General features: G+C 44.5%; 53 protein-coding genes and 1 tRNA gene (2 of these 54 cut by a window edge). 28 read left to right on the plus strand and 26 right to left on the minus strand.

The genetic code is table 11. The features are described 5' to 3' along the window. The 6 genes from priA to ACHUFW_RS13490 form a co-directional block, all read left to right on the plus strand. Window positions 1–2,185 carry the 3' portion of a primosomal protein N' gene (gene priA, locus ACHUFW_RS13465; RefSeq protein WP_394203836.1) on the plus strand. The gene continues 11 nt to the left of window position 1, outside the view, so 2,185 of the gene's 2,196 nt are visible here — the last part of the coding sequence; its start codon lies beyond the left edge, outside the window; it ends in the stop codon at window positions 2,183–2,185. A gap of 227 nt (window positions 2,186–2,412) precedes the next feature. Then, window positions 2,413–4,158, plus strand: coding sequence for an arginine--tRNA ligase (gene argS / locus ACHUFW_RS13470; RefSeq protein ID WP_394203838.1), 1,746 nt, complete (start codon window positions 2,413–2,415; stop codon window positions 4,156–4,158). Between the two features lie 10 nt (window positions 4,159–4,168). Next, window positions 4,169–4,750: an SPOR domain-containing protein gene (locus ACHUFW_RS13475; RefSeq protein WP_394203840.1), complete on the plus strand. Its 582-nt coding sequence runs from the start codon at window positions 4,169–4,171 to the stop codon at window positions 4,748–4,750. 284 nt (window positions 4,751–5,034) lie between these two features. After that, window positions 5,035–5,559 carry an ATP-dependent protease subunit HslV gene (hslV, locus tag ACHUFW_RS13480; RefSeq protein ID WP_394203842.1) on the plus strand — a complete coding sequence of 175 codons (525 nt, stop codon included), beginning with the start codon at window positions 5,035–5,037 and terminating at the stop codon, window positions 5,557–5,559. Window positions 5,560–5,598: 39 nt separating this feature from the next. Then, window positions 5,599–6,924, plus strand: coding sequence for an HslU--HslV peptidase ATPase subunit (gene hslU, locus ACHUFW_RS13485; RefSeq protein ID WP_394203844.1), 1,326 nt, complete (start codon window positions 5,599–5,601; stop codon window positions 6,922–6,924). A gap of 82 nt (window positions 6,925–7,006) precedes the next feature. Then, window positions 7,007–7,399 (plus strand): gamma-butyrobetaine hydroxylase family protein, encoded by a 393-nt coding sequence (locus tag ACHUFW_RS13490; RefSeq protein ID WP_394203846.1) that lies wholly within the window; start codon window positions 7,007–7,009, stop codon window positions 7,397–7,399. Here the strand turns inward: ACHUFW_RS13490 and ACHUFW_RS13495 are convergent. Then, the gene (locus tag ACHUFW_RS13495; protein WP_394203848.1) at window positions 7,396–9,303 is read right to left on the minus strand and encodes a tetratricopeptide repeat-containing diguanylate cyclase; all 1,908 of its coding nucleotides are present in this window, start codon (window positions 9,301–9,303) and stop codon (window positions 7,396–7,398) included. The two genes, ACHUFW_RS13490 and ACHUFW_RS13495, sit on opposite strands and share 4 nt — an antisense overlap. Before the next feature lie 188 nt (window positions 9,304–9,491). Here ACHUFW_RS13495 and ACHUFW_RS13500 point away from each other — a divergent pair, with 188 nt between their 5' ends. After that, window positions 9,492–9,923 carry a DUF3859 domain-containing protein gene (locus tag ACHUFW_RS13500; RefSeq protein ID WP_394203850.1) on the plus strand — a complete coding sequence of 144 codons (432 nt, stop codon included), beginning with the start codon at window positions 9,492–9,494 and terminating at the stop codon, window positions 9,921–9,923. Between the two features lie 127 nt (window positions 9,924–10,050). After that, window positions 10,051–10,614 (plus strand): sugar O-acetyltransferase, encoded by a 564-nt coding sequence (locus ACHUFW_RS13505; protein ID WP_394203852.1) that lies wholly within the window; start codon window positions 10,051–10,053, stop codon window positions 10,612–10,614. Between the two features lie 591 nt (window positions 10,615–11,205). On the opposite strand, the gene ACHUFW_RS13510 is transcribed toward ACHUFW_RS13505, so the two are convergent. From ACHUFW_RS13510 to yjjG, 3 genes are all read right to left on the minus strand, one after another. After that, window positions 11,206–11,296: transfer RNA gene (locus ACHUFW_RS13510), tRNA-Ser, on the minus strand. A 115-nt stretch (window positions 11,297–11,411) separates the two neighbouring features. Further along, window positions 11,412–12,041 carry a YidC/Oxa1 family membrane protein insertase gene (locus ACHUFW_RS13515; protein ID WP_394203854.1) on the minus strand — a complete coding sequence of 210 codons (630 nt, stop codon included), beginning with the start codon at window positions 12,039–12,041 and terminating at the stop codon, window positions 11,412–11,414. Between the two features lie 67 nt (window positions 12,042–12,108). Continuing rightward, window positions 12,109–12,789: a pyrimidine 5'-nucleotidase gene (gene yjjG, locus ACHUFW_RS13520; RefSeq protein WP_394203856.1), complete on the minus strand. Its 681-nt coding sequence runs from the start codon at window positions 12,787–12,789 to the stop codon at window positions 12,109–12,111. Window positions 12,790–13,006: 217 nt separating this feature from the next. Between yjjG and lepB the strand changes: the two genes are divergently transcribed. Beyond that, a complete protein-coding gene (gene lepB / locus ACHUFW_RS13525) occupies window positions 13,007–13,657 on the plus strand; it encodes a signal peptidase I (protein WP_394203858.1) in 651 nt (216 codons plus the stop codon). 20 nt (window positions 13,658–13,677) lie between these two features. Here the strand turns inward: lepB and ACHUFW_RS13530 are convergent, their stop codons facing one another. Further along, on the minus strand, window positions 13,678–15,117 hold the full coding sequence (locus tag ACHUFW_RS13530) for an aminotransferase-like domain-containing protein (RefSeq protein ID WP_394203860.1): 1,440 nt from the start codon (window positions 15,115–15,117) through the stop codon (window positions 13,678–13,680). Window positions 15,118–15,222: 105 nt separating this feature from the next. Between ACHUFW_RS13530 and ACHUFW_RS13535 the strand changes: the two genes are divergently transcribed. Next, window positions 15,223–15,741: a GNAT family N-acetyltransferase gene (locus ACHUFW_RS13535; RefSeq protein WP_394203862.1), complete on the plus strand. Its 519-nt coding sequence runs from the start codon at window positions 15,223–15,225 to the stop codon at window positions 15,739–15,741. After that, window positions 15,738–16,292 carry a GNAT family N-acetyltransferase gene (locus tag ACHUFW_RS13540; protein WP_394203864.1) on the plus strand — a complete coding sequence of 185 codons (555 nt, stop codon included), beginning with the start codon at window positions 15,738–15,740 and terminating at the stop codon, window positions 16,290–16,292. The genes ACHUFW_RS13535 and ACHUFW_RS13540 overlap by 4 nt, the downstream gene beginning before the upstream one ends. A gap of 10 nt (window positions 16,293–16,302) precedes the next feature. On the opposite strand, the gene ACHUFW_RS13545 is transcribed toward ACHUFW_RS13540, so the two are convergent. The 7 genes from ACHUFW_RS13545 to ACHUFW_RS13575 all read right to left on the minus strand — a co-directional run bounded on the left by ACHUFW_RS13545 (window position 16,303) and on the right by ACHUFW_RS13575 (window position 24,492). Further along, on the minus strand, window positions 16,303–16,626 hold the full coding sequence (locus tag ACHUFW_RS13545; protein ID WP_394203866.1) for a hypothetical protein: 324 nt from the start codon (window positions 16,624–16,626) through the stop codon (window positions 16,303–16,305). Between the two features lie 544 nt (window positions 16,627–17,170). Continuing rightward, window positions 17,171–19,030: an alpha/beta hydrolase family protein gene (locus tag ACHUFW_RS13550; RefSeq protein WP_394203867.1), complete on the minus strand. Its 1,860-nt coding sequence runs from the start codon at window positions 19,028–19,030 to the stop codon at window positions 17,171–17,173. A gap of 273 nt (window positions 19,031–19,303) precedes the next feature. After that, the gene (locus tag ACHUFW_RS13555) at window positions 19,304–19,636 is read right to left on the minus strand and encodes a hypothetical protein (RefSeq protein ID WP_394203869.1); all 333 of its coding nucleotides are present in this window, start codon (window positions 19,634–19,636) and stop codon (window positions 19,304–19,306) included. Window positions 19,637–19,728: 92 nt separating this feature from the next. Then, window positions 19,729–19,908: a hypothetical protein gene (locus ACHUFW_RS13560; RefSeq protein ID WP_394203871.1), complete on the minus strand. Its 180-nt coding sequence runs from the start codon at window positions 19,906–19,908 to the stop codon at window positions 19,729–19,731. Between the two features lie 274 nt (window positions 19,909–20,182). Beyond that, a complete protein-coding gene (locus ACHUFW_RS13565; RefSeq protein WP_394203873.1) occupies window positions 20,183–22,363 on the minus strand; it encodes a peptidase domain-containing ABC transporter in 2,181 nt (726 codons plus the stop codon). Continuing rightward, window positions 22,363–23,610 carry an HlyD family secretion protein gene (locus ACHUFW_RS13570; RefSeq protein WP_394203875.1) on the minus strand — a complete coding sequence of 416 codons (1,248 nt, stop codon included), beginning with the start codon at window positions 23,608–23,610 and terminating at the stop codon, window positions 22,363–22,365. Before ACHUFW_RS13570 ends, ACHUFW_RS13565 begins: the two co-directional genes overlap by 1 nt. A 390-nt stretch (window positions 23,611–24,000) precedes the next feature. Further along, the gene (locus tag ACHUFW_RS13575; RefSeq protein ID WP_394203877.1) at window positions 24,001–24,492 is read right to left on the minus strand and encodes a hypothetical protein; all 492 of its coding nucleotides are present in this window, start codon (window positions 24,490–24,492) and stop codon (window positions 24,001–24,003) included. Window positions 24,493–24,772: 280 nt separating this feature from the next. On the opposite strand from ACHUFW_RS13575, the gene ubiD reads away from it, so the two are divergent. Both ubiD and fre read left to right on the plus strand, forming a co-directional pair. Then, window positions 24,773–26,254 carry a 4-hydroxy-3-polyprenylbenzoate decarboxylase gene (gene ubiD, locus ACHUFW_RS13580; RefSeq protein ID WP_394203879.1) on the plus strand — a complete coding sequence of 494 codons (1,482 nt, stop codon included), beginning with the start codon at window positions 24,773–24,775 and terminating at the stop codon, window positions 26,252–26,254. 85 nt (window positions 26,255–26,339) lie between these two features. Then, window positions 26,340–27,038, plus strand: coding sequence for an NAD(P)H-flavin reductase (gene fre, locus ACHUFW_RS13585; RefSeq protein WP_394203881.1), 699 nt, complete (start codon window positions 26,340–26,342; stop codon window positions 27,036–27,038). Window positions 27,039–27,106: 68 nt separating this feature from the next. Here fre and ACHUFW_RS13590 read toward each other — a convergent pair whose 3' ends face one another. The 11 genes from ACHUFW_RS13590 to ACHUFW_RS13640 all read right to left on the minus strand — a co-directional run bounded on the left by ACHUFW_RS13590 (window position 27,107) and on the right by ACHUFW_RS13640 (window position 38,141). Further along, on the minus strand, window positions 27,107–28,396 hold the full coding sequence (locus ACHUFW_RS13590) for a winged helix-turn-helix domain-containing protein (protein ID WP_394203882.1): 1,290 nt from the start codon (window positions 28,394–28,396) through the stop codon (window positions 27,107–27,109). Window positions 28,397–28,600: 204 nt separating this feature from the next. Continuing rightward, window positions 28,601–29,449, minus strand: coding sequence for an ABC transporter permease (locus ACHUFW_RS13595; protein WP_394203883.1), 849 nt, complete (start codon window positions 29,447–29,449; stop codon window positions 28,601–28,603). Between the two features lie 2 nt (window positions 29,450–29,451). Next, window positions 29,452–30,402 carry an ABC transporter ATP-binding protein gene (locus ACHUFW_RS13600; protein ID WP_394203884.1) on the minus strand — a complete coding sequence of 317 codons (951 nt, stop codon included), beginning with the start codon at window positions 30,400–30,402 and terminating at the stop codon, window positions 29,452–29,454. Then, complete coding sequence (gene nosD / locus ACHUFW_RS13605) at window positions 30,402–31,739, minus strand: nitrous oxide reductase family maturation protein NosD (RefSeq protein ID WP_394203885.1); 1,338 nt, start codon at window positions 31,737–31,739, stop codon at window positions 30,402–30,404. The genes ACHUFW_RS13600 and nosD overlap by 1 nt, the downstream gene beginning before the upstream one ends. Then, window positions 31,739–32,227 carry a nitrous oxide reductase accessory protein NosL gene (locus ACHUFW_RS13610; protein ID WP_394203886.1) on the minus strand — a complete coding sequence of 163 codons (489 nt, stop codon included), beginning with the start codon at window positions 32,225–32,227 and terminating at the stop codon, window positions 31,739–31,741. The genes nosD and ACHUFW_RS13610 overlap by 1 nt, the downstream gene beginning before the upstream one ends. A 65-nt stretch (window positions 32,228–32,292) precedes the next feature. Further along, a complete protein-coding gene (nrfD, locus tag ACHUFW_RS13615) occupies window positions 32,293–33,240 on the minus strand; it encodes an NrfD/PsrC family molybdoenzyme membrane anchor subunit (protein ID WP_394203887.1) in 948 nt (315 codons plus the stop codon). 2 nt (window positions 33,241–33,242) lie between these two features. Beyond that, window positions 33,243–33,950, minus strand: a complete 708-nt coding sequence (locus ACHUFW_RS13620) for a 4Fe-4S dicluster domain-containing protein (protein ID WP_394203888.1) — start codon at window positions 33,948–33,950, stop codon at window positions 33,243–33,245. Between the two features lie 61 nt (window positions 33,951–34,011). Then, window positions 34,012–34,725: a tetratricopeptide repeat protein gene (locus tag ACHUFW_RS13625; RefSeq protein WP_394203889.1), complete on the minus strand. Its 714-nt coding sequence runs from the start codon at window positions 34,723–34,725 to the stop codon at window positions 34,012–34,014. Window positions 34,726–34,752: 27 nt separating this feature from the next. Next, window positions 34,753–35,535, minus strand: coding sequence for an FKBP-type peptidyl-prolyl cis-trans isomerase (locus ACHUFW_RS13630; RefSeq protein ID WP_394203890.1), 783 nt, complete (start codon window positions 35,533–35,535; stop codon window positions 34,753–34,755). Between the two features lie 60 nt (window positions 35,536–35,595). After that, window positions 35,596–35,988, minus strand: a complete 393-nt coding sequence (locus ACHUFW_RS13635; RefSeq protein WP_394203993.1) for a rhodanese-like domain-containing protein — start codon at window positions 35,986–35,988, stop codon at window positions 35,596–35,598. A gap of 113 nt (window positions 35,989–36,101) precedes the next feature. Further along, entirely contained in the window at window positions 36,102–38,141 is a 2,040-nt protein-coding gene (locus tag ACHUFW_RS13640) for a multiheme c-type cytochrome (protein ID WP_394203891.1), read from the minus strand. A 469-nt stretch (window positions 38,142–38,610) separates the two neighbouring features. Between ACHUFW_RS13640 and ACHUFW_RS13645 the strand changes: the two genes are divergently transcribed. From ACHUFW_RS13645 to ACHUFW_RS13685, 9 genes are all read left to right on the plus strand, one after another. Beyond that, window positions 38,611–40,641 carry a heme lyase CcmF/NrfE family subunit gene (locus ACHUFW_RS13645; protein WP_394203892.1) on the plus strand — a complete coding sequence of 677 codons (2,031 nt, stop codon included), beginning with the start codon at window positions 38,611–38,613 and terminating at the stop codon, window positions 40,639–40,641. Then, a complete protein-coding gene (locus ACHUFW_RS13650) occupies window positions 40,638–41,069 on the plus strand; it encodes a cytochrome c-type biogenesis protein (protein ID WP_394203893.1) in 432 nt (143 codons plus the stop codon). The genes ACHUFW_RS13645 and ACHUFW_RS13650 overlap by 4 nt, the downstream gene beginning before the upstream one ends. After that, the gene (locus ACHUFW_RS13655; protein WP_394203894.1) at window positions 41,062–41,661 is read left to right on the plus strand and encodes a TlpA family protein disulfide reductase; all 600 of its coding nucleotides are present in this window, start codon (window positions 41,062–41,064) and stop codon (window positions 41,659–41,661) included. The genes ACHUFW_RS13650 and ACHUFW_RS13655 overlap by 8 nt, the downstream gene beginning before the upstream one ends. Before the next feature lie 369 nt (window positions 41,662–42,030). After that, a complete protein-coding gene (locus tag ACHUFW_RS13660) occupies window positions 42,031–42,894 on the plus strand; it encodes a hypothetical protein (protein ID WP_394203895.1) in 864 nt (287 codons plus the stop codon). A gap of 127 nt (window positions 42,895–43,021) precedes the next feature. Beyond that, window positions 43,022–43,948: a LysR substrate-binding domain-containing protein gene (locus ACHUFW_RS13665; RefSeq protein WP_394203896.1), complete on the plus strand. Its 927-nt coding sequence runs from the start codon at window positions 43,022–43,024 to the stop codon at window positions 43,946–43,948. Between the two features lie 233 nt (window positions 43,949–44,181). Continuing rightward, window positions 44,182–44,490 (plus strand): Mg2+ and Co2+ transporter, encoded by a 309-nt coding sequence (locus ACHUFW_RS13670; protein ID WP_394203897.1) that lies wholly within the window; start codon window positions 44,182–44,184, stop codon window positions 44,488–44,490. Beyond that, window positions 44,490–45,521 carry an HlyD family secretion protein gene (locus ACHUFW_RS13675; RefSeq protein WP_394203898.1) on the plus strand — a complete coding sequence of 344 codons (1,032 nt, stop codon included), beginning with the start codon at window positions 44,490–44,492 and terminating at the stop codon, window positions 45,519–45,521. The genes ACHUFW_RS13670 and ACHUFW_RS13675 overlap by 1 nt, the downstream gene beginning before the upstream one ends. Window positions 45,522–46,136: 615 nt before the next feature. Beyond that, a complete protein-coding gene (locus tag ACHUFW_RS13680; RefSeq protein WP_394203899.1) occupies window positions 46,137–47,063 on the plus strand; it encodes a LysR substrate-binding domain-containing protein in 927 nt (308 codons plus the stop codon). A 187-nt stretch (window positions 47,064–47,250) separates the two neighbouring features. Beyond that, a complete protein-coding gene (locus tag ACHUFW_RS13685) occupies window positions 47,251–48,048 on the plus strand; it encodes a hypothetical protein (RefSeq protein WP_394203900.1) in 798 nt (265 codons plus the stop codon). Window positions 48,049–48,113: 65 nt separating this feature from the next. Here ACHUFW_RS13685 and ACHUFW_RS13690 read toward each other — a convergent pair whose 3' ends face one another. Beyond that, a complete protein-coding gene (locus ACHUFW_RS13690; protein WP_394203901.1) occupies window positions 48,114–48,326 on the minus strand; it encodes a helix-turn-helix domain-containing protein in 213 nt (70 codons plus the stop codon). Window positions 48,327–48,329: 3 nt separating this feature from the next. Then, on the minus strand, window positions 48,330–48,845 hold the full coding sequence (locus ACHUFW_RS13695; RefSeq protein WP_394203902.1) for a DUF2975 domain-containing protein: 516 nt from the start codon (window positions 48,843–48,845) through the stop codon (window positions 48,330–48,332). Window positions 48,846–49,026: 181 nt separating this feature from the next. Between ACHUFW_RS13695 and ACHUFW_RS13700 the strand changes: the two genes are divergently transcribed. From ACHUFW_RS13700 to ACHUFW_RS13715, 4 genes are all read left to right on the plus strand, one after another. Further along, on the plus strand, window positions 49,027–51,084 hold the full coding sequence (locus tag ACHUFW_RS13700; RefSeq protein WP_394203903.1) for a S9 family peptidase: 2,058 nt from the start codon (window positions 49,027–49,029) through the stop codon (window positions 51,082–51,084). Between the two features lie 427 nt (window positions 51,085–51,511). Then, window positions 51,512–51,916 (plus strand): hypothetical protein, encoded by a 405-nt coding sequence (locus ACHUFW_RS13705; protein ID WP_394203904.1) that lies wholly within the window; start codon window positions 51,512–51,514, stop codon window positions 51,914–51,916. A gap of 346 nt (window positions 51,917–52,262) precedes the next feature. Then, window positions 52,263–53,120 carry a delta-class carbonic anhydrase gene (locus ACHUFW_RS13710; RefSeq protein WP_394203905.1) on the plus strand — a complete coding sequence of 286 codons (858 nt, stop codon included), beginning with the start codon at window positions 52,263–52,265 and terminating at the stop codon, window positions 53,118–53,120. A 283-nt stretch (window positions 53,121–53,403) separates the two neighbouring features. Further along, entirely contained in the window at window positions 53,404–55,074 is a 1,671-nt protein-coding gene (locus ACHUFW_RS13715; protein WP_394203906.1) for a winged helix-turn-helix domain-containing protein, read from the plus strand. Here ACHUFW_RS13715 and nhaC read toward each other — a convergent pair. Further along, window positions 55,071–56,597: a Na+/H+ antiporter NhaC gene (gene nhaC / locus ACHUFW_RS13720; RefSeq protein ID WP_394203907.1), complete on the minus strand. Its 1,527-nt coding sequence runs from the start codon at window positions 56,595–56,597 to the stop codon at window positions 55,071–55,073. The two genes, ACHUFW_RS13715 and nhaC, sit on opposite strands and share 4 nt — an antisense overlap. Before the next feature lie 298 nt (window positions 56,598–56,895). Here nhaC and ACHUFW_RS13725 point away from each other — a divergent pair, with 298 nt between their 5' ends. Both ACHUFW_RS13725 and ACHUFW_RS13730 read left to right on the plus strand, forming a co-directional pair. Further along, a complete protein-coding gene (locus ACHUFW_RS13725; RefSeq protein WP_394203908.1) occupies window positions 56,896–57,474 on the plus strand; it encodes a nucleoside triphosphate pyrophosphohydrolase family protein in 579 nt (192 codons plus the stop codon). 105 nt (window positions 57,475–57,579) lie between these two features. After that, window positions 57,580–57,671: the 5' end (the start) of a metalloregulator ArsR/SmtB family transcription factor gene (locus ACHUFW_RS13730; RefSeq protein WP_394203909.1), read on the plus strand. Its footprint extends 265 nt past the window's final position; only the first 92 of its 357 coding nucleotides appear in the window; its start codon is at window positions 57,580–57,582; its stop codon lies off the right edge, out of view.

A 57,671-nucleotide genomic window follows, 5' to 3' on the forward strand; every position in this document is an offset into this window, starting at 1 on the left:
TGTAGAGGTCGCACTGCCGGTTCCAATGCGACAATCCTTTAGCTATAAAATTAACCCCGACGATGCGCACCGAGCAATACAAGGGAGCAGGGTGAAAGTGCCTTTTGGCCGCCAGCAGTTAATCGGGTTGGTCATCGCTCAAACTGATCAATGCGACCTTGCCGAAAATAAAATGAAATTCGTCAGCGAGTTCCTCGATGACGAACCACTTCTACCACAATCACTTTATAAACTAACTTCTTGGGCTGCAAGGTATTACTTTTGTAGCTTAGGGCAAATGTTATCTCAGGCCCTCCCCGTTGCACTGCGAAAGGGCGCAGCCGTAACTACTCCTACGCAAAAGTTCTATCGGGCTACCCCCGATGGTCATGAGGTTGACTTAACCACGCTTAAGCGGGCACCGGCTCAGCGTCAGGTGCTAGCGCAATTACAACAGAAAACCCTAAGTGCAGACGAAGCAAATCAACTTGAACTCAGTAAAGCAGCAATAAAAGCTTTAATGGACAAAGGTTATATCGCACTAGAAGAGCGCGCCAACAAACTTGATTTAAGTTGGCGCGACAACTTGCGTCTAGATGAAGAGCCCCATCAACTTAACGCCGAGCAAGCCATTGCGGTCGCAACCCTCAATCAGCAACAAGGTTATCGAACAAGCTTATTAGAAGGTGTCACGGGCTCGGGAAAAACAGAAGTCTACTTAGCCTTACTAGAAACCATTTTAAAACAAGGCAAACAAGCACTTATCTTAGTACCTGAGATAGGTTTAACACCACAAACTATCAGTCGCTTTAGGCGCCGCTTTAATGTTGACGTGGCAGTGATTCACTCGGGCCTTACCGATAATCAGCGACTCGAAGCATGGCGACAAGCTAAAACAGGCCAAGCCGCGATTATTATCGGCACCCGCTCTGCACTATTTACCCCGATGCGTTTTCCGGGAATGATCATTCTTGATGAAGAACACGACGCCAGCTTTAAACAGCAAGAAGGGGTCGGTTACCACGCCAGAGATCTCGCCGTTATGCGTGGGCATTTAGAAGATATCCCTGTGCTACTGGGCAGCGCAACACCGTCACTAGAGACATTACAAAATGCCATCAATGGCCGCTACCAACAACTGACTTTAGGCCAACGAGCTGGGCCTGCTGAGAAAGTGCGCCAAGGCATTATCGATATTCGTAATCAACCATTGAAACACGGCCTATCCCATGGCCTTATCAATGAAATGCGCATGCATCTTGATGCAGGCAATCAAGTATTGCTATTTCTTAATCGCCGCGGTTTTGCTCCGGCATTACTTTGCCATGAATGTGGCCATCTGCATGAATGTGACCGCTGTGATGCATTTTTTACCGTACACCAAAGCCTAGGCGAAATACGCTGCCACCATTGTGGTAATCAATATGCCATCCCCAAGCAGTGTCACCAATGTGGCAGCACCATGTTAATGGGGCAAGGCGTAGGCACTGAACAACTCGCGAATGCCCTTGAAAGCCTGTTCCCTAAATACCCAGTGATAAGAATCGATCGCGATACAACAAGCCGCAAAGGTTCGCTAGAAAGTCATTTAAACGCCATCCACAAAGGCGAGTATAAGATTTTAGTTGGCACACAAATGCTAGCAAAAGGTCATCACTTTCCCGACGTAACTTTGGTTGGCTTACTGGATGTTGATGGCGCACTCTTTAGTGCCGACTTTCGTGCCCCAGAGCGCTTTGGTCAGTTGTACACCCAAGTCGCAGGTAGAGCTGGCAGAGCCAGAAAGCCAGGTACAGTGTTGATGCAAACTCATCAATGCGATAACCCTATTTTACGTGAGTTGATGCATAAAGGTTATGGCGAATTCGCCCGTGGTCAACTCACTGAGCGGCAACATGCATTACTACCTCCAGCTTGGCATATGTTGCTCATACGCGCCGAAGCTCACCAAGCTGAAGATGCCGATGCTTTCCTCAATCAAGTCGCTGCACTATTACCACAAAATCAACAATGTGAAGTCATTGGGCCGATGCCAGCGCCCATGGATAGAAAAGCGGGTAAGTACCGTCGCCAACTGATGTTTCAAACTAAAGAACGTACCGTATTGCAGCAAGCATTTGAACAAGCCTTACCACAAATTGATGCACTTCCTTTAGCAAAACGCTGCCGTTGGAGCTTAGATAGAGACCCACAGGATCTTTTATAGCCGCGACGTATTTTTTAATCATAAAAAATGCCAGCCCAAGTGACGAATTATGTCACATTGCGCTAACATCTAGTGGTTATACTCTGCTGATTGACAGGTTAATCAGCAGAAAGGCAAAAAACAGCGATAAACTTGCCAACAAATGATGGTAATTGACCCAAGATAACGGCTAAAATACGCGGTTATCCCTGAATCTTTTTTACATGAAAACTGTCGATTAAAAGCCAATGAAATCACATATTGAATCTTTGCTCGCCCAAGCCCTTGAATCTCTAAAACAACAGCAAGTCGTTCCTGCTGAGTTTGCTGCGCGAATTCAAGTAGACCGAACGAAAGATAAAAGCCACGGTGATTTCGCAACTAACCTGGCTATGATGCTGACCAAAGCGGCAGGCAAAAAGCCTCGCGATATTGCGCAGCTAATCATCGACAATTTACCCAACTCAAGCCATGTCGCTAAAGTCGATATCGCCGGCCCTGGATTCATCAACTTTTTCATCGATGAAAATGCCCTCGCTAATCAATTAATGGCAGCGCTTGCTGATGCACATTTAGGTGTCAGCTTACCGAAGCAACAAACCGTCATGGTTGATTACTCATCGCCTAACTTAGCCAAAGAGATGCATGTTGGTCACTTACGCTCAACCATCATTGGTGACAGTGTAGTTCGCGCCCTTGAATTCCAAGGCCATAAAGTGATTCGTCAAAACCACGTGGGTGATTGGGGTACACAATTTGGTATGCTGCTGGCGTACATGGAAGAGCTTCGTGCCGCTAATGGCGAGCAAGCGCAAATGGAGTTAGCTGATTTAGAGAGCTTCTACCGTGCTGCAAAAGTGCGTTTTGATGAATCTGAGACTTTCGCAACTCGCGCACGTAAATTAGTGGTTGAGTTGCAGTCAGGTGATGAGTACTGCAACAAGCTATGGCGTGAATTTAATGATATCTCGCTTAGCCATTGCCATGAAGTCTATGAGCGTTTAGGCGTTAGTTTGACCCGTGCAGATGTGCGCGGAGAGAGTGCCTACAACGATGATTTAGAAAACGTGGTCAATGACCTTGACGCTCAGCAACTACTTTCTGAGAGTGAAGGCGCAAAAGTGGTATTCCAAGAGGAATTCCAAAATAAAGATGGCGAGCCTCTCCCTGTTATTATTCAAAAAGCTGACGGCGGCTATTTATATGCCACCAGTGATTTGGCCGCTATGCGTTACCGCTCCAACGTGCTCAATGCTGACCGAGCCCTGTATTTTGTTGATTTACGTCAGGCGTTGCACTTCCAGCAAGTATTTAGCCTTGCCCGCAAAGCAAACTTTGTTAGCCCAGATATGAGTCTAGAGCACATGGGCTTTGGCACCATGAACGGCGAAGATGGACGTCCATTCAAGACCCGCTCTGGTGGCGTGGTCAAATTAGTCGACCTGCTCAGCGAAGCTGAAACCCGTGCTTTAGAACTGGTACGCAGCAAGAATCCAGATATGAATGAAGCTGAACTAGAAAAGATTGCCAAAGTGGTTGGTATTAGCTCAGTAAAATACGCCGATTTATCAAAGAATCGTGCCAGTGACTACATCTTTAGTTTCGAGCAAATGCTGAGCTTTGAAGGTAATACTGCACCTTATCTGCTATATGCCTATACCCGTGTAGCAGGTATTTTCAAACGTGCTGCTGACATTGATCTTAGCCAAGCCAGCATCAGCCTAAGTCATGATAAAGAGAAAGAGTTAGGTAATAAGTTGGCACAGTTTGGCGAAGTGCTAAATCGAATGGTTTCCAAAGGTCAGCCCCATGCCTTATGTGGTTACTTATTTGAACTTGCTGGTGCCTTCTCAAGCTTTTATGAAGCATGCCCAGTGCTGGCCGCTGATACCGAAGAGCAGAAAACAAGCCGTCTGCTGTTAGCGCAATTGACTGCCAAAACCCTGAAGCAGGGTCTTGATTTGTTAGGTATTGAAACATTAGAGCGCATGTAGGAATACCAACATGACAAGTCGCGATTATGCTAATAGAAAGCCTGCAAATAAAGGGCGCGGAAAAGCAAAGTCGAATCGAGGCCGTGGCAAAGCGCCTGCACCTAAGCGCTTTCCATTGCTGCTCGCGCTGGTGACCTTGGCTTTACTTGGCGGTTTTGGTTACTTCTTGTGGAGCATCAACAACAGTGCACAAACCGTCGAAACGGTCGCACCTGAAGTGACCGCCCCTAAGCCCGTGACCAAAAAAACAGATCCCAATGCCCTACCTCCTAAGCCTAAGGAGCAATGGACTTATCAGCAGGAACTGGAAAATAAAAAGGTTGAAGTCGATATTCCTGAAGCGACCGAACCTACTCGTCCCTATCAGATGCAGTGCGGCTCATTCAGAACTGAATCGCAAGCCAACGAAATGAAAGCGGTGATTGCCTTCCAAGGTTTAGAAGCACAAGTGCGCCGCACAACCGGTAAAAATGGGGTTTGGTATCGCGTCGTTATGGGCCCTTACGACCGCAAACGTGCGGCAGAAAGGCATCGCCATATCCTGCAACGCGCCGGCATCAATGGTTGCCAAGTCTGGTTCTGGGAAGGTTAACCTTGTTGGCTGCAAGATTAACCTTATCTTGCAGCCTATTTATTGCATGCCGTTTTTCGCTATTAACTCCCGCCCGAATAATGACCAATCACATCATCGCTATCGCTTTACCACTTAACTCGTTGAGCTACACAAGTTCATTTCAAAGATAAGGCCATCGCCTTTGCGCACGAAAGAGCAACAGATCATCTAATCGACCTTGATTTTTGTTACCCCTCCCCCCATATAGCTTGTATCACCCACTGATATGCAGTGACATATCAGTTCGCGAAGAGGAAATATCTGTGACTACAATCGTATCAGTACGCCGTAATAACCAAGTCGTTATCGCTGGCGATGGCCAAGTATCACTCGGCAACACGGTCATGAAAGGCAATGCCAGAAAAGTGCGTCGTCTTTATCATAATAAAGTGCTTGCCGGATTTGCAGGCGGCACAGCCGATGCCTTTACGCTATTTGAGCGTTTTGAAGCGAAATTAGAGATGCATCAAGGCCACTTAATGAAAGCCGCTGTAGAAATGGCCAAAGATTGGCGTAGTGACAAAATGCTACGCAAATTAGAAGCGCTACTTGCAGTTGCTGACACAGAATGCTCACTGATCATCACAGGTAATGGTGATGTAGTGCAGCCAGAAAATGATCTTATCGCCATCGGCTCTGGTGGCAATTTTGCCCAAGCCGCTGCGACTGCGTTGTTAGAAAACACCGAGCTTAACGCGGTCGACATTGCAGAGAAATCGTTGACGATTGCTGGTGATATTTGCGTATTCACCAACCAATTCAAAACGGTTGAAGAACTAAATTACTGATAGTGACTGCAGCTTTACTGCAGCCAATAAGGAATTCCTATGTCTGAAATGACACCCCGTGAAATTGTTCACGAGCTAGATAGTCATATTATCGGCCAACAAAATGCCAAGCGCTCTGTCGCCATTGCACTGCGTAACCGCTGGCGTCGTATGCAGTTAAATGAAGACCTGCGCCAAGAAGTCACGCCAAAAAATATTCTCATGATTGGCCCGACCGGTGTAGGTAAAACCGAAATTGCCCGCCGCTTAGCTAAGCTAGCAAAAGCGCCATTCATTAAAGTCGAAGCGACTAAGTTTACTGAAGTAGGCTACGTCGGTAAGGAAGTCGAACAGATCATTCGCGATCTCACTGATGCGGCAATTAAACTGACCCGCGAAGAGCAGATGGTGAAATGTAAATTCCGCGCCGAAGAAGCTGCAGAAGAGCGTATCTTAGATGCATTGCTGCCTAAGCCTAAAGAAGATTGGGACAATGAAACTAAAGATGATAGCGGCACTCGACAAATTTTCCGCAAGAAACTTCGTGAAGGCAAGCTAGACGATAAAGAGATCGAAATCGATATCGCTGCGCCGCAAGTGGGCATTGAAATCATGTCACCTCCCGGTATGGAAGAGATGACCAATCAGCTGCAAAGCATGTTCCAAAACATGGGACCAGGTGCCAGCAAGCGCCGTAAAATGCCGATCAAAGAAGCCTATAAGCTACTTATTGAAGAGGAAGCGGCCAAGCTTGTAAATCAAGATGACTTGAAAGAACAAGCCATTGAATTGGTTGAGCAACATGGCATCGTTTTCTTAGATGAAATTGATAAAATTTGTAAGCGCGGTGAAGCATCAGGCCCTGATGTATCTCGTGAAGGCGTACAGCGCGATCTTTTACCTTTAGTTGAAGGTTGTACTGTTACCACCAAACACGGCATGGTTAAAACCGATCATATCTTGTTTATCGCCTCTGGTGCTTTCCAGATGTCTAAACCTTCAGATCTAATTCCTGAATTACAAGGCCGTCTACCTATCCGCGTTGAATTAGAAGCACTATCCGCTGACGACTTTAAACGTATCCTAACTGAGCCTCACGCTTCTTTAACAGAGCAATATGTGGCACTAATGGCGACAGAGGGTGTTACCGTTGAATTTGCTGACTCAGGGATCAGCCGCTTGGCAGAAGCTGCATGGCAAGTTAACGAGCGAACAGAGAACATTGGTGCTCGCCGTTTGCACACGGTAATGGAACGCCTTATGGAAGAGCTATCATTTGAAGCCTCTGACAAATCAGGCTCAACAACCGTTATTGATGCCGACTATGTCAACGCACACCTTGATAATCTAGTTCAAGACGAAGACTTGAGCCGCTTCATACTCTAAGTGGCAAATAACAAGGCAAGGTTTACTGACCTTGCCTTGTTTGTTATACCTTTCCCTAACGTTTGTATTTGGTCAACACACTATGACAACCCATGATGCCCCAATCGTCACCGGATTAAAGCTCAAGCGCAAATCGCGTTTACTGGAAGTGACCTTTAACGACGGTAAAACCTATTCATTAAGTTGTGAACTGCTTAGAGTTTACTCTCCTTCAGCCGAAGTACATGGCCACGGTAACCCTGTTTTAGTCACCCATAAGAAAAACGTCAATATTGATGCGATTACCCCTGTGGGTAACTATGCTGTCAAAATTGTCTTTAGCGATGGCCATGATAGTGGCCTATTCTCGTGGGCAGTACTTCACGATTTGTCGATTAATCAGGTTGAGTGCTGGGAAAATTATCTCGCTCGCTTACGTGCTGAAAATGGCAGTCGTGAACCGCTGATTGATATGGCGGTTAAATATCACGGCTAAGCATCTGGATTAAAAATCGCGAACCGATTGCGCCCTTGCTGCTTAGCTTGATATAAGGCCTGATCGGCTTGCGATTGCATCTGTTGCCAGTTAGCTATCATGCTTTGAGTTGCCATTGGCGGTGTCGCACCAATGGACACACTTACGTTTAGTTGACGCTCCAATACCATAAATGTTTCATCTGCAATCACTTGATTAAGGCGCTTAAGTACCTCAACTAACGGCTCCATGTCATCAACAGCTAGCATCAGTAAGAACTCCTCACCGCCCCATCGCACAATGAAATCTTGCTCCCGAATACAGCCACTAAAACGCTCTGCAGCTATTTGCAACACGCCATCACCACTATCATGACCATAGGTATCATTAATGGCCTTAAAGTGGTCAAGATCTAACATAATTAAACTGTAATGCTCACGATTGGACTCGTTAAGCCTTGAGGCGAGGTGATCATAAAAATAACGGCGATTATAGAGCTCAGTTAATGGATCACGATAAGAGTGCTCGTATAAAGCTTGGTTGCTCTCACGTAAGCTACGATTGCGTTTTATAGAACTGTTATAACGTCGAATTAGATAAATCACCGTGGAAATTAAAATGACCGAAATGGTCAATGAAAACCACTCTCTCAAGGCTTTACGTTCTAGTTTCGCTGCTTGTAAGGCATTTTCTGCCGCCAATAAAGCAATTTTGTCCTCTTTCACTTTTTGATCAAACTGCGCTTGTAATTCGACCACTTTCTGCTGGCGCTCATCCACTAGGATTTTCTGGGTCTCTTCGAAATAATAGGTTAACGCTGCTATCGCCTCTGGATAGCGGCCTTGTGCAAGATGAATATCCGACAATAAGCGCGACACCTTCACTTGATAGAGCTTAGCTTGACCATCTCCATATGCCGCAATCGCATCTGCAGCAAACTGCTCCGCTTGCTGATATTGCCCCAATGCTAAAAAGGCTTGCCCCAAGCTCATACTGCAGCCACCCAGATTAAAGGTATATTGGTGCTGCTTGGCTAACGCAATACATTGCTGAGCCAGCGTTACCGCAGCTTGATACTGTGACTGACGCACCAATAACTCCACTTCATTACTCATACTATCGAGTAATCGTAATGGATCACCGGATAACTCCGCTTCCACGGAAGCTAAGCGTATGTGTTTTATCTCTTTATCAAAGTCACCAAGCTTACCCGCATAAAGCGCACTGTTGGTGTATAAAATGGATAACTGCCCATGATTCGGTATCTGTTCTTGCCGATACAATTCAAGCGCACGTTGATTATATTTACTAGCTTCTTGCCAATTCTCTAATTCCGCATAAATTGTCGACATATTAGAGATAATCTTACTGATATAGGGATCGCCCGGATAAACACTGATCAAAGCCAGTGCACGCTGATAGTCGCCAATCGCTCGTTTAAACTGTTGCTTACGCGAATGAAGAATTGCACGCACATTTAGTGCTCTAGCCAATAGTCGATTAAACTGCTTAGCCTCTGCTGCGACAATCACCTGCTCGGTAGTTTGCCAGGCAAGCTCAATATCACCGCGCTTGGCTGCCAGAATTGCTTTTAACAGCCAACCTTCTGCCTGTATCCATTGTTTGCCCAAGCTCTCACCTAACGCCACCAATTCGTCAGCTTGTTGCTCCGATAGTTCAAGCGCAGACTGGGCGGTATAAACATTATGCATGGTACGAAAATGCACCACTTGATAAAGCGTTTCCTTATCGGTCACCCCAGCGGCTTGCCAGGATTCTAGCTGCGCCCTCGCCTTAGCCGGATCAATATCTGCTAAACGATAATTAGCCAAAAACGCTTCACCATGGGGAAGCGCCCTTAACTCCGAAACCGGATCAAACTCCGCCTTTACCCAGTTTGACCATATAAGCAGAACCAAGCCCACACACAATATGCCTCGCAATAAACACCCAATCAGTTTCGTTTAAATGTTCATCAATAATACGCCAAGAAATAGAATATTGTAGCAATTTAATACATTTATTAAGATCGATTATGCCAAGCAGTTAACAAAATTGGCGATGAATACCAGCTCGATATGATAAACTGGCTTGTCATTTACAAGGACTCCCCATGTCAAAACTCAAACCTCAAGTCGATGTCATTCAAGCGGGTATTTTTACCCAATGGCAGGAGGACAGCGACGCCTTACCTCGGCTGTTAAAAGCCACCATGCATGTGCCGGCAGAAATTGATATTGAGTTTGGGTTTGTGGCGCAAATAAAGAAAGCTAAAAATCAACTCTTAAGGTACTGCATTTATCATCCAGATATTCCTGATGATAATGGCCAACCACGTCCGCCGTTTGACGGTGAGGTCTATGTTGAGTCTAATGATTGGAAATTCTATTTAGGCGATACTATTTGGGCACCAGAACATAATAAAGTTGGCCGATGGCGTATGACACTGGAGCTAAAAGGTCAGGTCGTAGCAGAGAAAACCTTCATCGTGAACCTCAACAGTGAAGAAGACAAAATCGCCGCTTTTTGGAAACGCCGTAGCTAGACTCAGCAAAACCGATATCAAAAATGTGCTCCATCGCTAAGTTAGCACCATGCTCAATACAGTAAACTGCTCACCACTAGTGACATGATTAATGGCATGTTGCAATTGAGATAAACTGAGGCAGCAAATGACCGAATTCGAAAAAATGCTCGCTGGAGATGACTTTGATGGCGGAGCGGATTGCCTCAATCAAATCCGTCAACAGGCTTCTGATTTACTGCTGGCCATTAACCAGCATAGTGAACAAAGCCAACGTGATGCACTATTTCAGCAACTGATGGGGAACATTGCTACTTCAAGTATCATTCGCTCACCATTTTATTGTGAATTTGGCAAAACCATCTTCATTGGCGAAAACACCTTCATCAACATGAATGTCACTATGCTCGATGGCGCTAAAATTACCATTGGGAATAATGTGTTAATCGGCCCAAACACCCAATTATATTGTGCTAGCCACGATTTAAACTATCTTGCACGTCGCAACTGGAAAACCATTTGCGCGCCCATCACCATTGAAGATGATGTTTGGATTGGTGGCAATGTGGTGATTAACCAAGGTGTGACGATTGGAGCACGCGCCGTCATTGCTGCGGGCTCAGTGGTCAATAGCGATGTCCCCGCCGGTTGCCTCTACGGCGGCACACCTGCGAAGTTAATAAGAGTGCTTGATGAAAACACGCCTGCTTAAAGCAAAGATACACAAGCCATAGGCCATTAAAGGCTGCAGGCTTAAGCACTAAGCACCTGATAACAAAGCCCGCTAAAGATTAGCGGGCTTTCTTAATACGGCACTGAGATAGCTGACTTTAACAATAAAACCCCTAGGTTCATTGCAGCTAAAAAGCAAAAAAACCGTCATCTCTCGATAACGGGTTTCTCTTAATATGGCGCAGAGATAGCTGACTTTAAACAACAGCAACCCGAGGGTTCAATGCTTTAAAACGAAAAAAGGCCACTCTTTCGAGTAGCCTTTTTCTTAAAATGACGCAGAGATAGCTGACTTTAACAATAGGAACCCTGGGTTCATTGCAGCTAAAAAGCAAAAAACCCGTCATCTCTCGATAACGGGTTTCCCTTAATATGGCGCAGAGATAGCTGACTTTAACAAAAGGAACCCTGGGTTCATTGCAGATTAAAAGCAAAAAACCCGTCATCTCTCGATAACGGGTTTCCCTTAATATGGCGCAGAGATAGCTGACTTTAACAAAAGGAACCCTGGGTTCATTGCAGATTAAAAGCAAAAAACCCGTCATCTCTCGATAACGGGTTTTTCTTAATATGGCGGAGAGATAGGGATTTGAACCCTAGACGGGCTATAAACCCGTGCCGGTTTTCAAGACCGGTGCATTCGACCACTCTGCCATCTCTCCAAGGCCGCTGATAATAAGGAAGCTGCAGATAAATGTAAACCCCTGTTTTTGACAACTGCGCAAGAAAACAACATTTAACACAAAAATGTCGATTAACTGCAGAGATAACCCGCAACTAGCTCATATTTTCAACTTTTTGATGACGCAGATACCACTGACAAATTGCCGACTGCAGCATTGTCCAAAAGGCACTCACTCCATAGCTGATCGCGATGGTAGCGGGAAAACTCATCAACGCAACGATAGCCACCAGCGCGGGAATCATCGCCATATACCAGTGCACCTCACCGGGTGTCAGCATCATTGTCATGAAAGTCAGTAGACTGACACACAAAGCAAGCAGGTAGTCAGGCTTGGCAATATTCTCTATCCAGTAAAACGTCGAATTGACGCTCCACTGCTTAAGGCTGGCAAATAGTGTGATTCCAATACCTGACTGCCCCAGTCCATTCATCAGTTGGGCGGGAGTAACTAGGTTGATACCGTTGGCTTTTCGAAGCTCAGCCAAGGCTTGCATCTGCTCAACCGCCGTACCTTGAGATTTAATTGTCGCTAATTGCGGTGATAAGCGAGCAAGCTTTGCACGCTGAACATACTGCTGGTAGGTCGCTTTAAGCGAAACGGGTAACAAGATTAAGCGAATCAAACTGACAAATACCACTATGGCTAAGGCATCAGAAAGTCCAAATTGCAACTGCAAAAACAATAAGCCGTGTTGGGTTAAATTGATAAGTTCGTTCCACATGATAATAGTCATCCCTGCAAGACATAATATGTCAAACTACCATCAAGACATATTATGTCAAGAAAAACTATTTATCACCGACTAACTGCTGCTGAAGTTGAGCCAGTGATTTAACCTCGTAGTGCGGCGTTATTCCTGCAGGCGTCGGCTCATTGCGATGATTCAGCCAACAGGTATCAAAGCCCGCATTCAATCCCCCTCGCACATCAGACTCAGGATTGTCCCCGACCATCAATACGTGTTGTGGTGCTGGGTTGCCCATTAACTCCAGAGCATGGTTGAAAATCGCCACATCCGGTTTTGCTACCCCAACCTCTTCGCTAATAACAACCGGAGAAAAAGCGCCCAATAATCCGGTACGATCTAAACGAATGGTTTGAAGTTCAGTAAAGCCATTAGTAATAATCCCCATACTCACTTTATCGGCAAGCGCATCAATGAGTTCGCGAGCACCTGGCAATAATGTACAAATATCTGCCATCGCCTGTAGGAAAGCACTATTTAATGCTTGGGTAGTCACTTGCAACTTCTCAGCCCAGCCTTTAAAACGAGTATGTTGCAACTGCTTGGCAGAGATTACCCCATTTTGATAGTCGACCCACAGCGGTAAATTAACTTGCTGATAATGGGCAAAATCTGCAGCAGTAAAGTCGATATTGAAACGCGAGAACATCAACTTAAGGCCTTGATAGGCATCGAAATGAAACAGGGTTTCATCGGCATCAAATAATATCCACTGGTACTTCATTTTTACTCCAGTTTAATGAAAATCTTGATATCTTCGTCTTTTAGGCAGCGCACTATAGCAGCAGTTTCTACTGCCAAAAACACATTTACTTACTTTTCGCGACCCAAAAAGCGGAAACTAAATCAGCATAATTAGGTCAATAACGTCATACAACTTGCTAGGGCGTGTTGTTACCAACCAAAAGGAAAATGCTCTTAACTGAGCCTAAGGAAAACTGATGCTCAATCGAATCAAACATGTGTTAAAACAAAACCAAGGGCTGCTCACTTTTATCCTGCTAATGTGTGTGTTTAGGAGTGCTGTTGCTGACTGGAACCACGTGCCGAGTGGTTCAATGAAACCGACCATATTGGCCGGCGACCGACTGGTTGTGAACAAAATGGCTTATGATTTACGCCTACCGTTTACCCAGATATCAATGCTTCACATCGCCGATCCTGCACATGGAGACATTATTACTTTTGAATCCGATGTTGCCGATGAACGTCTGGTAAAAAGAGTCATCGGCCTGCCCGGTGACACGGTAGCCATGCACGAGAACCAGCTTTTCATCAATGGGAACGCTGCCCACTACCAATCGCAGCTTAGCAATGTGATTTATGCTGATGCGATTGAGCAAACGCTTAACAGCAGTCGGCAAGTTCGCCTGCATCACCGCGCATCAAAACTGGCCAACTTCAATACCGTCACCGTACCCGATAACCACTATCTGGTACTCGGTGATAACCGTGATGCCAGTGCCGATTCCCGCGTCATCGGCTTTGTCCCACGCCATGAAATCACCGGCAAAGCGCATACTGTTGCTTTTTCTAATGACCTAGATAACCACTACTTATTTCGCAAACAGCGTTTTTGGCTAAGCCTATAAGCGGTGTGCGGTAATATTTACTAGGGCGAATTAAGAAACGTCACCAGTAGCTGTGCAAATTGAGCAACGCCTTGTTGCATGTTGTCATCCCATGGCAAGGCGTAAGTAATACGAAAATAATCATCATAGTTTGCTGACAAAGAAAACATCCGTCCGGGAGCGATCGCCAGCTTATGCTCAATAAGGTATTGCCACAATTGCCTACTGTCTCGACCATCGGGAAGTTTAAACCATAAACAAGGCCCGCCCTCTGGTTGACTCACATATAAGTCGCTACCAGTTATTCCAGCCAACGCCCCTTGGAGCCTGCTAATCGTCTGCGCGTAGTTGAAGCGGATCTGCTGCCGCAGCTGAACGAGATGCTTGCGATACTGCCCTGACTCTAACATCTGTAACAACATAAATTGCAAAGCAATACTCGGCTCTTCTGCCAATACTTGCTTGGTAAACTGACACGCCTCCACGGTGTTGACGCAAAGTAGATAACCTAAGCTAATGGTCGGTGAAACGGTATCGTAAAAGTCAGCGATACTGATAAGCTTGCAAGGTGAATCAGCAGGGACTAAACACGCCAAGGTTTTCGGGCGTTGATGGCCAAAATACAGCTCCCCTCGATCATATTCAATCAAGGTAACTTCATGGGCTACCGCCCAGTCAATCAGTTGGAGTTTTTGCTGTTCACTGAGTACTCGGCCAGTAGGATCAGCAAAATTAGGATTCACCAAGTAGGTCGAAAAAGGTTCCCGCTGATAGGTCGCGGTTAACAGGGCTAACTCATCATCAAAGTTATGCTGCATCGGCACTTCAATCACATCGGCATTAAACTGTTTCAACGTCGCTTGAAAGTAAAACGACATAGGTGATTCGACCGCAATTGGCGCCTTTAATGCCAAGGCAGCATGCAATGCCACCATTAACCCTTCTTGACGGCCATTGGTGATCAGTACGTTGTCAGCGGTAAAGTGTTGCCCACTGGATTGCAGGTGCATACAAATGGCATGACGTAACTCAGCAATCCCCTCAATCGGATCTTGCATCCACAGCTTATACGGACGCCGCTTAATAGCCTGCTTATGCAGTTTGTTGAGCAACAGTTCGCAATCTAGCGCTGTACTGGGTGCCGTGCATGACAGAGGTAAAATAGCTGGGTCATTAAACGAGTATTGCACAGCTTCATCAAGGGAGAGCCCTGCCACCACACGGTTAATCTGGCGACCGTAATTTGGCGCCATTGTAGGCTCAGATAATCGCGTATTGCCTTTAACAAAGTAGCCTTGCTTGGGCTTAGCTACAATCCAGCCCAAACGCTCAAGTTCATGGTATGCCTGCACAATCGTGGACACCCCAAGTTGTTTCTGCTGCGCTAGTTTGCGTACCGAAGGCAATCGATGTTTAAGACTGCCCGATTCTATCTGTGCAATAACGTCATCTATGATTTTTTGGTACTTAAAAGTTGCCATCACGTCATCTGTATTGGTTTTTTTTGATTACAACTGTATCTGTTTTGCTTTTTAAACTCTAGGTAAAGTAGTTACAGATAACCACTTACAACACAGGTAAATACAATGGCGATAATAACGGAAACTCCAAGACTCATTATCCGGCAGTTTACAATGGACGACGCCCAAGCCGTGGTTGACTTCAACGCACCTGAAGCAGTCAATCGCTACACCGGTGATGCCGGTTTATGTAATAGCTTGGAAGATGCCAAAGCCATCATCAATGATATTTGGCTTAAAGAATATGCCCAATACGGCTTCGCTCGCTGGGCTGTGGTAGAGAAAGCCAGCGGCAAAGTGATTGGCTTTTGCGGGTTTAAATTTGAAACTCGCATCAATGCGGTCGATATTGGCTATCGTTTTCATCCAGATTATTGGGGGGTGGGCTATGCAACAGAGTCCAATCAGGCTTGCATTGACTACGCACGGGATCATTTAGACATTGATCAAGTCTATGGTGAAGTCATGCCAGAAAATACTGCCTCCTCTCATGTGCTTAAGAAGCTAGGGATGAAGTTTGTCAGGCAGTATCAAGATGATGGCTACACTATCGACAGTTACGCAATGAACATCAAAACGCCATGAAGACACCGCCTGAATTAGCGACATCGCGGCTTCTTTTAGATGAATGCGTACTCTCTGACGCCGAAGCGGTTTTCTCACTGTTTGCCGATAACAAGGTGACCCAGTTTTATGATTTAGCTGCCTTTGAAAACTTAGAGGCGGCCCGCGAGCTCATCAAACAAGATGCTATCAAGCATCAACAACAGCAGATGTTGCGCTGGGCCATTAGGGATAAATACACCCAGCAATATCTTGGGGGTTGCGGCGTCAACCATTTTGAGCCACAACGTCATGTCGCCGTCATCGGTTATGAGTTAATCCCACAAGCATGGGGGCAAGGCTTGGCAACAGAAGCATTGCAGGCAGTGATTGATTATTTATTTACGGAGTATCAACAACCCATTAATCGCCTAGAAGCCTTTGTCATGCAGGGCAATATCGGATCGGAAAAGCTACTCACAAAACTTGGATTTCATTGTGAAGGCGTATTGCGACAGCACAGTTATTGGAAGAACCAGTATCATGATCTGTCGCTATTTAGCTTATTAAAACAGGACTATAACAACCGATAGCTAAATATACTTATTCGGCGTCATTATCGTACTGATGTCGGCTTGCCGTATTGGCAGCGGGTGCCACTTGCTCGTCAGTGCCACGCTCTAATTCAGGGGCAACCAGCATCGCAGTCGGACAGCTTTCGTTACCATTGAGTACCTGATAATGCACTTGTCTAACCGTACGGTATTCACACATAGTGATATGGCCTTCGGTCTTATATTTAGTCAGTTCAGCGGTAACGGCAGTGTTAGGTGAAGCATAGGCGGCTGACATTAATCCGGTACCTAAAACAAACGGTACAGCCAAAATAAATTTACCTAAACGAAAACGAGTCTGTAATGCAGCCATAAATTGTCCTTACTTGATTTACTAATCAACAAGTGACAATTTAGCAGGCACAAGCTGTACCTATACTTAACAAAGACGTTTAAATGATTTAACGCTACGTTTTCTCAATCAGTTCTCAAGTGATAGCTGAAATACCAGCTCAACCAATGGCATATGCTAAAGTATCAGGCACTTTACTGCTCGTTAGAGTGAGCAATAAAGCACCTTACACCAAACTGCTAAGCCCTACTCATCAGCAATTGACAACGTCGAAAATGTCGCTCTTGCAATACAATCGATAACTAAGAGGCCCGCTATTGTTGCAAGCCACAATTTGATATCTGAAGTAGACATCAGTTTTCCGAAAAAAATAAGCGTAGAGAAACCCCATTGCAAACCCAAAAAGTATGCTTGGTTTATAAGTTATAATTAGCGCCGCTCTACAGCTATCACAGCTAAGTTTATTTAACCTTTTGGGAAAAATAATTCTTGATAGTCGCTGAATACTGCCACATTGAGGACAAGCAAGCATGAAACTCCCTTTTCTTTTTTTAAGCAGCGTCCATTAACTACCAATGTGTTTATCCAAAAAGCCAAGTATCGCTTGATTAGCTTCTAAAATATTGGCTTCTTTATAAAAGCCATGCGCTTCTTTATCTTTAACCAGCCACTCATAGGGGTGGTTTTGTTTTTCCAGCGCTTTTTTCAATGCTTCAGCGTGTTCTATAGGGGCTCGTTCATCATCTTCACCATGAATAATAAGCACTGGCGCTTTTAACTTGGCAATGTGATGAACTGGCGATTGCGCACGCTGCTCAACCTTGTCAGTGCCGAGTGTCGTATCTAAGTAGGCATCTCCCCAAGCATTGTCTTTAACATCGCCTTCGTCATAGAGCATTTCTAAGTCATAAACACCGGCGTAACCAATGGTACATTTAAAGGTATCAGGCGATTTTACCGCACTTTGTAATGCACTATAGCCACCAAAACTCACCCCAAAGATACACATGTTATCTTTGTCTGCGATGCCCTGCTGAACCGCGTATTTGGTTGCAAGCAAGATGTCATCTTGGATTTTGGTTCCCCAATTACCGTATCCGGCTTTTTCAAAGTTTTTACCATACCCCGATGACCCCCTAAAGTTGACCTGAACCACTGCATAACCAGCATTAGCCAACATTTGCACCTGTGGATCGTAACCCCAGTAATCCCTTACATGTGGGCCACCATGGGGCATCACCACTGTGGGCAACTGCGTTGACTTGCCTTTCGGTAACGTCATCAAACCATTTAGAATAAGACCATCTGGGGTTTTAATTCGAAATGGCTCAGTCATCGCCATTTTGTTAGGATCAATCCAACTGCGAGCACTCATCAAATGTCTCGCTTTCATGGTTTGCGTATCAAATAGATAAAAAGTCCCTGGATTGCGGTCGCTACTCACGTGAACAATCGCCTGCTTGCCATCTCGAGTTTTACTACTCACAATCACGCTGTCACCATTAAAAGCTGACACAAGCGCTTTATGCAATTTTGCATCCTCAGAGCTCGGCTTGAGGTATAGATAATTAGGATAATCCTCATCCAACCGCAGGCCATAAACCTCATTGAGATCTGAGCTCATCGCATAAGTCGGGTCGACCATTTCACTGCGATATAATTGAGTTTCTTTTTGGGTATTGAGGTCGAAGTGATATAAACCTTTTGGACCACCATCACTACTTTTTAATGCATAGACACTTTGATTATCTGGGGCAAAAGCAATCGGTTGAAACTCACCTTCAAACTCTTTGCCAAACTCAGCCCAAGACTCGCCCTTACCTTGGGAATAGAATAACTTCGTATTGAAATCATCATCTGTTCCGGCGACAAAACGAGGTACACCATTGTGGTCTACAAGAAACTGGCTATATGCAATGGGTGCACGCTTTACTCGCGTACTACGTCCACTGTAAACATTTAACTTGGCAACTTCAGGTATCACATCAGTTTTACGGCTAAAGGCCTTTTTATAGATAAGCACATGCTTGTCATCGCCCTCTAAGTTATCCAGTAAAAAACCACCATGAGCAGTCGGCTTTTTGCTACGGTAACCAAAAATCATCCGTCTTTTAGCGCCGTCATAGTTCACCGCATACAGCTCGCCATAACTGACAGGTTTTTCCAGTGAGCCTTTTACCTGCTCCACTTGCACAATCACCCGCTCATCGTTAACCCAGTAATAATCGGCAACCTGATCCCTTTTTTCTCCACCTAAACTAAAAGTCACTTCAAAGGTTTTACTATCTAGAAAAGCCAAGGTTTTACGGCCATCAGTATTGATTAATACCGCTAAATGTTTGCCATCCGGTGAGATTTTTACATTATGAAACTCACTATGGCGAGAGAAGTCTTCAATCGAAGTAGCATAAGCAGGTTTGAACATGCCACTTGCTAAAGCTGAAAAGAACAAAATTGGTATAAAAAGCAGACTCAACCTATTATTTTTATAGAAAACTAACTTATTCAATATAAAATCATTCAATCGCATATCACCACCTCTACGACAAGACCCCATGAAAATACTAACAGCCTTACTTAATTAACTTCACTATTTTCTCAATCAAAGTTTCCTTGCCAAGAAAAAATTGAATCAGGCTAATAAAAAACACTAGCTTGATAGAAAGCATTAGAGCCTGAAAAAAAAGCAACATAACCACTATTGCGATAATTTAAAATTTGAAAAAACGACAGTTATCTTTATCTTCATTAGTAATATGACGAGATTCAAAAGCGCAGCACTGAGGAAAAGTACATGAATAGGCATATCATCTCTAACCATTAACGCCCAAGCTGTCATAAGTATAAATAACAATCCATTGCGCCACTCATCGGTGACCAACTCGTACTTTTCCCCCTTTCTCAAAACTTTAATTTTTACCCAAAGAAATGGATGAATAATCAAATTATTAGATGACATGCTGTACCTAATACCATTAAACTTGAGAAAGTTACACATATCCTTAAGGTTTTCACCCTCTAAATTTTTCATAAATAATTCCTAAATCAACTAAATTGAGGCGATAGAATTCCTATCACCTCTAGATTTAAATACTTTTAAACCTTATTTTTATAACTATAAAGTTAGCGCATATCCCAATTAGCAGCTATTAAGCCGCCTATAGCAAGAATAGCACCAACACCTGTTGCCCCTGCAGCAACAAAGGCAGCTGTTGCAACTATGCATTCTGCAGCGACTTGCCCAGAACTCTTAGCATGCCCACCACTAACCTGTTCAATTTCATTTTTTGTAAGTTCTTGCATAATATCTTCCTTAATTTAAACTGTTTAACGTTATGTTTGCCTAAGTGCTTGAATGGGTATTTTGCCTTATCAAGTACTTAAGCGACTGACTAAGGACGGCGTTTCCGGCTAAAGTTGCGCCGCCCTTACTTTTAACCTTTACCACTGCAATGTGATTGCATCTTTGTGGTATTGGCTAAAATCCTTTTCATTGTTTGTTATTATTGCTTCTTGTTTTGGCTCTTTTTATTAATGCTTTTCATTGGCTCGGTTCACTCTTAGTGAGCGAGCTATATCACTCCGTTAACTGCTGCACTTGCTGCAACTGCTGCATTTGTGCTTGGGTATAAACTTTACCCTGGTACATCACTAGCACTTGCTGGGCTTGTTTAATGGTTTCCGGCCGATGAGCAATAATCACTCGCGTCATCTCCAGCTGTTTTATTTGCTCGGTTATTTTAGCTTCATTGTCGATATCAAGATGGCTGGTTGCCTCATCCATAAACAGTAAACGGGGTTGCTGGTACAGTGCCCGCGCAAGCAATAAGCGCTGAATTTGCCCACCTGAAAATTGGCTGCCCATGTCGCCCACGAGCGTGTTATAGCCCATGTTCATTTTGCTGATATCGGATTCAATCGCAGCAAGTTGTGCGCATTGCTGCATACGCAGATAGTTAGGCTCTGGGTCAAAGAAAGTAATGTTGTCGGCAATCGAGCCAGATAACAGGGTGTCATCTTGCATCACCGCCGCTATCTGCCGGCGATATTGGATTAAGCCGATTTGAGTAATATCTTGGCCGTCAATTAATATTCGCCCTTGGGTAGGCGTTAACAGCCCGAGCATCAGCTTAACTAAAGTGGTTTTGCCACAGCCCGACTCTCCCACAATAGCAACGGATTCACCGGCTTCGATGGTTAATGACACATTGTCGATAACTTGTTTTTCGTTGTCACCATAGCTAAAACAGACATTCTCCAATCTTAGTTGACCACTAACATGATTAAGTGACTGGCTGGCATCACGATGCGGCTCTTGTTGATGCAGGGCAATATCGGATATACGGTCTAAATGTAAACGCAGCATCCGAAACAGAATGAGTTGTTCAATTAAACTGGCAATACGCTCAGTAAGTTGATTTTTATAGGCGATGAAAGCCAGCACCATACCTATGGTTAATCCACCACTCATCACAATAGTCGCAGCAAGATAGACCACAATGACATTTTCGATACCAAACAGCAGCTTGTTGGCTGCATCGAAGCTAATTTGCAGTTTACCTAAACGAATATCGGCGTTTATGACTTCGCTGTAGCGATTTTGCCAAAGACTTTGTCTTTGTGGCTCACAGGTAAACAGCTTGATGGTTTGTATGCCACGAACATTTTCTAAGAAATTGGTTTGCTCTTTCGCACTGGCTTGAATGGATTCTTCTGTTGCGCGGTGCAATGGACGATACAAAGCAAATCGAATCAGCGTGTACATGGTAATAGCGGCCAGCACCACCATAGTTAGCTGTACGCTATAAAGCAGCATCATCACCAGTACAGCAATCGACATCACGCCATCAACTAAAGTCTCAACTAAGCCGGTGGTCAAACGCTCACGTACTTGTGCAAGCGAGCCAAAACGAGAAACTACATCGCCAATGTGGCGCTTTTCGAAGTACTGCATCGGCAAGCGCAACAAGTGACGTAGTAGGTTCACCCCCATCTGCATGTTTAACAGGCTAGATACCCTAAGCACTAACCAACTGCGCACACCGGTAGTCACCACGTTAATTATCGCTAGTAGCGCAAAACCAATAGCCAGTACAATCAGCAAAGGCTTGTCTTGACTAATTAACACCTCATCAACCACCCACTGCATATAATAGGGGCTAATCAAAGCAAAAGCTTGCAACAACACAGATAAGACAAATAAGGTTAGCAACGCTCGGCCCAAACCGGTCATCTTGCTCCACAGCTGTGACAGGCGCATCTGTTGGCGTTCATCTTGCTGTTTAAAACCTTTAGTCGGCGTTAACTCTAGTGCAATCCCAGTGTAATGTTCAGCAAACTCTTTGAGCGATAGGTTGCGCTTGCCAAGTGCAGGGTCATTGATAGTCAAACCGCGCTTAGTCACACCGGTTAACACCACAAAGTGGTTCATATCCCAATGCAGCACACAGGGCAAAGATAGCTTACCAATATCTTCAATCGGACATTTTAGCGCGCGACTGGCTAAACCTACGTTGTCGGCCAACTCAATGAGTTGCTGTAGATTCATCCCCTTAAGGTTGGCCGTAAAACGCTTACGCAGTGCCGCCATATCTAACTTATGGCCGTGAAAACTTGCCACCATTGCCATACAGGCAAGGCCACACTCGGCCATTTCGGCCTGTAGAATCAGTGGCACACGCTTTTTGCCAGAAAATTCCAATAGGCTAATTGCGCTAGCTTGCTGCTCATTATCAGGATGGCTTGATAAGTCAGTCATTAGCCCACCCTCCCTTGCAAGCTGTAAATGGGGTCAAGTAACCAATCCAGTAAGCTACGGCTATCAAGTACAATATCCGCTTCTAGCAACATGCCACTTTTTAAGGGAAATTTATCCCCATAAGCCTTAACCGATTGTGCTGATAAATGAGTGCGTATTCGATAAACTGGTTCTTGCAGTGCTATAGGGACATTGGCCTCGCCATCAAGTAGTAGGGCTTTATCAATCCGCACCACTTCACTTTGTAAAAAGCCGAAGCGTTGATAGGGAAAAGCATCAAACCTAAGCCTAGCTTCATCACCCTTTTTAACAAAACCTGCCGAACGTGTTGGTAACAGTAGTTCTGCAACCAACTCTGCCCCTTGTGGAATAATGCTAAGCAGAGGTTTGTTTGAGCTAGCAAGCTCCCCTTCTACCACTTGTATCGCGGCAATGGTTCCGGCCTCAGTGGCTTTAATCACATATCGATGGTTATTACGTGTTTCATCAATCTGCCTATTTAGATCAGAAATGCGCCTATCAACATCATTTTGCTTTAATTGATATTGATGCGGTAAAAGTTCTAACTCAGCGCTGGCTTTATTCAAGTCACTTTGCAACTGAACTCGGTTAGCTTGCAAGTTTTCTAGCTCTTGCCTAACAGCGATAAACTTCTCTTGCTGAGCTTGGTACTCTAATGTTGATATGAACCCATCGGTAAATAGCGATTGATGTTGGGCGTGCTGCTGTTGCTGCAAGGAAAATTTTTCTGTCAATAATTGCTCAAGCTGCTCGGTCACAGTGAGTGAGCGCTGAATATCTTTAATAGCAATGTTGAGTTTGGTGATTTCTTTTTGCTTTAAAGCCTGATTGGTATATTGCTCCTCACGTAACAGCGATATTTGCTTTTCCAGTTGCTCAATAAGGTTTTCACTTAACTCAGCGCCCGACACCATAGCGCGGTTTAATACAATGGTCGCTAACGCCTGACCACTTGCGACTTTATCACCCTCTTTTACATGTAATGTTTCAATATTACCGCTACGGCTGGCATAAGCCTTAATTACGCCTTTATCCGGGACAATATAACCGCGTACCGTTTCTTTGCGGGCATAACTTGAAAAAGATAAGAATAGGGCTATTGCGAAAACAATAGAAAATAAAATAAATGCAGTGGTATAAATAGATAAAGGCTGCGCAAGTGTAATATCGCCATGCAATTTACTTTTTTGCGCTTCAACGGCTTGTTTTCTAAACATCCCTGACATTACCACTCCCTAGTGCTACTACATTTAAATAACAACCTCAAAATTAACTATTGAGACTATTAATTAAAAACTCCTAGACTCTGCTCCAGCAGATGACAATATCAATAAAACATACCATCAACATTTCAGCAACAGCGTTAAGCTTCATAAAAATTTGAAAAACAATATAAATTACCAGATACAAAAAGTAACAACAGATGCAAAAACATGCAGGAAAAATATTTCTTTAATGGGGCAGGCGAAAAACAAGTGGAGTATTTACTTTTATAAGAGAATACTTATTTTTGAATTATTGAGTTAAAATAACAAAAGAGAATAAAATATAACCAAATGGAATTTGCGAGATGAGCTAAAAATAGAGGCGCAACGTAATTAAGATGAAAATTGATATCACTCTTTTAATCTCTTATAGCTTTGACTATGCCAGTCATAAACATACTCAACCCCTTGCCATTCATAAATGGTGCGATTATCCCGTTGTATGACTCGGGCATTGGCTGGCAGTGAATGGATTGCATCACTATATTGCATGCTCGTTGTCGTGCGCTTGGGAGGGGCAATGGCTACAGGTTTCACCGGCTCAGGTTCACGAACGCGGCGCTCATAGCGATAGGGATAACGCCAGCGATTATGCCAGTATGGGCGATTCCAATAATGACGGTTCCAATAGTCACTATGATTATTCCAATAGGGAGAGCCTGTACCGACGCCGATGCCCCAGCGCCAACGATCGCCATAGTCCCAATTGTTCCAACCTGAGCCTAACCACACTTGGCTGCCCCAAGATACGCGACTATGGCTGTCTGCAGCAGCAAGAAAACTCATCGACAATGCAGCACAAGCCAGCATAATTTTTATGACTAAGTCACCAGGATTTGACATAAGCACTCCCTACATAAGTAAGTTTAGCTGCAATGGTTTAAGTATACGCCGACAAACCACAATAGAACACCAACGAGCAGTACAAAACCTTTATGGCATCAACTCGGAGGTAATAACCTTTTTAGTTAATTCTGTAACGCTTGTTTATTAATACTTGTTGCTTGTTGTTTATTTAATTAAGACAGAGGCATAAAGTTGGCTATAACGGCCTATTAACCCTATGGTAGAAAAATGCTATAGTGCGCGCCATATCACATTATCTAGCAGTGAGTAATTCCACATGAGTTTTAAGGATTTACGCAGTTTTATTGATCACCTTGAAGCCAATGGTGAACTAAAAAGAATTAGCCATCCTGTTGATCCTAATTTGGAAATGACAGAGATCGCCGATCGTGTTTTACGCGCGAAAGGACCTGCGCTGCTATTTGAGAACCCTGTTGGCAAGGATATGCCGGTACTGGCAAACCTTTTTGGTACGCCAAAGCGAGTCGCCATGGCATTAGGGAAAGAAGATCCATTGGCCCTGCGCGATGTTGGCGAGCTATTGGCTTTTTTAAAGGAGCCTGAGCCACCACGCGGTTTTAAAGACGCCATTTCCAAGATCCCAATGTTCAAGCAAGCACTGAACATGCCGCCGAAAACTGTTCGCAATGCGCCTTGCCAACAAATAGTTAAAACCAGTGATGAGGTCGATTTAACTCAACTTCCCATTCAACACTGTTGGCCTGGCGATGTTGCCCCCCTTGTCACTTGGGGATTAACCATCACCAAAGGACCAAGACAGAAGCGTCAAAACTTGGGGATTTACCGACAACAGTTACTGGGCAAAAACAAGTTGATCATGCGCTGGCTTGATCATCGTGGTGGGGCGTTAGACTTTAAAGATTTCAAAGAAAAACATCCCGGTGAACGATATCCGGTTGTCGTGGCACTAGGCTCTGATCCTGTCACCATATTAGGCGCTGTTACCCCTGTGCCTGATGCGATGAGTGAGTATGCATTTGCTGGCCTATTGCGAGGAGAGCGCACCGACGTATGCAAAGCAATTAGCTGCGACTTAGAGGTCCCTGCCACCAGCGAAATCATTCTTGAAGGCTACATAGATCCTGAAGAGATGGCTGAAGAAGGCCCCTATGGCGATCATACTGGTTACTATAATGAAACCGATTCATTCCCAGTATTTACCGTCACTCATATTACTCAGCGTGAAGACGCAATTTACCACAGCACCTATACTGGCCGTCCGCCCGATGAGCCCGCTATGTTAGGTGTGGCATTGAATGAAGTATTCGTGCCGATCTTACGCAAACAGTATCCAGAAATCATTGACTTCTATCTGCCGCCAGAAGGCTGCTCTTACCGCATGGCGGTGATTTCGATTCGTAAGCAGTATCCAGGGCATGCCAAGCGAGTCATGATGGGGGCTTGGTCCTTCCTCAGACAATTTATGTATACCAAGTTCATTGTAGTGGTGGACGAGGATGTTAATTGCCGCGACTGGAACGACGTGATTTGGGCGATCACCACCCGAATGGATCCGAAACGCGATACTGTGATGATCGATAATACACCGATTGATTATCTTGATTTTGCTTCACCCGTTGCCGGGCTCGGTTCAAAAATGGGCATGGATGCAACCAATAAGTGGGAAGGTGAAACCGACCGCGAATGGGGTACTCCGATTGTGATGGACGAAGCAGTTAAACAAAAAGTTGACCAAATGTGGGACCAACTAGGTATAGATCAAGCTCCAACCCTATAATTTTATCTGCTGGTCAATTTGGCCAGCACTACATTGATATCGAACTGAGACTAAGCCTACAAAGAGAGGCAACTGAAGGATTAATATGAACACCATTCGCTGTAAAGTAGAACACGTTACCCCATTTAATGATGCCGTTTATCAGGTGGTATTAACCCCTGACAATTTGATCGACTTTAATGCGGGACAATATCTTTGCATCGTAATGGGCGAAAAGGATAAACGACCTTTCTCTATTGCGTCAGCACCAGGTAGTCAACAAATTGAACTGCATATCGGTGCTGCGGTAAGCGAAAGCTATCCGATGCAAGTGGTTGAACGTCTACAACAAAGCGAATTCATTGATATTGAAATGCCTGGTGGCGAAGCTCACTTACGTGAACAGCACATTCGTCCACGACTACTTATTGCTGGCGGTACCGGTTTCTCTTATATCAAAAGCATTGTCGAACATCAGATCAACTTAGGTCAGCAGGTTGAAACCACTTTGTATTGGGGCTGTCGTTCTCAGGAAGCAATGTATTATGAAGCGATTGCTCGTCAGTGGCACAAAGACCATAGCTGGCTGCACTTTGTGCCTGTGGTAGAGCAAGCCTCATCAGACTGGGACGGTAAACAAGCCAACCTACTTGATCAAATTAAAAGCGACTTTATTAGCCTTAAAGGTTATGACATCTATATCGCAGGTCGTTTTGATATGGTGGGTGCGGCTAGGGAAGTATTCCGTGAAATCGGTGTTGAAGAAGACCACCTATATGGCGATGCTTTTGCGTTTATCAAATAACGCTAGCATCACCAATATAAATAATACCAATCGGTATAAAAACCCAGCCTAGGCTGGGTTTATTGTTGTTAAAGTACCACTCTATCGTACTTGGTCCAGGTCACGAGATTCCCCAATAACGGGACAATCCATACCGCGGTTTTATCATCGCGATATATTCGGTAGTAAAACAGCTCTTCATCGCGAATATTGTGCTTACGTATTTCACGATAAAAATGCATGGCCGAATCGCTCACCACATCAGGTTTAATCAAATCTTTTTGTGCAACTTTAACGTGGAACACATCCACTTCAAGCTCACCAATGGTCTGTTTATATTGCACAAACTGCCCACGAACTTGGTACTTAATAGGGGTCGTCAAACAATCTTGGTCGGTAATGCATGCCGAAGAATAAAATTTACCTGCTAGCGGCTCTTCATATACCAAAGACACACTCACATCAGCACGAACTAGGAGTTCATCAACTACCGGAAAATAGATATCACCGTGATAATGATGTTCAACAACATCACTAATGCCATCAAAAGACTCAGACTGCGGGATCAACAACCGGTTATAGCGAATACGATTTTCCATCACCTCTCTAAGCTGGCTAAACTCAATCATGTTTAGCCCTGCAGGTTTTTTATCAATCGCAGCTAAATTGATTAGATGCTCGCCAGAACAGGCATTGCCTTGACCGTTAGGACATGTCGCCAACGAATAGTGATTGCCATCGGATAGCGCAAAACCACTAAAGCCCTGCATATCGTTAACATGATTAAACTCTGGGGCAATGTGTTTTTGCCACATAGAAGCATGCTTACTGTAGTCACCCTCTTTGGAGATTAATGTCAGTGACTCCTCTATGCCACCTAAATTAATATTGACCTGCTGATCAGCATCCCAAAGTGCTGCGTTTTTTACCACCTTATGATAGTCACTGCTATACCAGAGCCAAGCAAGCAATGCCAAAGCGACGACGATGCCACCAATTTTAACCATTAGCGAAACATCAATGAGCGCTTCTTTGATCGACTCAGCATCATTAACCGCTAACATCTTCACATGGGATTTAGGGGAAATATGTAACTGGTAGCCGCGGCGCGCAACGGTTTTTAATTGAACCTCGGTGAACGGTTCTAACTTTTTGCGTAATGTACTAATACATTGCGTTAATGATGTGGCAGCCACCACACGATCTGGCCACCCAGCCTCAAGTAATGCCTCTTTAGCGACAATGGCATCTGGTGTGGCTAGTAAATAGCCGAGCACCGCAGACTCTGAAAATGTTAAGTGGATCTTTTGATCACTTACACGATCATGTAATTGCTGCGCTTCTTGGTCAAACTCCAGATATGGAGTAACTTTCACCACGCTTCACCTCAATTTTATTTCTTGGCTAAGCCAATGAAACTTATCGTTGTTATTATTTAAATTCTATCGCCCAGTGTCAGCTAAATCTGTGACAACTTACTCAAATTGATGTCCATGAATTAGGACACCAACAAAGAACGTGAACTCGATATATATTATTCCTAAAAATAATAACAACTAATCGTTTATGATGAAACGCTAATGCTAAATGAATTTACGCTTAAATACAGATAGGCTAAGTATGGCCAACATCAGCAGCCATAAAAGCGATAATCCATAAAGTAGCTCACTGCCCCAAGTGGTTTTGGCCAACATGCTCAAACTGCCCATCTGCGACTCAATGGCCAACAAGTTAATCGCTCGGTAGATATCCGTCGGATTGAGCGCCATCAACAAGTTAACCAATGCCTGTGAACTACTCCCTAGGTCTGCCACCAACAATGCCAATAGCAAGAGATCATAAACCAACACCAGTAGGAACCACAGTGATAACAAGGTGCCCACTGCACGGGCTTTTTCGCTCACTTTTAAGCTGACGAAATAGCTCATTAAAATAAACGTCACCGCCAGCAAGCTACTGCTGAGAATAAATTGGCTAAATGCGGCGATAACCTGCTGCCAAGCGACATTATCTGCCCATAACAACATCGACACCGCGCTACAACCAAACGCCACACAAATTGCAGCAATCATGATGCCGCTGTGGGCAATCAACTTACCGATAAAAATCTGTTGTTTGGTTAATGGATAGCTGAGCAGCAACAACATAGTGCCCGCTTCTTCCTCACCCACAAACGCATCATAGCTAAGCAAAATGGCAGCCAATGGAATAATAAAAACCGCCATTGTCGACAAGCTGGTTATTAAGCTCACTAAGCTTGGCAGTGCAAGTTCTCCGGTAATGGCACTTCCGGCAAAGGTCACACTGAATGACAGCAACATCATGATAAAGGTGATCACACTCACCCAGCGGTTGCGTAGGCTGTCTTTGAATTCTTTGTTGGCAATAATCCATACTGGATTAGGTGCATAGAGCAAAGTCTGGCTTATCATATTTAGGCTCCCACTAAAACTGGATGTTGTAGCGGCTGAAACGCAATACCTTCGGAACTGGCTTGCTGTAACGGGGTAATTTTCTCATGATACAACGCCGCTAAACCGGGCTTTTCAATCACGAAATCAAATATCTGACATTCAGTGGTGAGGTATTCAACCAAGGACTCAGTTTGCGATATTGGGCATTGCAGTACGCCATCATGATAAAACTCTGCCAGGTAACCATAGCGGGTAACTCGGCGTACAATATCAGGTACTTTAATGATCACTGGCAAACTGCTACGTTGCAGCAATTGCGCCATTGAACCAAACGCTAACTTGCGGCCTTGGCCCATGATCATCGCCACATCGAGCTGAGGTTCTATCAGGTTTAACTCATGGGTCGATACCATGACGGCACACCCAAGTTCGGTCAAGGTGCGAATTTTTTGATATAAAAACTCCGATGCTTGGGGGTCAAGTCCAACTGTAGGCTCATCAAGCAGTAACAGTTGTGGCTCAGACAAGATAGCTTGTGCAATCCCTAAGCGTTGCTTCATGCCCTTTGAATAGCCTTTTAGTGGTTTGTGCTGCGCATATTCAAGGCCAAACTCTTCAATCAAGCGCTTAACCCGAACCTTGCCAACCCCCTTTAGCGCAGCAAAATAACACAGCAATTCGTAACCGGTTAGCTTGTCATAGAAAGTAATGTTTTCAGGTAAATAGCCAATATTTAACGGTTGCTTGCGACCCAAATGCAGTGATTGACCAAGCACAGTGACCTGCCCATGATGGGGTTTAATCAGGCCCAAAATCACTTTTAACAGCGTCGATTTTCCCGCACCATTATGGCCTAGTAACGCTAATAATTGCCCGGCTTTTATCTGACAATTGACCTCAGTTAACGCGGCTAAATCGCCAAATTGATGGCTAACATTTGCCAGCGATACCGCACAGTTTTCATTGCTCATTAATTTTCTCTCGCCACTTTCGCCAACCTAGGTATCGGTGCAGGCGCCAATAGGGGATAGCTATCTGTCACCCCTTTTGGGGCGTATTGTTGAATTTGGTTATCAAGCCATTTAAGCAGTTTCACAACTGGGCTTTCACTTAAAAAACGCGCCTCAGGATATAACCAGAATAATCGGTCTAAACTGTCGTTTGGCAGATGCAGCGTTTCACCAATACCATTGCCATTGAGATCCCAACCTTGGTAATCACTCCAATAGTTTCCTCGACCTTGGTGACTCCATTCCACGCGAACATCACCGATGTACTTCACCTGAACTTGGTTATCTATAAACTGATTTTCAAAAATACGGTTCGATTCACCGCCCATGGCCATCGACAACCCCACCTGGTTGTTTTGCATTAAGTTAGCTTGCAACTCGTTGCCGCGTGCACCATAGATAAATATACCTTTGCCTTCATCTAGCAGCTCGCCGGTGGAGTTAGGATCAAAGGTGTCACTAATATGGTTAAATGCGATGCGCGCATCATTGGTGAGGTTAAGCAGTACACCAAACTCTCTGGCAGCAGTAACTTGGTTATATTCCAGCACAATGCCGGTGGCGTTCATTAGCGCATAGCCGCCATCAACATCATGGGCAACATTGCCTGAAGCACGGTCAGTTTGGGTATACATGTAATGGATGGCGTACTGTTGAGATTCGAACTGATTGTTGTCGACAACACTGCCTGTACCCGATTCAAGGTAAACCCCATCGCGCACCCAGCTAATCCGATTGCCCGTGACTTTAGGGTCGTTAACGCGCAACAGATGAATTCCGTCCCCCCGATCTAAGGTAAAGCGGTCACGATCGCCAACAATCACGTTATTTGATAGCTGAGGAGCTGCAACATCCACAGCAAAAATACCAAAACCTTGCCCATTGAAATGACAATCAATCACTTGGACATTATTGGCTTGGTCACTGAGGTGGACGCCAGCATGTTGCTGATAAAGATCATTGCCCCAATTGCGAATACTTAGCCCTTGTAGGGTTACATCGGCACTGCGAACAGAAATAGCACTACCTTTGCCTTGGGCATCGATAATCGCAAGCTTATCCGCAGTCAGTGTCAGTGGGCGTAATACCTGAAATTGCCCCTGATACTGACCTGCTTGCAAATGAATATGCTCTCCTTTCTGTGCCTGTTGCAATGCGGCTGTCAATTCCACGGCATTGTTAACGCTATGGGTCTGAGCCAGCAGCGGCCATGGCATGATCAACATGCCAGCTAGCAGCGCCCATGATGAAATGCTTAACAGCAGGCTAGATAAGGACAAACCGAAGGCCAAATGCATTATTCACCCGACAATAAAGCCAGATCAATCTGATCGTAACGTAGCACCGCACCACCATATTGCTTAGCGAACTCTTCAGCGGCTTGTTTGGTTGAGAAAGGGGCAACTGCACTGCCCATTACCGCTTTGCGACTGGTACCGTATACATACCAAGCTTGAGTCGCATCAATGAAGTGGTTATCACTGGGCGCATCCCAATCGGTTTTAGCCATATCATGCACAAATAACTGACTCACCTGACGTTGGTTTTCAGGCTGCAAAGCAAAGGTAAACATATCGCGAGTTGAGCAAAACTTAGGGGTTAGCTCACCGCTTTTTAACATTAACTCCCCTTTGGGGCCGGGGTACTTCTTAATCATCATGCCGCACATATGGCAGCGATCATGCTCTGTTATCGCCTCCGCTTGATGTTGGTGAGCATTACTTTCTGGTGCTCCACATCCTACTAAGCTGACACCAAGCAATAGACTCATAAACAATTTTTTCATGGTAACTCCAAACTACCTAAGTTCACTTCAGCCGACTAGCAGCCCGCTGAAGTGACTCTCGGAGATTAAATTGCGAAGTTTTGTCCTGCATACAGGATAAACATACGTAAACACATCATGCCGCTAACTGCGCACATACCTGACAAGTAGAACGCTTGCGCTGAGTGGCTGAAGCGCTTGCCAGTGGCAAAGTTAAGTAACAGTGGACCCATAAAGCCAACACCGACCACACCTAACCAGAACACCATTGACCACGTGCCACTATGGAAGGCCTCAAATGCTGTTTGAGCACCTGCATTACCCGTCATCAATGACATGATGATCATGAATAAAAACAGTGCTTCAGCAAACATGATTGGCCATTCTGCACCGTGCAAAATTTTCATATCTTGGCTGTGCAAATCTTCCTTAAACATACCAACTGCCAACATTTTCGCTGCGGCAGCACCGGCCGATAAACCCGATGCAACAAATAGCGCTGGTAAGACAGCCGTATTGATAAGCGGGAAGCGAATCAATGCTGAGATAAGGAAACCGGTATAAGCACAAACAGACAAGGCCAATACCAAGACTGCAACTTCACACGGACGACGAATCCCCTTCAACTTGTTGATGATCGGCAATAGTGGGCGAAGAATTGCGATGCGCTTGATCTCTTCTTCAAGAGCAAACATGGCAATCAGTGCCACTAACGGGATATACGCTGAGAGCGCGATCACCCCGATCGACATAACAGAGTTAAGGTTGTAGTAAACCAAAATTCGCCAGAAGAACAGCGGATTGGTTAAGTCCAACACGAGACACAACATACCTAAGGAGATGGTGATAAACGACACTAAGGCTGACGCTTTTAAAAACGGTGTATTCACCACTTGGTTTTTATAGAAGCGAATAAATAGTGCCACCGATAAAGCACCGCCAGAAATACCTGCAAAGAACAGGTAAACCGCAATCGGCCAGGGCCAAGCAATGCCATCGGACAGCCCCATGGTAAATTCCAGTGTTCCATCCATATCTACACCCCCTGCTTAACGATTGGTATGTAACGTAAGCTCGGCTCTGTACCAAAGTGAGCTTTAATGCGTACCGAGTCTTTCACCGCCAATAAACGGCTGATGTAAGAATTTGGATCGTTAACATCACCAAATATCAATGCATCATAACGGCAGCTTTGCACACACGCTGGCAGTTCACCTTTAGCCAACTTGCTGTTAAGGCAAAAGTCACAGTTGTCAGCCACGTCTGTCTCTTTATTGATGTAGCGCGCATCATAAGGACAAGCCGCAATACAGTATTTACAACCAGCACATTTATCTGCATCCATGGTCACAATACCGGTGGCCGGATCTCGATGAGCGGCACCTGTTGGACAAACGGTAACGCAAGGTGCATTTTTGCACTGCTGACACGATACACGCACATATCGACGTTCACATTCACAGCTGGTTTTACCGCAATGGGGACAAACTTGCCCTTCTACGCCACCAGACTGCTGCTCCATCATTAAGCGAGATTTACCTTCAGGTAGGTTATTAGCTTGATTACAAGCTAGTTTACATTCGCCACAACCCACACATTTATTTTGGTCAAACACCATTGCATAGTGTGGCTTGTTACTATTAGAGTCCTCCTCTTTGACTGAGCTGCAACCCAAAGGCGCCAGTATCAAAGAGCCGGCTCCTAAGCATTTAAGGAACCTCCGTCTCTCTATATTTTCACTCACAGCATCCTCCATTGGTCAGCGTTTCGCTAACCCAATTTATACTTATACGTTTTAGTGACTCTTACTCAGTTGAAGTCACTGCACGATTAGTTAGTTTTTGCTCAGCTTTTAAAATCGCGCTGTTAATTGATGCTCGGTTAATGCTTGGATTCTCGCTGTCCAATAACGTTTGCCAGTGACTGATGGCCACCTGATATTCCTTATTCAAGTAGGCATGCGTTGCCAATAACAACAGAGATTGAACTTCGAAAGGATCAACGGCCAAGGCTTGCGATATCACGATAGAGACCTGCAAGCTCATGTCTCGGCCATCACGGTAGTAAAGGGCATTGGCTTTCATACCGAGTAATTCAGCATCTTGTCCCTCTACTGCCAGTAATTTGTCTAAGGTTTCAACTGATTCGGCATACATGCCGCCTTCAGCATAGGCATGGGCAAGGTTTAGCAACGCTATCTTGTTATAAGGTTGCTCACTCGCCGCGCGGGCATTTTTGTTAATATCTGCCGCAATAAGGTAATCAATATTTTCATCGATAAAGCCGCTATCCCAATCATCAAAGCGGCCAATTTGGCTATAGGTTAATAGTGTGGCCAACAGTAGAAAAACAGACAGTCCGATGGGAAGCTGTACACCCGATCTCTTCAACACAGACGATGCAGGGTGAGTCATAGTGTCATGGGGTTGGCCTTGAGTTTGGGTGCGGAGATGAAGTACCCAAAGTGGCGTGATAAAAGCAATCAAAGTGACGGCAATACCCAAAACAAGACTGTTCATAATATTTCTCTACTGTTGGCAAAAAACTTAGTGGCCAGCGCCGATCATACCGCCCATGCCCATACCAGATAGCCCCATGCCATGTGCATTTTCACCTGGCGCTTCCACTTTCATCAGCTCAACTTCAAACACCAATGCAGAACTAGGTGGAATGATGCCAACTTGGCGTTCACCATAAGCAAGTTCAGTTGGAATAGTTAAGCGATAGATAGAACCTTCTGGCATTAATTGAATGCCTTCTTGCCAACCGTCAATCACCGTCATCAAGGCAAAACGATTAGGCTCATCTCTATCACGAGAGTTATCAAACACCGTACCGTCAATCAGCTCACCTTTGTAATGAACAGTGACCACATCAGATTCAAGCGGCTTACGACCCTCACCGAGCTTAATTACTTCATATTGCAAACCTGACTCAGTCACAGTCACTCCTGACTTAGCTTGGTTATCTGCAAGGAAGGCTTCACCAGCAGCGAGGTTTTTAGCAGATTCAGCCGCCAATTGTTGATCGCGAATATCATTGAGTTGCTCAGCGCGGGCATTGAGATGGGTTAAGATATCTTCGTCAGACATCTTGACCTCGCCTTTAAGGGCGTCAATCACCCCGTCAATCACCGTTTGTACTTGGACTTCAGCACCCAATTCGGTTTGATCATAGATTTTGCTAGAGATGTACTTACCAACCGATGCACCTAAGGCATATGACACATCATTCACTTCAGATTCTTTTTCGGCAGCTTGGGCAATAAAGGCACAGCTACATAACAGGGCAACGGTAGTTTTACGTAGTACATGCTTGCTGATTTTCATAGTAATGTCTCTCTAATTAACTATTGCTCGTAACGACACTTTGTCGGTAAATGTTTGTTATTATGGTTTTTCTGTTGGTCGACCCGATAAGCGCCAACCATATATGCCATCGTGCATTTGACGAACATTGGTGTAGCCCAACTTCATCACTTCTCGTGCCGCAATTTCGCTGGCATTACAAAGTCGATTGGCACAATAAAAAATCATCACTTTGTCTTTTTCTTTAGGTAGTAAATCTTTCCAGTTATCGACGTTGAAAAAAGTAGCGCCTGGAATAAACCCTTCTGCCCATAACTCCAATGTGTTTACATCAAAGAACAACACATCCTTTTGACCTAATAACGATTCAGCCTCCACCATAGTGATCGTGTTTAACTGAATTTCGTGATAGGTCGCTGGTGCCATTTCTGACCCGCCACCAGCAAATACATGGGGTATCCCTGCCACCATCATTAGGCTGATTATTGCTGTGGTAATCTTTGCCTTCATTTGACTCTCCCGCTGTGACCTAATGACCCCGGCACCTTAATCAACACAGCTAAGATGCCGAGGTAGGGTGACTTTACTTAGTTAGCTTTAGCTGTGTAGCCGCTGTTATCTAAGATGTTTTGCGCTTGAGTGACATAAGTCAGTGCCGCATCAAGACGTTTTTGGCTGTAACGGAATCCGTGAACACCCCAAGAACCATCAGCTTTGATTAAGTCCACAGTTTCTTGTGCTTTTTCAGCTAGCATCAATACTTGAGTCTTATCTTCAGTAGATAGCTTGGTCACTTCTAGAAGTTGGTCGATACGCTCTAAGGCTTGTTCTACTTCAGTGAACACTTCCTTAATTGGTTTCTGCCACTTCATGACTTCACCGTAGATTTGGATTTGGTCTTTGTAGTGCAGACCCGTTTCTAGCTCAGATTGGAATTGGCTGTGACAACCTTTGTTCTCAACAACATCGTGATCTGAAATCGCAGTACGCGCACATGACCACATCAAATCTAAGTAAGAGCGACCTTCTTCGTTCTTAGCAACAGTCCAACCTTTACCCGCATTCGGACCTTGGATACGTGGCTCACCAGCAGGTGGATTAAGTGTCTTCAATGTTGGGTCAACTTCAATTTTCCACATGTGAGACTTACGTACCGCATCGAAGCCAGCTTGATCTGGGAACTGCATCGCTTTGAAGTTTTCACAGCTACCCATGTTAGGCATGTGACAGCTTTGACAAGTCTGGTTACTGTGAGTGTCAGTGTTGCTAGCAATCAAGGTTTGTGCTTCGTGACAATCAGTACAGTCTTTCTTCAACTTAGGTGTAGTGAAACCTGACATCCAGTCACCATCTGTGACTTCGTGTGGATCGTGACAAGTCGTACAGCGCATACCCTTCTCATAGTGAGCAGAGTTATACATTTGCGAACCTTCAGTACCGCATGATGGACATAGCGACTTCATTTTCACGCCGAACGCATACTCACGCTTCTCTTGCGCTTGTGGTGTATCGGCTAATGTGTCGTCATATTGGAAACGTTGGTGACAACGTTCACAGTTAGACTGCATGCCGCCAGTACCGCCATCTAAGTGACCGCCTGCGCCATGACACTCTTCACACGCAATACCTTTAGAAATGGTGTGTTCTTGCAGCTTCTTAGGATCACCAAGTGCATCGAAGTATTCTTGCTTGCTTTGGAAATCAAACTTGAAGGTATGGCACACTTCGCAATAAGAACTTGCAGGTTGGAATAACATCTCTTTACGGTACTTAGCACCATAAGAGCTCATGCCTTTTTGGTGAGAACCAGAATCACCGAAATCAGCTATGGTGAGCGGGAACTCAGGAATAGCGGCATTAATTTTTTTAGACATCTCAGGCGTCAGCCACTCAGCCCAACCACGAGAGAACTGGTTAGCACCGGCAACCATTTTACCTGTACCATCACGCAATAATCCGCCTTCAATATGGTAAGTACCACGAACCAACCATGCGTCAATGAAACCGTATTTAGTACGAGGCGTACCTACCGTTGCGTAGATCACATCTGGGGTAATACCATCTGGTAAAATCGAGGTATCCTTGGTGTCATACATGGTTTTTTCTAGGTCGTTATCGACCTCTGGATGCTCACCTGGGAAACGAATTGTTTTCGCATGGCGAGAACGCTGCCACTTTTCATATTGGGTCGCATGACACTCAGCACACTTCTCTGGACCAACGAAGTTGTTTGGGTAATCAAGGATTGATTTGGCCCCTAAGCGGTACTGTACTGCACGAGGTGCACCAACGCGCTTACTGTATTTCGGACTGTGTCCAGTATCTAAATACTCTTCGCCACGGTCACTAATGTGGTAATCACCCACTAGGTTACCCGACTGTTGATATTTAAACATCGGGTGGTTTTCAAATAGGAAATCAAATAATTCGGCTTCTTGAACAACATAATCTTGTAAGGTTTTAACGCCGTTTACTTGTTCCATGCCTTGATAGTTAGCAATTGCTTCTTTGGCAGTCTTACCCATTTCAGGTACGCTGTTATATTTACCACCAGCAGCATTTACGTTCGCAATGGCACCGAAGCAAAATAGCACACTTAGTGCTACCTTGTGTTTCCATCGTCTCATCATACACTCCTAAATATTTATATTTTGTTTTTTGTTACCAGACAATAATGGTTATTCCATTGCACATTACTTAACTGGATTTTGTTCAAACTAACCGTTCAACTAACAACTTAAACAACTGAGCAATTACAGTATTCTTCATATAAAACCGGAAAAAAACATGACCCAGCGCACACTCGACCGCGATTCAAATATCAAAACAAATAAAACAACAAAAACCATTTAAAAAACAATTGCATAAAAAATATCAGTAAGTATATATCAGTTCTAAAAAGCCAATTTTTACATCTAAAAAAACCTAAACACCGGCTTTGAATTATGAAAAGTTTGTAGGGATTAAAACCGCAGAGATTTACATGATTGAGCTCACAGAAAACCGACTAAAACCAATTTAGTGTTGAGGAATAAATATAAGTAAGTCGTAACAAGCTAATGTTTAATGGCTATCTAAAGCCAAACATTATTTTTAATGAGCAATAAAGTGGTGAATACCATGATGGCAGAAGTTGGATTAATACTAATCATTATTGCCACGGTTATTTCGATTACAATATCGTTGTTCCCTTTAGCAATAAAATCAAAATTAATATCAGTCGATGAATTAACCGAAAATCAATACATAGATATTTTGGTAAAACTAGCTGCAATGGCGTTAATACTCGCTATTGGTATTTTAGGCTACCTATTTATTGTGGATGATTTTTCTGTAGCGTATATCGCCAACAGTTCAAATACACAATTGGCAACTGTCTATAAGGTTGCCGCTGTTTGGGGTGGCCATGAAGGCTCAATGCTGTTTTGGATCACCGCCACCGCACTGTGGAGCTTATGCATTCGTCATCGTGGCGCCAAAAACAGTCAATTTGACAATCATGTCAGTGCTGTTTTGGCTGCGGTTATGGTAGGTTTTTTGCTGTTCCTACTATTTACCTCCAATCCATTTGCGCGATTATTACCGGAAATCCCTGTTGAAGGGCGTGACTTAAATCCGATTTTGCAAGACATAGGTTTGATACTACACCCACCACTGCTGTTTTTAGGCTATGTGGGATTAACTGCCTGCTTTGCTGGTGCTATTGCAACACTTACCGGCCCTAAATCCCTTGTGCAGCAACATTGTAAACGCATTCGCCCCTGGGCATTACTGGCTTGGATATTCCTCACTGGCGGTAATGCATTTGGCTCGTGGTGGGCCTACAACGAACTTGGCTGGGGTGGTTGGTGGTTCTGGGATCCTGTTGAAAACGCATCGTTTATTCCCTGGCTTGTGTCTACCGCCATCCTGCACTCGCTGATCTTGAGTGAAAAACGTCACTGCTTCCATGCCAGTAGCATACTACTGTGTATCGTAGGCTTTATTCTCTGCCTACTAGGCACCTTTTTAGTGCGTTCTGGCGTGGTGCAATCTGTGCACGCATTTGCTGCCGATCCCACTCGGGGGTCATCAATATTGGTTTTGTTGGTCGTCACCGCAATAGCAAGCTTTACCCTGTTTGCAGCGCGAGCTCCGCAGCTTATCCAGCCACCTAAATTCAAACAGGTCAGTAAAGAAAGCCTGTTATTTTTGGGTAACTTGCTTTTGGTGGTAGCAGCACTATCAGTCTTACTTGGCACCTGCTACCCACTGATATATCAAGTGATCACCGGCCATGCTATTTCGGTCGGCGCCCCTTACTTTAACAGTCTGTTTATCCCTATTGTCTGGTTGATGAGCCTGTTAATGGGCGCTGCACCGTTATTACGTTGGCAAGCGGATGAGCGCCCGCCTTATCGATTACTGTTAGGGTTAACGCTCACCATCAGCCTGCTAGGTTTACTTGCATGCTATCTGGTAAAACAAAGCTTCGATATTTGGTTATTCTGCGGTGTTTACTCAGTTTGTTGGATTGTCAGTTGCTTAGTCATTACCATTGGCAAAGCACTCACTCAAAGCCCTAGCTTGTCATTATCACGCCTATGTAACCCGCCCCGCCGCAAGCGCTTTTACAGTATGTGTATTGCTCACTTTGGGGTGGCATTATCCATTTTAGGCGCCACAGTGGTGTCTAATTTTGAACAAGAAGAGCTGCTACGTATGGGGCCAGGCCAAGGTAAACAACTCGCCGGATTTACCTTTGTATATGAACAAACCGAGCATGTGGATGCTCGAAGCTTTGAAGCGATACAAGCCAATATTAGTGTGCGCGATAGCCAAGATAAGGTGATCAGCTATATCTACCCGCAACGACAGACCTTCAAAACCAATGGCATGCAGCTGTCAGCGGCGGGTATCAAACGCAGTTTATTTGCAGATATGTATATCTCTATGGGCGTTCCACTGAGCGATACTGAATACCTCATCCGCTTAAGCTACAAACCATTAGTGAGCTGGATCTGGCTGGGTGCGCTACTGATGATGCTCGCTGGTTTTATGGCTATCTCTGCTAGTCGAGTGCGTGTCAGCACGACACAATCTATGCCCGCCCCTGCGCTAAACACCACCGCGGAGGTAAACCAATGAAACTAAACCAAGCGTTGAGCATATTGCTCATCTGCATCGTGTCGGTGCTTGCCAATGCACAAGCTTCTGAGCCGAGGCGCTATTACAGTGAAGCTGAAATCAAAACCTTAGGCTTTGAAATTGCTAAATCGCTACGCTGCCCGATGGCGACCAACCAAACCTTATTTGACTCGCAAAACCAAATTGCTAACGAGTTAAAAGCGGAAATATTTAGCCAGCTTGAACAGGGCCGCAGCCAACAACAGATCATTGACTTTATGGTGGCACGTTACGGCGAGAAAATTCGTTATATGCCGAGTTTATCCACCGCAACAGCCCCCCTGTATGTTATTCCAGCAGCCATGCTGTTGATGGTTTTTGCCATGATTATTTTTGGTCAGAAGTTTCTTCGAAAAATTACGTTAAAACAGGAGCAAAACGATGTTTAAACGCGCAATAGCTATCGGCTTGTGTAGCATGTTATTGACCAGCAATTTGGCGTTCGCATCGATGCCAAGCGACAAAGTTTATGCCACCGGCACCGCCATCAGTAAACCGATGATCATGTCGCGTTTTATTGAGATGCAATACGCACGTGCCATGAGTGAAATTGAGCTAGAAACCCTAACTGGACAGAACATCAATTTAGATCAGTACAAAGGCAAGGTGGTGCTGGTCAACCTATGGGCTACCTGGTGTGGCCCCTGCATTAAAGAGATCCCTATGATGGAGGGGATCCGTCAGGCAAATAAAGACAAAGATTTGGTGGTGGTACCGGTCTCGATTGATGAATCGACCAAAGATATCCAGCCATTCCTTGATAAACATGGCTTAGGCGATTATCTGACCTACCACAGAGAACAATATTCTTTAGATGAAGTGTTACCCGCTAACGTGGTACCAGCCACCTTTGTACTTGATGGTGACGGTAACCTAATCGGATTCTTACGCGGCTACTTAGATTGGGGAGACAAAGAGGTTCAACCTTATCTTGAAGCGTTAACCCAAAAGTACGCCAAAAGAGAGGAGTTTTTGCAATAAATAGGGCCTGTAGATCTTTCAATGTCAAGCCTGTGAAAGATCAACACGCCCAAATCCCTGCCACCCTTTTCATTGCTCCCGTCCGGATATTTACCCCTTTGCCGGACGGATTTTTTCTATAGATACCAGTCAGTCAATTTGATTCATCAACGCGATATTTGCGATTAGTTTAATTTCACAATGCGTTCAAATGCCCACTAATAGCTTATGCCGATCATCAATAAGCAGATAACACACAGGTAAAGTACCACCGCAAGTCACAAATCAACTTGAACCCAGTTGTTTAACGCTATTAACCAAGTTGAATTTTAAATCAATAATACACCCAACTTAACGAAACAACTTATTTCAACTTACAGGGTATTGATGATGAACAACTCAAAAACATTCACCACACTTGGTTTAGTCGCTGCACTTTCTCTATCAACTTCAGCTGCCGTATTTGCAGCAGACACCGAAGTCCATGATGCTGACCCACGTAATACATCTTGGCGTGGTGGTATTGCTACTGATCAAAATGGCGAAATTAAATTAGTCGCGGGCGGCGGCTTTGACAACCTATATGGTAATGGCGAATACCAAACTCAAACCATTATGATTGGTGAGTACTTCACCCAGTCTGAAGACTTCAGATTCCGCCTAGCTAACTTTGATGAGCGCTTTGGTGGGGTTTATCTTGACGTGAACATCACTGACGCCGTCGATTTATATACCGCCGGTTACATGTTGCCACTGACCGCAACTAATGACACCACAATGTTCTTCCCGTCGGTCAACTACACCTACATTGACTTTGACACCAACAAGATGGCCGGTGACATCAATGCAGGCATGGCACCAGCACAGCTTAACGGCTATTCACTCGGCAGTGGCAGCTCATTTGCCTTGGAATCAATGAACATCTCTGGTGGTGACATTAAAGCTATGCTCGGTGGCGATGATGCCCACATGGCGTCAGTGAACCTATACGGTCTGCACCCATGGAATGACACCCACTATACGGTATTCCAAGCATTTGGTGGCTCCACCTACGGTGGCGTAGAGATGCAAATGGTTGACTTGGTATTGCTCCAGGGCACACGCACTAAAGTCGGTGATGCTGTATTTAACATCTACTTAGAAGCCAAGTACACCAACATCAAGCTAGACGACATTAACAACCCTATGTCTAACAGCACTTACGTTCGCGGTGAAGATACTAAGATTTCTGTCGGTTTCGACTGGCGCTTCTAAAGTCGCCTATAGAGCGGATACCTCAAGCCGCTAGAGTCACTCTAGCGGCAGACCCTTAATCATCATTAACCCCTACTACCTCAATATTAGCACCATGAGGTTGTCGCCCAATTAAAGAGAGCACATTATGGAAAACTTAGATCTGCGCAGCATGCGGATTTTGTTAGATCTTTACCACACCCATAACACCTATCAAACTGCCGAAAACATGCAAGTATCGCAGTCATTGGTCAGCCGAACGCTAGCGAAAAGTCGCCAGGCACTCAATGACCCTTTATTTGTATGCCAAGGCAAGCAACTGTGCCCCACGCAACTGATGCACGCTTTAGCAATCGAGCTGCCGGTATTCACCGCTCGCCTCAACGATATTGTGATGCAAAGCGCCTTCAATCCAGCTAAGCTGAGCGGTCACTACCAGCTATTTGTCGGAGCGCAATTGCCCCCCAAAATAAGCACTGCACTGGCGGAGCGGCTATCAACACTGACCCCCAATGCCAGCTGGACTATCACCGACTGGCAAAGTCAAGCCATCGAAAACCTGATTAACCAGCAAGTTACATTAGGGATAGACTACATCAACCACGATTTACCAAGTGTGATAACCCAAGACCGTATCGCCAACGATAAACTGGTTATTTGGGCAGATAAACAGCACCCAATACATAATGTGCCGCACGTGACAATGGAGCAACTAACTCAGTATGAGTTCATATCGTTACCATTAAATGCCAGCGATAAGCACAACAGCAATCGATTAGAACACACGCTTGACAGTCAGCCTTCAATCACCGCTCAAATACACACTGACTCTGTAGCCCTCGCAGCACAAATTGCTCACAATCAATCCTTACTATTTGTTGGCTCGCAAATATTAAGCGATGATCACCATCCAAGCCTAAAAATCGTCAAATTGGCCGACAGTTGTTGCAGCAGCTTTGATATAGCACTCACTTGTGCATATAGTGCAAATCAGGCAAAAGATCCGCTGATTATATGGTTAACAACCATACTCAAAGAGATGATTTCTCCGCTGTATAACCCATCGACAACTTAAGTTAACCAATACAGTTACTCATAACTTTTTTATGCGCACCTCATAATTTAATGAGGTGACGCCCCCTTTACAAACCACTAGCCCTTCGCACATCAAGTCTAAATCCGACTCGTAAAAAACCGATTCACGCTGTTAAACAAGTCGATTAAAAACTTCATAATAGCCCCAACGTTATTAAACAGCACACCAACAGCGCTGCCATTAACACTTTACTTTGTATAACGAGGGCTCAGATGAAAATCAATGATACAAGCTTACAGTTTGAAGCTTTACCGCAGGTATACCCACTGCTCAACTCCATTGAGTTCATGTGGTTTATCGTCATAGTCACTATTGCCATTATTGGCTGGGTATCGGCCAAGCTGTGGCAAATACACTCTATTCCTAAACATTTAGCCAAAGAGAAAGGCCTCGCTCAAGCTAAGCTCATCTTCTGGTTATGCATTCTAGGCCTAGTATGGAAACCCCTATGGTTTCTCGCAGCGCTCGCCATCGTTACCGACTGGGATAAAGTTCAAACTTGGATTAAAGGAACAAGATAATGAAAGAGATAATGCTACCTTACATTCTTATTGTATGGTTATTGTTTAAATTCAAAGTACTCAAACGCTCAGCCAAAAACTACTTCATTACAGTATTTATTGGTGTATTACTGGCATTGTCATTGTTTTTCGGTCACCGATTTTATTCGCCAGCCGATCTGACTAACTCGACCACGGTAAAGGCGCCACATGCGGTGCTCTCGCCTGCACTTGGGCAACACATTGATAAAGTCTATGTGGAACACAACCAAGCCATTAGCCAAGGGGATGTATTGTATGTACTTAAAGACGATCAGCTCACGGCTAAAATTGCAGAGTTAGATGCCAAGCGAGTCAAGGCGCAGCGCCAACAGGCGGCAAAGCAAGTTGCACTGTCTCAGGCAAAGCGTGATCACCTGCGTCACCAAGGGTTGCAGCAACACATTTCCCAGCAAGAGAAAGAACAAGCTGCCGATCTGGTAGATAAACTTACCGCCGAATTGGCCGTATATGATGCAGAAAAAGCCAGCTTAGCAGCACAACGTCTCAACCTAGAGTTTGAGCTAGCACGCCTAACCGTTACCGCTCCATTTGATGGCATGGTCACTCATGTGTTTATCGCCGATGGCTCGCGTGTGGGTTCATTGCACCTTTGGGACACGAGTAAGAAATTTGTCGAAATGCGGATCCCAGATCAAGCATATCGCAACATCCAGCCAGGACAGTTCAGTGAATTTTTTGTTCACAGCCATCCCGGTGAGATTTTTCGCGCTAAAGTTCACAGCATTGTAAAAGCGACAGGGGAGGCACAAGGGAGTTTGCTACCACAAGAACAATTTGTTTCTCAGCATATACAGCGAGGATCCGCGCCTGTAGGTAGAACGGTCATACTAGAAATTGATGCTGAGACTATGGCGGCACTACCTATCGGTGCCACGGGCTCTGCTTGGATTAGTGCTGATAAACCCACACCATTACTTGGGTTCATCGACATAATTGGTGCGGCGACAGTAAGAATTACCGCAGTAAAATCTTACCTTCAAGCGTTATAACTGCTGATACTATTAACCTCAATAGACTCGCTTTGCTGCCAGATATTGCTCGTCTGGGAGCAAAGCTATGATGGCCTTTATAATATTCTCAACAGCCTAACAATGCGACTCCAATACACTTATATGACCAACAGTAATAGTACTTTCAAATAACGAGGCGTTGCCGTAGGCAAGCTCCTCGTTTAGCAAAATCGTCATAGACTCAATGTAGAATAGTGCGCCAGTCACTTTCTTTCCTGCAATTGAACTGGCTGATTTTTGGAGGTATACAAGTTAATACTTGTAAAAGGAGGGAGATTAACGATGGCAGATCCTGCCTATGACCGCCATGCAAAATGGTAACTTCAGTGTGTGGTGAGATAAACAATCGCTTAAGCGCCACCACAGAAAACATCTAATATGCATTCATAAGTCTACTCAAAACGGTAGAGCAGTGAATACCTACTGCCACGCATAACCGTAAAGAAGCGGCCTCTTTCACTCACACCAAGGTATATGTGCTCTTTGGTTTGTTCGCTTACTGTATATTTTCAATTTCTGCTCGCTTTCTGGTAGTCTGGTAAAAATGATAACAATGACAATCAGCAACTTGTTCTATCTGAGTTTGGGAGCAAAATGGACAATTTAGATTTTAAAGCGCTTAAGGTCTTACTCAACCTCTATAACACTCGTAACACCTACGTTACCGCAGAACAACTAGATATATCCCAATCTGCCGTAGCCCGTAATCTCGCAAAATGTCGACAATCCTTTAATGAGCCATTGTTCATTCGCACGGGGAATCAACTCTCACCCACAGCATTTACCGAAGCGTTAGTTGAAAAACTGCCAAGCCTACTTAATAGTATTGATGATATCGTTGCCACCAATAGCGAGTTTGATCCTTCACAGCTAACCGGACGCTATGTGATTTACCTTAATCATCAATCACAACTATTGTACGGCGCAAAAATCTTTGAGTTCTTATCAAGGGACGCACCTAATGCAACATGGTTTATGAAAAGCTGGGATCAAGCCTCTGTAGAGCAACTTCTAGATAATCGAGCAGCGATTGGCGTAAATTATTACAGCGAAAGCCTACCAAACTCTATCTATCAACAAAAACTCGCAGAGGATTACTTTGCTATTTTTGCCGCAGAAAGCCACCCCCTCCACCAACTTAAAACCGTCACGACCAAAGATTTAGAACAATATCATTTTGTTTCTCTTACTATTCCACATATTGATGAAAAAAATATCTATGTGGACTCCATTCTTGAGGACATGGGAGTAAAAGCCAGCGTGCGCTTCCAAACTGATAGCCTAATATTGGCCATGCAGGTTGCAGAATCACAAAACATGTTATTACTCAGTACGATTGAAATATATAATGATCCGAGAAGTCATCTAAAGCCACTTAAATTCAAAGTCGATTCAAAGTCTTTACCTAACTCTCAAATCGTCTGTACCTATGCGAGAAAAAATCGAAATAAACCACTAACTAAATGGTTAATTGACATTCTCAAAGAAACTGAAACTCATTTCCAGCCTTTTGAGTTTTGACCACAGCTATAGACTAGCCCACCTCTTGGACTAAGTCACTCGACCGCTCTAAGCATTGACACTCAACCTTTACCCACCTCAAGTCACAAAAAGACTTCAAGAAAGTCTTCAAAAGCCATTTCCAAGTTGATAATGACCTTCAGAATAGTCAGCAACTTAATACATCAACACTAAATAGGTACTGATTATGAAAAACTCATCCACATTGACTTCACTTAGTTTAGCCATTACTTTTGCATTGAGTTCTCACGCTATTGCCGAAGAAGTTGAACTGCAGGATATGTCCGATCCGCTTGCGGTTTATACTCAAGCTGGGCTTGGCTATACCGATAAAGGGCTAAATTTAAAAGTGGGTCAAACCTACGACACAGGTTCTGATACTACGATAGGAATGAATAGATTAGAAGTGAAAGGCTTTGCCGGAGATGCCATTGGCTGGAATAACCGAGAAGGAACAGACAGCATCGACTCGCTACGCTTTCGTAACTTCAATGTTGACCTGACTAATGGTCGCGGCAGTGAGATTGATGTCAACCTTAGTTTCACCCCAAACCAAGGAACTCAAGGAAGTGCATCCTATAACTTCATTCAAGCACTACCTAAGATGGGCCCCGTTAGCTTATACCCGTTAGCGGGCCTAGGTGTCGCATTTGGTGAGTCTTTTGATAGTGACAACTCTGGTGCTGCACAGGCACAAGATCGTTGGGATTTGCACGGAACATTCTACGTTGCAGGTTTATATGGAAAAGTCGAACTGAGTGATAAAGTTTGGCTGAACTACAACCCTATGTATATGGGAACCATGTCAGGATCAGATATCTTCAAACAGCATGGCTTGCAGGGCGAAGATAGTGTGTTGCTACACGAAGCGGCACTCAGCTATCAACTTAATCCTCGCACCACGATTCGTTACTATGCCAACTGGAATGAAAATGTGAGTTTTGAAAATGGTGATCATCGAATTGAAGTAAACTATCAGTTCTAAAAATTAAGAACGCCTTCCATAAACCTAAGGCGTTTTTCTCTTGCTTTACGCTACATTAATGAGGCTTACTCAGGTTTGGACCGATAAGCTAAAATATCGCCTGGCTGACACTGCAAATAGGCACAGATCTTCGCTAACGTTTCAAAACGCACCCCTTTCACTTTGCCACGTTTTAACAAGGACAGATTCGCTTCGGTGATATCAATGGCTTTAGCCAATTCTTTGGAGCTTACTTTTCGGACAGCCATCATCACATCTAGATTTACAATAATTTCCATCGCTTAGATAAACTCTTTGTTCTCGGCTTCAATCTCTTTTGCCGCTTTAAGTAGATACACAATCACCAACATCAATAGCAAGGTAGTCAGGTTACCAAAATCAATCGGCAGCTCTATTTCGGTAGAAGTGAAAAACTGGCTATGGTAGTTGCCAACCGCTAAATGACGCACAATATCTAACCCAAAGTCTGCCACTTTTAACCAAATTAACCACAGGTAACAACGCATCGACTCCGCGGTAAAGAATAGTCCCTGCTGATAGTAGCCCAGCAAACGTTGTAACCAAAAAACCCCCAAGAGCATGGTGATAAATTGCGGCAACACCATCATCAACAGTACTGTATGACTTGCACGCTCATCGTGCCAAAGTGCTTCTGTGAGTGGGGTACTTCCTAATCTCAGCTCGCCATTGACGCCTAACTGGTAACCCAAATAACCAATCACCACCGCAGTGGCAAACAGTACCAGCCCACGTAAATAGCCACTGAGTTGACTTAACTTTTGCATTTTGCCGTTCATGACCCACATCTTCCCTAACCATTGACAGCCAAATGGTACCACACAACAAAAAATAATCGCAAAAAAATATAAAATTATCGTTTTACAATAATTATTTTATGTAATAGCCTAAATAACAACTCAAGGAAAAGGCCATCTCTTAACGATGGCACCACTGGATATAGTTATTAAGGAGCCCGTCATGAGGCACAAGCACATACTAGGTTGTTTACTTGTTACTGCCAGCGCAGTCACTACGCTACTTTCTGGATGCCACTCAAACAGCACTATTTCCCAGGGTGTTGAGCAACAACAGGTTGTCAACACCGCAACATTATTGCCAATCGAAGCGTTCTTTAATGAACAAGGTATTAGCAATATTCAGACCTCCCATGACGGCAAGTGGCTGGCTTTTTTGAAAGATTACCGCGGAGCAAAAAACATTTACCTAATGCCCGTTGGCAGTGAGTTAGATAAGGCACAAGCCATTACCCGATATTCAGCGCCGATTGCGGAGTTTCAGTGGTCTTTAGATGACAATCAGTTGTTTTTCGCCAAAGACACTGATGGCAATGAGAACACTCAGCTATACCGTCTATCCTTTGACCCTAATGCAAAGATCCTAACCGGTAAGGTACAGGCGCTAACAGCAAAAACTGACAGCCGGTATATATTGGTAAGGCAGCCTAAAGAGCACCCAGATCAACTGATAGTAATGGCTAACCATAGTGATGCTCAGCGTCTGGATCTTTATCAGTTAGATATTAAAAGCCATCAGCTAACTTCAATCATGGAAAATCACTTAGGCTTCGGCCAGGTTGAGGTGAATGCTGCAGGTAAACCAGTGCTTGCAGCAAATAGCAATGCCGATAACACCCGCACGCTGTTTTTCAACAAGCAAGGCCAGTGGCAGCCAATACTCACTACCGAGTTTGGTGAGGACATTCAAATCTTACGAGTAAACCAAGAGCAAACCAGCGCCTATATTCAAGCCAATATTGCTGGTCGAGATAAACAACAGCTGCTTGAAATAGACCTGCAGAGCAGCGAGATAAAAACCATTCATCAAGATCCAAATAACGAGTCCGATGTGCATGAAGTCCTGTTCGATGATGACGGTAACCCTATTGCTGTTTCTTACTATGGTGGACGACTACGCACTTATGGCCTCACTGAAAGCTTTAACAAACATTGGCAACAGATAAACCAACACTTCAAAAATGATGTTGAAATTAGCGTTGTCGATCGCAACCAACAAACTGGACTTTGGCAACTGCATGTCGCCAGCGATCGCACATTGGGAAGTGAATATCTTTATGACGCAAATACAGGTATCGTCAAAGTGCTGCTGGCACAAGCCAATAGTATCGATCCCAGTCTACTGTCAGCGCGCAAATCGATTCAATATACCGCCCGCGACGGCGTGACTATTCAAGCCTATTTGACCTTGCCATTAAATCAGCAACAACAGCTACCTACTATTGTACTTCCCCACGGCGGTCCATGGGCACGGGATTATTGGACACTTGGATCAGGCTACTTTAATCCAGTCGCTCAGTTGCTGGCTAATCGTGGCTATGCGGTATTGCAGCCAAACTTTCGTGCCTCTACTGGTTTTGGTAAACGCTTCTTAAACCTAGGCAACAAGAACTGGGGCACGGGCAGCATGCAGAATGACCTAACCGATGGCGTTAATTTCTTGATTGAACAAGGCATCGCAGATAAATCACGTATTGGTATCATGGGCGCCTCCTATGGTGGCTATGCGGCACTTGCCGGCACCACATTCACACCCGATCTGTATAAAGCAGCTGTCAGCTATGTGGGACCATCTAGTTTAATTACGTTAATGGAAGCATTTCCTGATTATTATCGCCCCTACCTAGGGCAGTTTTACAATGCGGTTGGCGACCCAGCCATTGCCGAAGATCGAGTTGATATGCAGGCCAGATCACCGATCAATTTCGTCGACAACATTAAAACCCCGCTATTGCTAGTGCAGGGAGCCAATGACCCGCGGGTGACGCAAATTGAATCTGACAACATTGCCAAAGCACTCAGCCAAAAGTCACTGCCGGTGGAGTATATTTTGGCCAAAGATGAAGGCCATGGATTTCAAAAGCGCAGCAATAAATTGGCATACATTCTAGCGATGGAGCGCTTTTTTGCTAAACACCTTGGTGGTCAGCAAAGTCCTTCCCCATCGACTGATATTGCAGCTCACCTTGACAGCTTAACGGTTGACGTCAAGCGGCTTTAATCCCTTTAAGTTAACCAAGCAGGTTAGTACTGATACTAGCCTGCTACAAACCAAATAAATTAGAAATTAACCAATGAGTACGTATCTATTAGCGCCAAAGCTTTCCCCCAAAAAAAAGACAAAACAAAAAAGCCAAAACAATAGCTCCCCCACAAATAACATTTAAATCAAACTTAAATGTCTTATTTGAAGAAAATCAAAAACTCAGATAAAAACCCTGCTAGCCCCTAAAAAACCGTTGTAAAAATAGTACTAACAGAAAAACTTTCCAAACCCATCCATATTTCCGAGCTTTCAATCGAAAAACTAAAGTGATTAGATATTAAAAAATTAATTTAGTATTAGAAATCATAAAAAATACCAAGCCTAGGTTTATCATCTCATCTTTAATAAACAGTACTAGCCTCAAAACAGGGATGGAATGACAATGAATAATGCGCAGCGATATCGACAATGGACTGACAATAACATTGCCGATCAAGAAACCTGTATCTGTGTTCAAGCCAGATCAAGTGCAGGATACGACGATCCCAATGCAACGCGTCAGCAAAACCAGCGCCAATTTGATGATTTCTTTCGCTATAACCTACAAGCAAACTGCGGTATTAATGCCCCGGCCGCATTTAACTCTGCACGCGGCTACGGCTATGAAATTCGCATGAATGGCCAGCGGCGCTGCTTCGTGACGACTGATGGTAGCGTTTATTGTGGCGACTCTAATCACCAGCAAGGCTCAAAGTTTAATATCAGACATGGTCAATACGTAAACTGTGATGAACAGTATGCTGCGGCAAATCAATGGCGAGAAGATAACAATCTCGCGCCGCTGTAGTGCTATTTTTTATACTAAAAAGTGAATTCCGTTTTATTTTTCATTGTAAGATTTCTGGTGTTGACCTTCACGTTTAGTCAACACCGAAAATAAATTTAGCAACACTAAAAACGCACTCGCAATCTCCGGCACCAATAATTAATACCTGATTGAGTACGCCATAAGAATAAGATACATCCACAAGCCTATACCTAAGAATAATTCAAGTACAACCAATCAAAAACTTATTGCCAATCATATTTATTTGATTATTTTTAATTAATTATTTTTTCTTGAATATTAATCACATTACTTTTAGCTTATTTACCATCAAAAAACCGGTTTTATCACCTTGAAGGTAAATTCTATGAAAAGTCATTTAAAAGTTCTCTCTATTACTGCCATATTAATGCCATTACCATTATTGGCAGCTAAGCAAAATAGTGAACAAGTACCTGACAGCGTGATTGAAGCCCAAAGAGCGGCATTAGCCAGTAATACCGCAGGCCAAGGTTTTGGCCCCCAATCACCACGCAATATTGATGATCTGAGTGGTCAAAACCAGCGGATATTTGCAGCAGCACCACACTACAGCCAGATGAATCTATGTAACATCCATATTCACAAAAATGCGGAGCACCAAGGCGGCGAATTTACCGTTTACGCAGGCAATGGTGATGGCAAAGGCTACCATTCTGGTTATCAATATAGTGGTGAATTGAGTGCCAAGGAATTAACTCCAACATCAAAAGTAGTGGGCGGTAAAAAACACTCACTACAACCGGGCGACACCATTGAGGTGCATTATGTTCATTCCACGGCCCAAGTGGCCCCCGGCCCGACACTGGGATCGTGTCTAAATGATGCCATCGTTAACCCACAACTTAGGGTTGAAACCCAAGTCATGGTGTTGGTTAACGACAGCGATGCGGAAGATTTCATGACATTGACCGCACTGGGGCAAAAAAATGGTTACCACCAAGCTTTGAATATTCCTGACACCACAGGTACCCCAATCGAGTATGCAGGTTCAACAACCGGCCCTAGTTACAACGAGAAAGCTTCACCGTTGCAAGTGAGCTGGAGCGTGAGACCTCAGGTATTAAAAGTGGATATTCATAGCCTAGATGCTTGGCTACAAGATAATCCATTTGATGAAGACCATGCCCATGGCGTACGTAATCTGGTGACCAATCCAGACTTACTATCTGCTGGCGGCCAATAACCTAGGCAGCGCTAATACACAGTTTGTGTATTAGCGCTTTAATCCGCTTCATTGATAACGTCTTTAAATTCCCTCCCTTTAAACACAGAGTCCCTTTAAATTCAGTGCCCCTAAACCCGAGCGAGGTTAGGCCGCAGTCTAAAAAAACAAGCTGTTTCAATACACAAGATAACAGTGAAAGCCTAAGTAAAACTTGGTGAAGCTTTGGTGAAAGCCGTTGCTAATTGGTGAAACCTCAGTAAAGTGGGTAGCCAATTGCAGCCAAATACAATGAAGAATCACCATGCTAAAGGATGGCAGTAACGATACCCGCTACCAGTTTGCCAACTTAACGCTCAATACTCAGCTCGGCACACTGACCAACCAACAAGGGCAAGAAATTAAGCTGCCTAAACTGAGCTATCGTTTATTATGCGTACTGCTGGCATCGGCACCAGCCATTGTCAGTCAGCAAGTTTTATTAGCATCAGTTTGGCCCGATGCAGTGGTAGGAGATGAAACCCTTAAGCAGCGCATCAAATTATTGCGCCGAGCATTAAATGATGATGCCAACGCGCCGCAATTTATTGAGGCAATTCGTGGTCGAGGCTACCGAATTATCCCTCAGGTAACCGCAACACCAATCATCCACAGTACCACGCACACATCGTTAGCGCTGGTAACAGACAATCCTATTAGTGCAGCCAAATACCCTTTGTATTGGAAGGTCACTTCACTCGGCCTCGTTACCTTGCTGATGCTATTTGTGTGTATTGCGCTATTAGTTTCGTCTCAATCTGCCGTACAACAAACCTACAGAGCCAATGCTAATAGCGTCACTTACCATAGTTTCGATAACCAGCTTTACCGTAAAGGCTTAGATTATTACCACCGTTATCGCGCCGAAGATAATCGCCATGCCATCGACATTTTCCAGTCGGTCATCAGCTTAAGTCCCAACAAAGCCGAAGCCTATGCGGGTCTTTCTGATGCTTACAGCCAAGGAGTGTACCAATTTAATGGCCCAGAACAGTGGCAAACATTCGCAATAGACAATGCATACAAAGCCATTGCGCTCAAGCCTGATTCAGCCTTAGGTTATAAGTCCTTGGGACTCGCGTATTACAACAAAGGCTGGTTCACTAAAGCCATCAATGCCAACTTAAAAGCGTTAAACAAACAACAACAATTTGCTGAAGCTATGGCTAATGTCAGCTATTTATATCGTGAAGTGGGCCAGCTAAATAAGGCCTTACAGTGGAATGAAAAAGCCTTACAAATAGATAAAGATCATGGTGTCAATTTGGTTCATAGAGGGCTGATTTTTATGGCCTTACAAGATTACCAACAAGCAAAAAACCTATTTGACCGTGCTTTACTGTTACAACCAGATTCACAGTTAGCCAATCTCAGTATCGGTAAGTGGTACATGAACCAAGAGATGTTCTCGCAAGCTATAGAACACTACCAAAATTTATTAGCCAAAGCCCAATACCACAACAATGAAGGTATTAAACAGCAATTGGCACAGGCATTTCTCTATAACCGCCAATATGCCCAGTGCCAGCAGCTGGCCAAAGTGCTAAGCAACAGCCGTCACCACCAGCATCAGCTACAGGGAAAATGGTTAATGTTGTTTGCATCAATGCCAAGTCAGCCTCACTGGCAAGACAATCCACAACTACAAGGTCATTGGCAAACTTTGGTCGCGCACTATCTCGAACAGCTAGCTCAAGGCTCAGACCGCGCCAGTGATAGCCTCGCTCTGGCCATGCTATACGCCAGTATTAACGATGATCATCAAAGCCAGCGCTACTTAATTCAAGCCATCAATCAAGGTGACTTAAACCGCAGCTTAATTGAGGCCCACCCAAGCTTTACGGCGCAAAAAACACAAACCCAATTTACCCAATTACTGAAGGAAATAGACCGGCAAATTACCGTCCAGCAGCAACTGATTGCCGTTGACAGTTAAGCGGCGTTAGCCGATTGTAATACCTGGCGCTGCTCGTCAGTCAATTTAAGGATTTTAAAATCATAATAGGCATATGCTGCACTAATTAACGGGCAAACTAAGTTGAAGAATGCAAACGGTAGATAGGCCACCGTAGCGACACCAAGCGTACTGGCCATATAAGCACCACATGTATTCCATGGTACCAAAGGACTGGTAATGGTGGCCGAGTCTTCCAGTGCACGACTAAGGTTCACCGGCGCTAACCCATAACGGCCATATTCCACTTTGAGCATTCTACCGGGTAGCAAAATGGCGATATATTGATCGCCCGTCACTAGGTTGGCGCCGATACCACTGGCCAACGTGGTCATAATTAAGCTGCGGCTAGAGCTCACTAACTGCATGATCCCTTGCAAAATACGTTTCAGTAGACCGGTACGCTCCATCACCCCGCCAAATGCCATCGCACAAATGATCAACCAAACTGTGGTTACCATGCTGCTCATGCCACCACGACTTAGGAGATTATCTAACACGTCACTACCAGTATGAGCCACATAACCGTCAAACATGGCCACCCATAATCCTTTCACCAACGCCAGTAACACCGGTAAGCTAGCATCATCAGCTAGCGCCAATACCCCATCAAACTGAAATAGCACCGCGCACAGCGCGCCTGCTAATGTCCCCAACACGACCGTTGGAAAAGCAGGCATCTTTTTATAAGCCAATAACAACACCACCAGCAAGGGCAACAATAACCATAAACTTGGATGGTATTGAGCTTCAATCAAAGCCATGGTTTGTTGTAGCTGATTGTCTGCTGCCGTGTCTGCCCCAGTTAACCCAAGAAGCGTAAAACCCATCACAGCAATAACAATACTTGGGATAGTTGTCCACGCCATATGCCTAATATGAGCAAACAGATCGCTGCCCGCTACCGCAGGCGCTAAGTTAGTGGTATCGGACATGGGGGACATCTTGTCACCAAAATAGGCACCTGAAATAATCGCCCCCACAGCGATTTCTACACTTAAGCCCATAACACTCGCCACACCCACAAGTGCAATACCTAAGGTGCCAGCAACGGTCCAGGAACTGCCAATACTTAACGCGACAACAGCACACAATAAACAAGATGCAGCATAAAAGTAGTCGGGGTTAAGTAGTTTCATCCCATAATAAATCATGGTTGGCACCGTGCCCGACAATATCCAAGTACCAATTAACGACCCCACCGAAAACAGAATCAGCAATGCCCCTGTCGCTAAGCCGACACCTTTAACGATGCCTTGCTCCATCTCCCCCCAGCTGTAACCATTTTTTGCGCCAATGATCATGGCAATACATGCGGCAATAATCAGCGCGATTTGGTTGGCACCGGATGAACTGTCAGAAGAAAACAGATAGACCGCCATTGCCAGCATCATTACCAGAGCAAACATTGGCACAAGTGCATCAAGCAGAGTCGGTGTACGATGGTGACTGTCTTTGGAAGTCGATGAGCTCGCCTGCTCTTGAGGCGGTAGGTTTGCGGCCATTTGAAGTCCTATTATTGTTATTTTTTAGTATCGATCAGCCAGCCATGTTTACACAAACGCAACAAGCGTGTCCAATGGCGAGCGGCCTGCAAGCCTTGTTGGGGCTCAGTTTATCTAAGGCAAAGCCATTAGAAATTCACTTAATAACTCGCTATAAACTTGGTTATGCAAATTAAACGCATAAACACATTAGTAAATAATTATTGAAATCACTTGCGTCGTTCAACGGTGACTTTCATTTATGGTCGCTATCCCTTAAAATCGAGCCCTTTCCTGGCTCGGCTTTAAGGTTTTTAGTATGCAATTAACCGCACTTACCCAACCCATCTATGATCACCTCTACCGTGACATTTATCAGTTTCGCTCGACCTTCGATCTTCCTATCGAAGATCCAAGCAGTTTAGATCAACAAGCCGATACGCTGCATACCTCATTAGCCATTGAAGAACTAACGGAATTAGCAGAAGCTGATTGCCGTGTAGAACAAGCCGATGCCATCGTCGATTCCGTTTACGTACTGATGGGACGTTTGGTGCACCTAGGCGCGAGTCAAGTTATCGATCGAATTGAAATTAGCTACCTTATCGACCTGCTATTACATGTCGCTAAAAACCGTGAAATTGATTTTATGACCTGTTGGGATGAAGTACATGCCAGCAATATGAGTAAAGTCTGTCGTAATGAATCTGAACTGGCTGAGACAGTCGCCTTTTATGCTAAGCAGGGTGTTGAAATCGTCGGTAGCACTAAAGGTGACTTTATCATTGCCAAGTGTGCTAAAGATGTTGAAATGGAAGGAAAAGTGGTTCGCCAAGGTAAAGTGCTTAAGTCGGTCTACTATCGCCCAGCAGATTTAGCGAAATTGGTTAAAGTTTAACATGCTTAACAGTAGCTTACCTATCTCTATGGTAGGCTACTTAGGCTGTGTTTTAAAAGACACGGTTATTTCGCAACACAATAAGTAGCAAATTGGTATATAAGCATGCAGATAGAACCCATCACGTTATTTAAATCCCTCTCCGATCCCGTACGGCTATCGATAATGTTGCTATTAAAAGCTGAGGGGGAATTATG

Source organism: Shewanella waksmanii (assembly GCF_043643685.1).
GTDB lineage: Bacteria > Pseudomonadota > Gammaproteobacteria > Enterobacterales > Shewanellaceae > Shewanella > Shewanella waksmanii_A.

Excerpts from the sequence above, each read along its gene's own strand:
- ACHUFW_RS13540 (WP_394203864.1), top strand. The coding sequence starts at position 15,738 with ATGAAGACACCGCCTGAATTAGCGACATCGCGGCTTCTTTTAGATGAA.
- yjjG (WP_394203856.1), bottom strand. The coding sequence starts at position 12,789 with ATGAAGTACCAGTGGATATTATTTGATGCCGATGAAACCCTGTTTCAT.
- ACHUFW_RS13680 (WP_394203899.1), top strand. The coding sequence starts at position 46,137 with ATGGACAATTTAGATTTTAAAGCGCTTAAGGTCTTACTCAACCTCTAT.
- ACHUFW_RS13705 (WP_394203904.1), top strand. The coding sequence starts at position 51,512 with ATGAATAATGCGCAGCGATATCGACAATGGACTGACAATAACATTGCC.
- ACHUFW_RS13710 (WP_394203905.1), top strand. The coding sequence starts at position 52,263 with ATGAAAAGTCATTTAAAAGTTCTCTCTATTACTGCCATATTAATGCCA.
- ACHUFW_RS13560 (WP_394203871.1), bottom strand. The coding sequence starts at position 19,908 with ATGCAAGAACTTACAAAAAATGAAATTGAACAGGTTAGTGGTGGGCAT.
- ACHUFW_RS13535 (WP_394203862.1), top strand. The coding sequence starts at position 15,223 with ATGGCGATAATAACGGAAACTCCAAGACTCATTATCCGGCAGTTTACA.
- ACHUFW_RS13530 (WP_394203860.1), bottom strand. The coding sequence starts at position 15,117 with ATGGCAACTTTTAAGTACCAAAAAATCATAGATGACGTTATTGCACAG.
- ACHUFW_RS13575 (WP_394203877.1), bottom strand. The coding sequence starts at position 24,492 with ATGTCAAATCCTGGTGACTTAGTCATAAAAATTATGCTGGCTTGTGCT.
- ACHUFW_RS13690 (WP_394203901.1), bottom strand. The coding sequence starts at position 48,326 with ATGGAAATTATTGTAAATCTAGATGTGATGATGGCTGTCCGAAAAGTA.
- ACHUFW_RS13685 (WP_394203900.1), top strand. The coding sequence starts at position 47,251 with ATGAAAAACTCATCCACATTGACTTCACTTAGTTTAGCCATTACTTTT.
- argS (WP_394203838.1), top strand. The coding sequence starts at position 2,413 with ATGAAATCACATATTGAATCTTTGCTCGCCCAAGCCCTTGAATCTCTA.
- ACHUFW_RS13505 (WP_394203852.1), top strand. The coding sequence starts at position 10,051 with ATGACCGAATTCGAAAAAATGCTCGCTGGAGATGACTTTGATGGCGGA.
- ACHUFW_RS13490 (WP_394203846.1), top strand. The coding sequence starts at position 7,007 with ATGACAACCCATGATGCCCCAATCGTCACCGGATTAAAGCTCAAGCGC.
- ACHUFW_RS13715 (WP_394203906.1), top strand. The coding sequence starts at position 53,404 with ATGCTAAAGGATGGCAGTAACGATACCCGCTACCAGTTTGCCAACTTA.
- hslU (WP_394203844.1), top strand. The coding sequence starts at position 5,599 with ATGTCTGAAATGACACCCCGTGAAATTGTTCACGAGCTAGATAGTCAT.
- ACHUFW_RS13500 (WP_394203850.1), top strand. The coding sequence starts at position 9,492 with ATGTCAAAACTCAAACCTCAAGTCGATGTCATTCAAGCGGGTATTTTT.
- ACHUFW_RS13475 (WP_394203840.1), top strand. The coding sequence starts at position 4,169 with ATGACAAGTCGCGATTATGCTAATAGAAAGCCTGCAAATAAAGGGCGC.
- ACHUFW_RS13645 (WP_394203892.1), top strand. The coding sequence starts at position 38,611 with ATGAGCAATAAAGTGGTGAATACCATGATGGCAGAAGTTGGATTAATA.
- ACHUFW_RS13555 (WP_394203869.1), bottom strand. The coding sequence starts at position 19,636 with ATGAAAAATTTAGAGGGTGAAAACCTTAAGGATATGTGTAACTTTCTC.
- nosD (WP_394203885.1), bottom strand. The coding sequence starts at position 31,739 with ATGCATTTGGCCTTCGGTTTGTCCTTATCTAGCCTGCTGTTAAGCATT.
- ACHUFW_RS13625 (WP_394203889.1), bottom strand. The coding sequence starts at position 34,725 with ATGAACAGTCTTGTTTTGGGTATTGCCGTCACTTTGATTGCTTTTATC.
- ACHUFW_RS13670 (WP_394203897.1), top strand. The coding sequence starts at position 44,182 with ATGAAAATCAATGATACAAGCTTACAGTTTGAAGCTTTACCGCAGGTA.
- ACHUFW_RS13570 (WP_394203875.1), bottom strand. The coding sequence starts at position 23,610 with ATGTCAGGGATGTTTAGAAAACAAGCCGTTGAAGCGCAAAAAAGTAAA.
- ACHUFW_RS13725 (WP_394203908.1), top strand. The coding sequence starts at position 56,896 with ATGCAATTAACCGCACTTACCCAACCCATCTATGATCACCTCTACCGT.
- ACHUFW_RS13630 (WP_394203890.1), bottom strand. The coding sequence starts at position 35,535 with ATGAAAATCAGCAAGCATGTACTACGTAAAACTACCGTTGCCCTGTTA.
- ubiD (WP_394203879.1), top strand. The coding sequence starts at position 24,773 with ATGAGTTTTAAGGATTTACGCAGTTTTATTGATCACCTTGAAGCCAAT.
- ACHUFW_RS13635 (WP_394203993.1), bottom strand. The coding sequence starts at position 35,988 with ATGATGGTGGCAGGGATACCCCATGTATTTGCTGGTGGCGGGTCAGAA.
- ACHUFW_RS13660 (WP_394203895.1), top strand. The coding sequence starts at position 42,031 with ATGAACAACTCAAAAACATTCACCACACTTGGTTTAGTCGCTGCACTT.
- ACHUFW_RS13545 (WP_394203866.1), bottom strand. The coding sequence starts at position 16,626 with ATGGCTGCATTACAGACTCGTTTTCGTTTAGGTAAATTTATTTTGGCT.
- ACHUFW_RS13640 (WP_394203891.1), bottom strand. The coding sequence starts at position 38,141 with ATGAGACGATGGAAACACAAGGTAGCACTAAGTGTGCTATTTTGCTTC.
- ACHUFW_RS13700 (WP_394203903.1), top strand. The coding sequence starts at position 49,027 with ATGAGGCACAAGCACATACTAGGTTGTTTACTTGTTACTGCCAGCGCA.
- ACHUFW_RS13550 (WP_394203867.1), bottom strand. The coding sequence starts at position 19,030 with ATGTTCAAACCTGCTTATGCTACTTCGATTGAAGACTTCTCTCGCCAT.
- ACHUFW_RS13515 (WP_394203854.1), bottom strand. The coding sequence starts at position 12,041 with ATGTGGAACGAACTTATCAATTTAACCCAACACGGCTTATTGTTTTTG.
- ACHUFW_RS13655 (WP_394203894.1), top strand. The coding sequence starts at position 41,062 with ATGTTTAAACGCGCAATAGCTATCGGCTTGTGTAGCATGTTATTGACC.
- ACHUFW_RS13595 (WP_394203883.1), bottom strand. The coding sequence starts at position 29,449 with ATGATAAGCCAGACTTTGCTCTATGCACCTAATCCAGTATGGATTATT.
- ACHUFW_RS13695 (WP_394203902.1), bottom strand. The coding sequence starts at position 48,845 with ATGAACGGCAAAATGCAAAAGTTAAGTCAACTCAGTGGCTATTTACGT.
- fre (WP_394203881.1), top strand. The coding sequence starts at position 26,340 with ATGAACACCATTCGCTGTAAAGTAGAACACGTTACCCCATTTAATGAT.
- ACHUFW_RS13675 (WP_394203898.1), top strand. The coding sequence starts at position 44,490 with ATGAAAGAGATAATGCTACCTTACATTCTTATTGTATGGTTATTGTTT.
- nhaC (WP_394203907.1), bottom strand. The coding sequence starts at position 56,597 with ATGGCCGCAAACCTACCGCCTCAAGAGCAGGCGAGCTCATCGACTTCC.
- nrfD (WP_394203887.1), bottom strand. The coding sequence starts at position 33,240 with ATGGATGGAACACTGGAATTTACCATGGGGCTGTCCGATGGCATTGCT.
- ACHUFW_RS13565 (WP_394203873.1), bottom strand. The coding sequence starts at position 22,363 with ATGACTGACTTATCAAGCCATCCTGATAATGAGCAGCAAGCTAGCGCA.
- ACHUFW_RS13665 (WP_394203896.1), top strand. The coding sequence starts at position 43,022 with ATGGAAAACTTAGATCTGCGCAGCATGCGGATTTTGTTAGATCTTTAC.
- ACHUFW_RS13600 (WP_394203884.1), bottom strand. The coding sequence starts at position 30,402 with ATGAGCAATGAAAACTGTGCGGTATCGCTGGCAAATGTTAGCCATCAA.
- ACHUFW_RS13610 (WP_394203886.1), bottom strand. The coding sequence starts at position 32,227 with ATGAAAAAATTGTTTATGAGTCTATTGCTTGGTGTCAGCTTAGTAGGA.
- lepB (WP_394203858.1), top strand. The coding sequence starts at position 13,007 with ATGCTCAATCGAATCAAACATGTGTTAAAACAAAACCAAGGGCTGCTC.
- ACHUFW_RS13650 (WP_394203893.1), top strand. The coding sequence starts at position 40,638 with ATGAAACTAAACCAAGCGTTGAGCATATTGCTCATCTGCATCGTGTCG.